This is a genomic window from Streptomyces sp. NBC_00086, assembly GCF_026343255.1.
Taxonomy (GTDB): Bacteria; Actinomycetota; Actinomycetes; order Streptomycetales; family Streptomycetaceae; genus Streptomyces.
Window position 1 is genome coordinate 6,489,506 of the sequence record NZ_JAPELZ010000001.1, and the last position, 45,495, is coordinate 6,535,000.

The window sequence follows — 45,495 nt, forward strand, 5'->3', positions numbered from 1 at the left end:
CGGAGATTATCCGGTCGTCGCGAGCGAGCCCGGTGGTCTCCACGTCGACGACCGCGTACCCCTCTGGGTACGCGGTCGGCCACATCGTCTCTGCGGTCGTACGGTCGGCGAGCATGGTCACAGAGGATATCGGCCCCGACGGACAGTCGTGTCCCGAGCGGCATCTCCGGGCCTTCCGGCCGGTCCTCGGGACCCTTCGGGCCGGGCCTTCGGGCCCGTCAGCCCAGAGCGGCGACGAGGTCCCCCGCCGAGAGCCGTTCGAGTCCGCAGCCGTCAACGGGCCCCGGCAGCAGCCGGTATACGCTGCCGCGCGCTCCGGCCGGCGCGACGTCTCCGTCCGTCAGGGCGAGGAACGCGGAACGGCCCGAAGCCGCGGTGCCCGCGAGGGCATCGACCCCGGCGGAGGGCAGCCGGGCGTCGGGGTCGCGCAGGCCGACCAGCCGGCCGGCGAAGGCGGCGGCGTCCTCGTCCGTCCGCCGACGGTAGGTCCACAGTTCGTCGGGATCGCTCGGCCGGGGCGTGCGGCGCAGGACGAGGACCTCGCGGCAGCGCGCGGCCGCGTGCCAGCCCGCCAGCTCCCACAGGGTGGTGCGCCCGGTGGAGAAGTACTGGAAGAGGTCGCGGCCGATCCTGGCCAGGTCCTCCTGGTGCGCCCCCACGCTGTGGTAGCCCTCGTCGTCCGGGAGGTGGACATCGGTCCACAGGAAGCCGCGCCGTTCGAGGTCGACGATCAGCGGTACGTGGATCCGGGAATTGCCGACCAGGTCGTAGCGCTGGCGCACGGTCCGCGGGTCGTAACGGGAGGAGCGGCCGGCGCGGGAGGGCAGGGCCATGAACCCGGCGAAGGCGTCGGGCAGCAGCTCGAAGGGGATGTTGTTGTAGGCGAAGACCACGGGCATGGCGAAGCGGACACCGGCGTCGGCGAGCGGGTCCAGGTCGATGTCCACGTACTCGCTGGCACCGGCGGGCGCGGGCGCCGAGGTGAGGTCCCCGGAGTGGACGACGGCCCGGTCCCCGTAGACGAGGTGCGTGAAGTCGCACACGCCCGCGTAGTTCCAGTCGGCATCGAACAGCACCACCGACAGGTCCAGGTCCACCGTCTTCTTCGGCGGCTCCATCCAGTGCAGGAACATGCGCAGCACCTCGCCGTCCGGCAGGGCCTGGAAGCTGCCCTTGGGCACGGTGACCAGGGCCTTGGCCGCCGCCCGCTCGGTGGCGGGTACGTGCAGGTGGGCGAGGCGCGAGTCGAGCACCGCCAGGTCGTACGGCTCGGCCGCGGCCAGCCGGCGCAGCACCTCGCCCTCGAACAGCCCGGAGACCGAACGGGTCACCGCCTCGGCCAGCGGGGCCCGGTCCTCGTCCCGGGTGAACGAGTGCGCGACCTGTCCGCGCGGGAAGAACACCCGCCGGGTGCCCGGCAGATGGCGGATGCGGAGCCTTCCCAGCGCGGACAGCACCGGCCCGGGCCCGGCCTTCGGGAGCCGACGCTCCAGCACCTCGGCGACCTGCGGGGGCAGGGTGTCGGCCGCGTAGAGCCGCAGAAGGTGGTCGAGGCGCCGGACGAGTTCGCCGGGCCGCTCGGCCAGTACGGCGAGCGCGCGGTCCGGATCCCCGCCGCGCAGGGCCTCTTCCGCGCGGCCCTTCCAGGTGGCCGCCCGGATGCGGGCGCCGTCGACCCGTACGGCCTGCGGGTACGCGGCGGCCGAGGCGAGGAGGGCGGCGCCCAGCGCGGTGCCGGTGGTGTCGGTCCCGCGCAGCACGGCGAAGGCGAGCGCGGCGCGCGGGTGGTGCGCGTACCGCTCGAAGGGGTGCAGGATCTCGCAGGCGCGCTTCCAGGGGTCGGGGTGGCGCAGCACGTCCTCGACGAGCACCGCCGGGTCGAGCCCGTCCAGGACCGCGAGCAGTTCGCGCCGCAGCGGGCGCGGCAGGGAGCGCACGCGCGGTGGTTCCAGCAGGTTGGCCTCGCCCCCCGACCACACGGCGAGCAGCCGCAGTACGTCGGTGGCGGTGGTGAGCCACCCGGGGAGCAGGGCCCGTACGGCCTCCCGCGTGCGGCGCTCGCGCAGCAGGGTGCCCAGCACCAGCGCCTTGGTCTCCCGCACGGGAATCGACTCCGGGAGCCAGCCGAGGTCGGCCGGTGCGTGGGCGAGGAGCACCCGGGTCTCCTCGGTGTCCTGCGGGGAGAGGGGAGTGCGGCGGGCGAGCAGCTTTCCGAGGGCGGTGACGGAGTCGGCCGCGCGGTCCGCGGAGAAGCTCAGCAGCCGCAGCGGGCCGCCGCCCGCGGGTACTTCGGCGGGCGGCCGCGGGGAGGGCCGCATGAAGGGGTCCGCGGGGTCGATCCGCCGGTGGCAGATCGGGCAGCCGGCGTATTCGGCGCCGTCCCAGCAGGTGCGGCACACGAGGTGGGCGCACGGCGCGACGGGGTGGACGCTGCCTACGGTCGCGCACAGTACGCAGGGCTGGTCCGGCCACTGCAGCAGGAGGGTCAGGACGCGGTCGACCCACAGGGCGTACGTATCGTCCGGCACCGAGGCGGGGAAGGTGCGGAACAGCGGCATGTGGGTGCGGTCGGCCCCCAGCAGGACGTCGATGTCCCCGATCAGCTGCGCGCCGGCGGCGGCGAGTCCGGCGGGTCCGAGCCAGGCGAGCGCCGAACGCAGGGGAGCCGTTAGGGCGAAGCCCCGGTCGAGCAGTTCGGCCTCCAGGGCCGTGAGCCCCTCGGCTGTCGGCGGATCGCCCGGGCGGGGCCCGGCCTGGTCGACGTAGACGGTGTGCAGACGGCGCAGCAGGACGGTCGACAGCTCGGGCAAAGGGGGGATTCCTCCGGAACGGGGAGAAGAAGTGGGCGGGGGCGGAGAGGGGACGCGCTACGGGTTTTCGAAGGAGGATGAGAAGGAAGCACGTCGCGGAGCCGCCCCCGCGCAGCAGATACAACCACGGGCGGGGAGCGCCGCAAAGTGATTTAACGCGGCGGGGCGGAGGGCGCCAACAGGGCCCGCACCAGCGCCCGTACGGTCAGCAGGAACAGCCGTTCCGGATCCACCGGCCGGGCCAGCGCGCGGGCCAGCGGCGGGTCGTGCGGGGCGTCGGCCGGATCCCAGAGCTCGCTCTCGGCGGGGGACTGGGCGGGGGAGCGTTCACGATTGCGCTCGACCAGGACGAAGCCGATGATCTGGAACTGGATCGCGCGCACCGCGTCCGCGGCCCGGGCCCCGCGCAGGCCGGCCGCGTGCACCTCGTGGACCAGGGCCTGCTGGGCGGGGAGGAACATCCGGTCGGTGAGGCCGCGTTCGTGGACCATCGCGATCAGGTGCGGGCGCTCGCGCAGCTCGCGGCGCAGGATCCGGGCCACCGAGAGGATGCGGTCGCCCGGGGTGCGGCCGGTCGGCCGGATGGCGCCCACCTCCTCCACGGTCCGCTCCACGAGGGCGTCGAGCAGTGATTCGCGGTTGCCGACGTGCCAGTAGATGGAGGTCACCGCGGTGCCCAGCTCGGCGGCGAGCTTGCGCATGGTGAGGGCGGCCGGGCCGTGCTGTTTGACCAGGGACGCGGCGGCGTCCAGTACCTCCGCGCGGGTCAGCGTGGTTCTGGCCATCGTGTCCGTCCCAGCTTTCTGTCGATCCGTCAGATTGGTTACGTGCAAGGGTCTTTACCCTTCATCGGTGGCGGTGTAACTGTGTTACAGAACCGATTGCGTCAGAACCGACTGCCTCAGAACCGACTGCGTCCTAGACGAAGGATGGTGCGATAGATGGCACGCGTACGGTACGGAGCGCGCACCGAGGCCGAGATCGCCGCTTCGCGCGAGAAGAGTTCCAAGCTCCCCGACATCTGGTCCACCGGTGTGGTGGCCGTCTGGGAGACCGACCCGGACGTGGTGGCGGCGGTGCTCCCGCCGCCGCTGAAGCCCACGGAGCGGCCCCTGGTGCGGGCCAACATCAGCAAGGTGGACCTGCCCGGCTACCCGCTCGGCGCCGGCTCGGTGGCCGTCGCCGCCCAGCACGACGGGGTCGAGGGCTGGTACCCGCTGGTCATGCCGATGAGCATGGAGCGCGCCCTGATCGGAGGCCGCGAGGTCTTCGGCGAGCCGAAGAAGCTCGGCGAGATCACCGTCGAGCGCGACGGCCTGGTCGTCAGCGCCTCGCTCGCCCGGCACGGGATCGCCTTCGTGGAGGTGCGCGGCGCGGTGGACCGCGAGCTGCCGCTGCCCGAGCCCACCGTGAAGACCGACTTCTACTTCAAGTTCCTTCCCGCGGTGGACGGTTCGGGCTTCGATGCCGATCCGGTGCTGGTGCACTGCACCCGCAACGAGAAGGTCCGCAAGCTGGAGCACATCACCGGCGACGTGGTGCTCCGCGAGTCGATGTTCGACCCCATCGCCGACCTCCCCGTACGCCGCCTCGTCGAGCTCACCATCGGCGAGAAGACCACCGACCAGCGGGGCAAGGTCGTCGAGCGGGTCAGCGCCCAGGCCCTGCTCCCGTACATCCACCAGCGCTACGACGACCCGATGCAGATCCTCGACGGACCGCCCGAGGGGAGCGTCTGATGCGACTGGAACCGGGACAGGTGGCCGTGGTCACCGGAGCCGCCAGCGGCATCGGCCTCGCCATGGCCCGCCGCTTCGCCGCCGAGGGGCTGAAGGTGGTCCTCGCCGACGTGGAGGAGGGCGCCCTGCGCAAGGCCGCCGACGAACTCGCCGCCGACGGCGCCGAGGTGCTCGCCAAGCTCGTCGACGTCAGCGACCGCGACTCCGTGATCTCCCTCGCGGACGCCGCGTACGAGACCTTCGGCGCCGTGCACGTGCTCTGCAACAACGCGGGCGTCGGCTCGGGCGCCGAGGGCCGCATGTGGGAGCACGAGCCCAACGACTGGAAATGGGCCTTCTCCGTCAACGTCTGGGGCGTCTTCCACGGCATCCAGGCCTTCGTCCCCCGCATGATCGCGGGCGGCGGCCCCGGGCACATCGTCAACACCTCCTCCGGCGACGGCGGCATCGCCCCGCTGCCCACCGCCTCCGTCTACGCGGTCACCAAGGCGGCCGTGGTCACCATGACCGAGTCGCTCTACGCCCACCTCAAGGCGGAGGGCGCGGCCATCGGCGCCTCCGTGCTCTTCCCCGGACCGCACATGCTGCGCACCGGCCTGTGGGAGTCGCACCGCAACCGGCCCGACCGCTACGCCAAGGAACGCCCGCGCAAGTCCCCGTACCGCAGCCTCGACCAGTACGAGACCGCCATGAAGCAGGCGGGCCACGAGGTGAACTTCACCCCGGTCGAGGACGTCGCCGACCACGTCGTGGACGGGATCCGCGCCGACCGCTTCTGGATGCTGCCCGACAGCGAGCACAGCGACCGGCAGATCCGCGCCCGGTCGCAGTCGATGCTCGACCGCGCCAACCCCGCCTACCTGGAAAGCTTCATCCTCGACTGAGGAGCCTCAATCGTGAGTGCGTACGAAGACCCGTACCTGATCATCTCCTCCGACTGCCACGCGGGGCTGCCCACCGAGCAGTACCGCCCCTACCTGGACAGCGCCTTCCACCCGCAGTTCGACGAGTTCCTCGGCGAACGCGACGCCCGCCGCGCCGAGGCCACCAAGCTGGGCGTGCGCAACGAGGCCTTCGCCGAGAAGTGGTTCCACGACCACGAGGAAGGCCTCAAGGGCGGCTGGGACGTCACCCAGCGGCTGAAGGAACTCGACGGCGACGGCGTGGCCGCCGAAGTCGTCTTCCCCGACGCCGACGCCGTGGACAGCCAGACCGCCGCCCCCTTCGGGGTGGGCCTCGGCCTCTCCGGCGACCAGGACCCCGAGCTCGGCATGGCCGGAGCCCAGGCGCACAACCGCTGGCTCGCCGAGTTCGTCTCGGAGAACCCCGAACGGCACTGCGGGGTCGCCCTGCTGCCCATCACCGGCGAACCGGACAAGGTCGTCGCCGAGATATACCGCGCCAAGGCATCCGGGCTCGGCGCCCTGATGATCCCGGCCATGTGGGTGGACAAGGCCCCCTACCACGACCGGCGTTACGACCCGGTGTGGGCGGCCGCGGCCGAGACGCAGATGCCGATCGTCACCCACTCGGGCTCCTCGCCGCGCCACGAGTACGGCGACCACCTGGGCATCTTCGTCTCCGAGGTCACCTGGTGGCCGGCCCGCCCGCTGTGGTTCCTGCTCTGGTCCGGGGTCTTCGAGCGGCACCCGGGGCTGAAGTTCGGGGTCGCCGAGTCGGGCTGCTGGTGGCTGCCGAACCAGCTCTGGTTCATGGACCGGCTCTACCTCGGCGCGCACGGCGGCAAGAAGCTCTCGCCGTTCGAGGAGCTGAAGCGGCCGCCGAGCGAGTACCTCGACCGGCAGGTGTTCATCTGCGCCACCAACACCAAGCGGCGCGAGCTCGCCCAGCGCTACGAGATCGGCGTGGACAACATCCTGTGGGGCTCGGACTTCCCGCACCCCGAGGGGACCTGGCCGAACACCCGGAACTGGCTGAAGAACACCTTCCACGACATCCCCGTCGAGGAGACCCGCCGGATGCTGGGCCTGGCCGCGGCGGACGTCTTCGGCTTCGACACCGAGAAGCTCGCGCCGATCGCCCGCCGCATCGGCCCCACCCCCGCCGAGCTCGGCCAGAGCGCGGACCAGGCGGCCGTCGAAGCCTCCTGGTCGCGCTCGCGCGACGTGGGCCGGCACTGGCTGACCGACAACGACTTCCCCGTCCTGGGGGTGAACTCATGAGCTCCGAGGACCGCTACACGGTCATCTCCGCCGACTGCCACGCGGGCGCCGACCTGCTGGACTACAAGCCGTACCTGGAGAAGCGCCACCACGAGGAGTTCGACGCCTGGGCCGCGACCTACGTCAACCCGTACGAGGACCTCCTCGCGGACACGGCCGACCGCAACTGGAACTCCCAGCGGCGCCTGACCGAACTCGAAGCCGACGGGATCGTCGCGGAGGTGCTCTTCCCGAACACCATCCCGCCGTTCTTCCCCAAGGCCTCGCTGATGGCCCAGCCCCCGACGGCGGCCGAGTACGAGATGCGCTGGGCCGGGCTGCAGGCCCACAACCGGTGGCTGGCGGACTTCTGCGCGGACGCGCCGGGCCGCCGGGCGGGCGTGGTCCAGATCCTGCTCAACGACGTGGACGCGGCGGTCGCGGAGATCCGCCGCACCCGCAACGCGGGCCTGACGGGCGGCATCCTGCTGCCCGGCGTCTCGCCCGGCTCCACCGTTCCCGAGCTCTACTCGCAGGCCTACGACCCGATCTGGGCCGTCTGCGACGAGCTGGACGTCCCGGTCAACCACCACGGCGGATCCGCCTCGCCGCCGCTGGGCGACGAGCCGGCGGCGCGGGCCGTCTTCATGGTGGAGACCACCTGGTTCTCCCACCGGGCCCTGTGGCACCTCATCTTCGGCGGGGCCTTCCGCCGCAACCCCGGGCTGAAACTGGTCCTCACGGAGCAGGGCTCCGGCTGGATACCGGGCGTGATCGAGATGCTGGACTACTACCACGGCCGCCTGGTGGCGGCCTCGGCCACCGCCGAGGCCAAGTTCGGGGCCGGGCTGGCGGAGTCCATGGGCAAGGGGCCGAGCGAGGTCTGGCGGGAGAACTGCTTCGTGGGAGCGAGCTTCATGCGCCCCCACGAGGTCCCGCTGCGGGACCGGATCGGCCTCGACAAGATCATGTGGGGCAGCGACTACCCCCACGACGAGGGCACCACGCCCTACTCCCGCGAAGGCCTGCGCATCGCCTACGCGGGCCTGCCCCGCGAGGAGGTCGCCGCCATGGTCGGCGGCAACGCCGCCCGGGTGTACGGCTTCGACCTCGCCCTCCTCGACGCGGTGGCCGCCAAGCACGGCCCCCTCGTCTCGGAGGTGGCGCAGCCCCTGACGGAGGTTCCGGCGGGAGCCACCAGCCCGGCCTTCGCCCGCGGGGGCTCGGTCCGGGTCTGGTGACGGGCATCGCGCAGACGCCCCGTAGCCACGCGGCCGCCTGACCCGGCGGCCCCGGGCGCCACGGGTGCTGCCGGCGCTCCGGCCGGCCCCCCGGGCTCCCCGGTCCCGCCGGAGCGGTTCAGTCCCTGCGGACGAGCCGCTCCGGCGGGATCAGCTCCGCCCCGGTGACGTGCGTGCCCCGGCGCAGCTCGATCACCAGCTCCGCCAAGGGGGCGAGCGGGGACAGGTCCACGGTCCCCAGGCACTCGCTCAGCACCAGCCGGCGCAGCGCCGGGACATCGCGCAGCGCCTCCAGGGTGCCCTCCAGCGCGCACCGGATCAGCACGAGCCGGCCGAGGCGTTCGTACGGCAGGAGCGCCCCGGCCGAAATGGGCGCGGCGTGCCGGATCTGCAGGGCTGTCAGCCCCCTGAGCGGCAGCGAGCGCACCAGCTGCCGGTACTGGCCGCTCCCGGCGACCGTCAGCTTCTCCACCAGCGGCCACCGCTCGATCCCGTCGAGGGTCATCCGGCGGGCGCCCTGCCACAGGTGCAGCGCGGTCAGCGAGTCCGCGGCGGGCACGTCCCCGATCCGCCGCTGCTCCGGCTCGAAGCCGATGACGAGCGAGCGCAGACCGGCCGCTCCCGCCAGCGGGGCCAGCGAGAGGTCGTCCCGCAGGTACCCGAAGGCGAGGCTGTCCGCCCGCAGTTCGGACACCACCTCGATCCCGGTGACCTTCGGGCAGTCCAGGACGCCCAGGTGCCGCAGCTGCGACCGGCCGGCCAGCGGGGACAGGTCGGACAGCCGTGCGTTGCGGTGCAGGATCAGCGACTCCAGGTCCCGCCGCCCGGAGATCTCCCGCGGCACCGGCCCGTCCCAGGTGACGTGCAGGCGGTTGACGTGCGGGAGCCGGTCCAGGGCCCGCAGCTGTCCGGCGGTGCGCACGTGCAGGTGGGCCGCGCGCATGGGGGCGTCGGCGAGCACCGTGTCCACGTAGGCGTCCACGGGGAACCGCCCCCAGGCGTCGGACAGTTCGCGCCCCACCTCGTACCGGTCGTCGGTCCGGAAGCCCGCGATCACCTGCAGGGCCCGGTCGCCGCCGACCAGCGCCGCGGTACGGATCGTCGCGGCGGCCTCGTCCTCGGTGAGCCCGGCCGGCTCCGGCAGCAGCTCCAGGACCAGCTCGCCCGCCTTGGCCAGCTCCCCGGCCTGGCTCGGGGAACGCGGCGGCAGCAGCCGGGCCGTACGCGCCTCCACCTCGCGCCAGACCTCCGGGTCCAGCTCCGGCGCGTGCTCCAGACAGGCGGCCGCGAGCAGCACCAGGCGGCTGCGGTCGGCTTCCACCTGGTCGGCGCGGTGCAGCAACTGCCGCAGCAGCGATGCGCGTTCGTCCGGGCGGGCGTGCCCCACGGCCATCCGGACCACGTTGTCCCAGGTGTCCTCGTGGGCGTTGCGCACCAGGACGCCGAAGTCCCGTGCCTCCACGGCCGCCTTGGCGCCGAGGTAGTCCTGGAAGGTGCGGTGGACGAACAGCACCGAGCCCGGTACCGGCTCCCGGAGCAGCCCGCTGCGGATCAGCAGGTGCCGGAACACCGTCTGCGCGCTGCCCTGCGCCTTGACCTGCGGCATGGCGTCGAGCGATTCGGCGATCATCCGGATCGCCTCCTCGGCGGAGGCCTCCACCTGCCCGTTGCGGATCAGCCAGTAGGCGAGCCGCTGGAGCAGCAGGGTCTGCTCGTCCCGGCTGAGGTAGACGCCCTCGACCCCGGAGATGTCCCGTTCGCTGTCGCGGCGGATCAGGAGCATGTCGAGCGCCGCGTCGTAGAGCTCCTTGCGGGCCCGGGGCAGGTGCATCCGGCGGTCCCGGTTCAGGGCGCACAGCAGCGCGCACATCAGGGGGTTCGTCGCGAGCCGGCCCAGGTCCCGGCGGGTGGCGACGGCCTGGAGGAGCGCCTTCTCGTACCGGTCGAGCAGCTCGCGCTCCCGGCCGGCGCCCTCGCCGTCGGCTTCCGCGCGGGCGGAGTCGTGCCAGTGCGTGATGAAGGCGCCGACGTCGTCGCGTTCCATCGGCAGCAGGGCCAGCGAGGAGAAGCCCTGGGCGGTGAGCCAGTCCTCCGGTACGGCCGAGGGGCGGGTGGTGACCACGAAGCGGGCCGCCGGGTACGCGGTGAGCAGCTCCCGGAGCCAGGACTCGGTCCGGCTGCGCAGCCGCGGCGGCACCTCGTCGACCCCGTCGACCAGCACCAGCGCCCGCCCGGCGGAGAGGAGCTGCTCGACCCAGCCCTCCGGGGCCGTCAGCGGGACCCCGGTCGCGGTCAGCCAGTCCCCGGGCCGGGGGAGCCCGGCGGGGGAGTTGAAGGAGCGCAGCGGCAGGACGAAGGGGATCAGGGCGTTCCAGTCGCGCAGCTGGGGGCCGAAACTGCTGCGGGCGGCGTTCAGGGCCAGCCACTGGACGAGGGTGCTCTTGCCCGAGCCGGCCGGGCCGCGCAGCAGGACCCGCTCCGCGGAGTTCAGGGCCACCTCGGCCTTGACCGGGGTCTGCGGGCCGGGCTCTTCCAGGAGCTGCGCGCCGCTGACGGCGAGGCTGATGTAGGCGAGGTCCAGGGGCCAGTCCTGGCGGTCCTGGCTGAAGGTCAGCCCGAACAGCTGGACCCGCGCCTGGGCCCGGGCCACGTGGTGCGCGTACTCCTCCTCGAACCGCGCCGCCCGGTCGGCCGCGCTCCCGCTTCCGGCGCTCCCGCCCCCGCTCCCGCCGGCCGGGTCCTGCGGGCCCGTTCCGCCCGCCGCGCGGCACAGGGCGAACAGCTCCCGGTAGGCCGTCGCCGCCGCGGGGCTCAAGGAGGCGTCCGCCGGGGGATCGTCCAGGGGGCCCGGGCCGGGGTCCGCCGAGAAGAGGGCGCGGGCCTCCCTCGGGCCCAGCGCGGCGAACACCTCGCCGAGGGCGGTCACCGCCGCCAGTCGGTCGGGCTCGGCGAGTTCCGGGGCCGCCCCGGTCAGCCGGCCCGCCAGCTCGTGCGCGAGGCGCCGTACCGCGGGATCGCCCGGTTTCGCCGGCCTGAGCCGGCGCGCCGGGCCCGGCCGGGACTTCGCCAGGGCCAGTGCCACCGCCTCGGCCGTCCTTAAGGCCGCGGCCCCGAAGCCCGCCCCTGAGTCAGTCATCCCCATGCCCTCCCCTTGCCCGGACACCCGCACCCGGAAGCATCTCGTGAACCGTCGGTAACACCGATGGATACCGATCGGTAACAACCACTAGCCGAGCCCCCGAACCCGCCTCTATGGTGCGGACATGCCGAACCTGCCCGATGTCGTGCTGTGGTCCATACCCGCCTTTGTCCTGCTCACCGTCATCGAGCTGGTGAGCTACCGCATCCATCCCGACGAGGACGCCGCCGGATACGAGACCAAGGACGCCGTCACCAGCCTCGGCATGGGGATCGGCAGCCTCGGCTTCGACTTCCTCTGGAAGATCCCGATCGTCGCGATCTACACCGCCGTCTACGAGCTCACCCCGCTGCGCGTCCCCGTCCTGTGGTGGACCATCCCGCTGATGCTGCTCGCCCAGGACTTCCTCTACTACTGGCAGCACCGAGGCCACCACGTCATCCGGATCCTGTGGGCCTGCCACGTCGTCCACCACAGCAGCCGCAAGTTCAACCTCACCACCGCCCTGCGCCAGCCCTGGACCAGCGCCACCTCCTGGCCGTTCTACCTCCCGATGATCGCGCTGGGCGTGCACCCGGCCGCCATCGCCTTCTGCTACTCGGTCAACCTCGTCTACCAGTTCTGGATCCACACCGAGCGCATCGACAAACTGCCCCGGCCGATCGAGTACGTCTTCAACTCCCCCTCCCACCACCGCGTCCACCACGCCTCCCAAGGCGGCTACCTGGACCGGAACTTCGGCGGCATCCTGATCGTCTGGGACCGGATGTTCGGCTCCTGGGTCGGTGAGACCGACAAGCCCGTCTTCGGCCTCACCAAGAACATCGGCACCTACAACCCGCTGCGCGTCGCCACCCACGAGTACGCCTCCATCGCCCGCGACGTCCGCGGGGCCACCACCTGGCGCGAGCGCGCCGGACGCGTCTTCCGCGGCCCCGGCTGGCAGCCCGCGCAGACGGCGCAGACCGCCCCGGCCGAGGCGCCCGCGCCCGCCCCCGCCCCGGAGCACGCCGCGTGAGCGCCACCGGATCCACCGAGCGCGCGGGGTCCCGTACGCCCGCCTGGGCGCGCCCCGCCATCCCCCCGGGCTCCGGCTTCGCCACGAAGGCGCTGCTCGTCGCCTTCGCCGCCGCCACCGCCCTGGACCTCGGGTCGCTGCTGGCGGGCTGGCACACCGGGCACCTCATCGCCAAGCCGCTGCTGATGCCGCTGCTCGTCGCCTACGTGATCACCCTGCGCGCCCCCAAGCTGCTGATCGCGGCCCTGCTGTTCGGCTGGGGCGGGGACCTGGCCCTGCTCTTCGACGCCGATGTGGCCTTCCTGATCGGCATGGGCTCCTTCGCCGCCGGGCACGTCTGCTATCTCGCGCTCTTCGGCCGCCGCCGTACGGGCCCCCTGCTCGGGGCCGCGTACGCCGCCGCGCTGCTGTCCACCGTCACCCTGCTCTGGGGCGACCTGCCCGCGGAGCTGCGCATCCCGGTCGCCGGGTACAGCCTGCTGCTGACCGCCATGGCCTACCGCTCCAGCGCCCTGGGACGGCGGGCCGGGCTCGGCGGGGCCCTGTTCCTGCTCTCCGACACGCTCATCGCCACCGGGGTCGCCGAGTGGCCCCAGCTGCCCCGTCCGGACTTCTGGGTCATGGCCACCTACGTGGCGGCCCAGTACCTGCTGGCCACGGGAGCACTCGCGGCGCAGCGGGCGTACGGTAGGGAGGCCCTACAGGGCTCAACCATTTCCTAGCCGGAGGATTGCACCACCATGCGCGCCACCGTCATCCACGCCCCGCACGACATCCGCGTGGAGGAGGTGCCCGACGCTGCGATCCAGCGCCCCGAGGACGCCGTCGTCCGCGTCCTGCGTGCCTGCATCTGCGGCAGCGACCTGTGGGCCTACCGCGGCGAGGCCAAGCGCCAGCCGGGCCAGCGGATCGGCCACGAGTTCCTCGGCGTCGTCGAGGAGACCGGCTCCGCCGTCTCCGGCCTGCGCGCCGGAGACCTCGTCGTCGCCCCCTTCATGTGGTCCGACGGCACCTGCGCCTACTGCTCCGAGGGGCTCTACACCTCCTGCGAGCACGGCGGCTTCTGGGGCTCGGTCGGCCACGACGGCGGCCAGGGCGAGGCCGTCCGGGTCCCGCACGCCGACGGCACGCTGGTGAAGCTGCCCGCCGACGCCGCCTCCGACGACCACCTGCTGACCGCGCTGCTCGCGCTGTCCGACGTCATGGGGACCGGCCACCACGCCGCGCTCGGCGCGGGGGTCCGCAAGGGCTCCACGGTCGCCGTCGTCGGCGACGGCGCGGTCGGCCTGTGCGGGGTCCTCGCGGCCAAGCGCCTGGGCGCCGACCGGATCATCGCACTGGGCCGGCACGCCGTCCGTACGGACATCGCCAAGCTCTTCGGGGCCACCGACGTGGTCGCCGAGCGCGGCGAGGCCGCCGAGGCGGCCGTGCGCGAGCTCACCGGCGGCCAGGGCGCCCACTCGGTCATCGAGGCGGTCGGCACGGAGCAGTCCATGCGCACCGCCGTGAACATCGCCCGCGACGGCGGGGCCATCGGCTACGTCGGCGTCCCGCACGGCAGCGGCACCGGCCTCGACCTCGGGGTCATGTTCGACCGCAACCTCACCCTGCGCGGCGGGGTCGCGCCGGTCCGCGCGTACATCCCCGAGCTGCTCGCGGACGTGCTCAGCGGCGCGATCGACCCGTCGCCGGTCTTCGACCGGGCCGTCACCCTGGACGAGGTGCCGGAGGGCTACCGGGCGATGGACGACCGCAGCGCGCTGAAGGTCATGATCAAGCCCTGACGGAAGGGCCGTAGGGCCACGGGGCCACAGGGGCCGCAGCACCGTGGCGACCCGGCAGCGCCGGAACGCGAGGAAGGGCCGGGCGGGATGTTCCCCGCCCGGCCCTTCTGTGTCTCAGCGTGTCAGCGGATTCCGCCGGTTACTTGACGGCCTTCAGCGCGTCGACCACGCCGTGACCGTAGTACCCCGTCTGGCCCCAGCCGCTCTCGCAGGTGGTGGCGTCGACCAGGGTGCCCGCGGCGTTGTAGATCTGCGACGGGCAGTCGGCCTTGGTGGCCTGGAACTTGAGCATCGCCTGGATCATCGCGGGCGTGGCGTACGGGTGGGCGCTCTTGAGGAGCGCCGCGACACCGGCGACGTGCGGGGCGGCCATCGAGGTGCCCTGCTTGTAGCCGTAGCCGCCGCCCGGGACCGTCGACAGCACGCGGCCGTTGGCGTCCGGGGTGGCCGGGATCTGCCACTTGTCGCCACCGGGGGCGGCGACGTCGACGACTCCGAGGCCGTAGCTGGAGTAGTACGAGCGCAGGCCCTTGTCACCGGTCGCCGACACCGTGACCACGCCCGGGAGCTGGGTGGGCAGGTCGAAGCAGACGCTCGGGTCGATGGTGCGCGGCACCGGGGTGGTGTCGTTCGGGCTGGTGTCGTCGAGGATCGACTCGCCGGCCAGGTCGTGGTTGGAGTTGCCGGCGGAGGCCACGTGCAGCGTGCCCTTGCGCTCGGAGTACTTGGTGGCCCGGCCGATGGCCTCCACCAGCGCCTTCTGGTCGTCGTCCGCCTTGCAGTTGTAGAGCCAGGGGTCGACGTAGTAGCTGTTGTTGGTCACCTCGATCCCCTTCTCGGCGGCGAACATGAAGCCGCAGACGACCGCCTCGGTGTAGAAGAGGCTGGTGCCGGGCTCGCTCACCTTGATGCCGGCGACCTTGACGCCCGGCGCGACACCACTGATGCCGACGCCGTTGCGCGGGGCCGCGATGGTGCCGGCCACGTGCGTGCCGTGGTCGCTGCCGTCCACGTACGGACGCCAGGCGCCCTCGCTGGTGTCCGCGACGCCGCCGACACAGTTGGCCGACTGCTCCTTGGAGAAGTTCGGCGCGATATCGGGGTGAGTGTCGTCGACACCCGTGTCGATGACGCCCACAGTGACGTTCCGGCTGCCATCGTTGATCTTGTGAGCCTGATCGGCCTTGATCGTCCGCAGGTCCCACTGGTTGGACTCCAGCGGCTCCTGACCCTCCTGGGCCGCCGCTGCCGCCTTGGCGGCGTCCGCCGCGCTCAGCTGCTGCGTCGCGCCCTCGTCGGTGGTCTGCACCGCCGAGAGGGGGGCCGTACGGGTGGCGCCGACCGAGTCGAACAGACCGCGGTTGGCGCGCAGCTGCTTGGCGAAGTCGGGGTTCTGGGAGTGCGCGACGACGACCCCGATCTGCTCATAGGCCGTCACCACCGTTCCACCGGCCCGCTCGATGGCCTTCTTCGCCGCCTTCACCGTGGCATACGTCTTCAGGTTCGCCACGTACGACAGCTTCGGGCCGGTCGTCTCGGCCGTAGAGGTCGTAGCCGCGTCCGCCGTGATGCTCAGCGGTGCGGCTGAGGCCGCGACCGAAGGCAGGAAGGCGAGCGAGGCGGTGAGCGCCAGGCCGACCGGTATGGCGAGGGCACGCCGGCGGCCGGATCCCAGATGAGCCATGGGTTCTCCAGATCATCCTTGAAAAAAAGCCGTCCGGGCGCGGTCGCGACGGACGGGTTCATGACAGGCGAACTTAGCGTTTCTGTTCCCCTCTGCGCCATTAGTTCGAGGAATCAGTTCCCAAAGAAACAAACAGGTGTTGAACCACCCCGACGCGCCGGACGTGCCGTTGACAGGGGGATCGGCACCACCGTCCCCCCACGGAGGTTGTTTTGTCCGTCATCCCCACCGCACCCGCGTCACAAGGAGAGTCCCCCGTGACCACCGAAGCAGCGCCGCCCCCGGGCAGCGCGGGAACGCCGCCGGCGACCCCCGCGGCCGAAGAGTTCGTACGCGTCCAGCAGAGCGAGGAGTTCGCCGAGCTGCGCCGCGCGCACCGCTCCTTCGCCTTCCCGCTCACCGTGGCGTTCATCGCCTGGTACCTGCTCTACGTCCTGCTCTCCAACTACGCGGGCGGCTTCATGGGGACGAAGCTCTTCGGCAACATCAACGTGGCCCTCGTCCTGGGCCTCGGCCAGTTCGCGACGACCTTCCTCATCGCCTGGCTGTACTCGCGCCACGCGGCGGCCCAGCTCGACCCCAGGGCCTCGGCCATCAAGGCAAGGATGGAGGCGGGCGAATGAGCGCCCCGCTGTACGTGGCGGTCGCCGGTGCGGCCACGGCGGGTACGACCACCGCCGCAGGCGCCTCCGAGCACCGCCCGCTGATCATCACCCTGTTCGGGCTGTTCGTCGTCGCCACCCTGGCCATCACGATCTGGGCCGGACGCCAGACCAAGGACGCCGCCGACTTCTACGCGGGCGGCCGCCAGTTCACCGGATTCCAGAACGGCCTGGCCATCTCCGGCGACTACATGTCCGCCGCGTCCTTCCTCGGCATCGCCGGAGCCATCGCGCTCTTCGGCTACGACGGCTTCCTCTACTCGATCGGCTTCCTCGTCGCCTGGCTGGTGGCCCTGCTCCTGGTCGCCGAGCCGCTGCGCAACTCCGGCCGCTACACGATGGGCGACGTGCTCGCCTACCGGATGCGCCAGCGCCCCGTACGCACCGCCGCCGGCACCTCCACCATCGTGGTCTCGATCTTCTACCTGCTCGCCCAGATGGCCGGCGCCGGCGTGCTCGTCTCGCTGCTCCTCGGCATCACCAGTGACTTCGGCAAGGTCGTCATCGTCTCGCTGGTCGGCGTCCTGATGATCCTCTACGTCACCATCGGCGGGATGAAGGGCACCACCTGGGTCCAGATGATCAAGGCCGTGCTGCTGATCGCGGGCACGCTGCTGATCACCTTCCTGGTCCTGTGGAAGTTCAACTTCAACATCTCCGACCTGCTCGGCAAGGCCGCCGACAACAGCGGGCAGGGCGTCAAGTTCCTGGAGCCGGGCCTGAAGTACGGCAAGGACTCGCTCTCGAAGCTGGACTTCCTCTCGCTGGGCCTCGCCCTGGTCCTGGGCACCGCCGGCCTGCCGCACATCCTGATCCGCTTCTACACGGTCCCCACGGCCAAGGCCGCCCGTAAGTCCGTGAACTGGGCCATCGGCATCATCGGCGCCTTCTACCTGATGACGATCGTCCTCGGCTTCGGCGCCGCCGCCCTGCTCAAGCGGGCCGACATCATCGCCTCCAACAAGGCCGGCACCACCGCGGCCCCGCTGCTCGCGCAGGAGATCGGCGGCGGTTCGGGCTCCACCGGCGGCGCGGTCCTGCTCGCCGTGATCTCGGCGGTGGCCTTCGCCACGATCCTCGCGGTCGTCGCGGGCCTGACCCTGGCCTCCTCCTCTTCCTTCGCCCACGACATCTACGTGAACGTGATCCGCAAGGGCAAGGCCACCGAGAAGGAAGAGGTACGGGCGGCCCGCTGGTCCACCGTGGTCATCGGAGCCGTGGCCATCGGTCTCGGCGCCCTGGCCCGCGACCTCAACGTGGCGGGCCTCGTCGCCCTGGCCTTCGCGGTCGCCGCCTCCGCCAACCTGCCGACGATCCTCTACAGCCTCTTCTGGAAGCGCTTCACCACCCAGGGCGCCCTGTGGTCCATCTACGGCGGCCTGATCTCCTCGGTCGTCCTGGTGCTGTTCTCGCCGGTCCTCTCCGGCAAGCCCACCTCGATGTTCAAGGGCGCCGACTTCTACTGGTTCCCCCTGGAGAACCCCGGCATCATCTCCATCCCCCTCGGCTTCCTGCTGGGGTGGCTGGGAACCGTCCTCTCCAAGGAGAAGGCCGACCCCCAGAAGTTCGCCGAGCTGGAGGTCCGGTCGCTCACCGGAACCGGCGCGCACTGACACCCTGCACCGCAGCGCCAGTACATCTCAGAGGATTGCTCCGAGCACCCAGCGTGGCCGTGTCGTATTTCCCTACGACACGGCCACGCCTCGTCTCGTTCATTCGGGCACCCCTAGATGACACGGGGTTCGCGTAGGCTCGTCAGTAGCGCTCGTAATCTCATCCGCTATGGCGCAAACCTCTACAAACCGGACAGGGGAGGGGGCTCACAGTGCTTCTCGACACTTACGGCCGCGTGGCCACTGACCTGCGTGTCTCGCTCACCGACCGGTGCAATCTGCGCTGTACGTATTGCATGCCCGAGGAGGGCCTGCAGTGGCTCGGCAAGTCCGATCTGCTCAGTGACGACGAGATCGTCCGGCTGATCCGCATCGCCGTCACCCAGCTCGGGATCAAGGAAGTCCGCTTCACCGGCGGCGAGCCGCTGCTGCGCCCCGGCCTCGTCGGGATCGTCGAGCAGTGCGCGGCCCTGGAGCCCCGCCCCAAGATGTCGCTGACCACCAACGGCATCGGCCTCAAGCGCACCGCGCAGGCCCTCAAGGCGGCCGGCCTGGACCGGGTGAACGTTTCCCTGGACACCCTGCGGCCCGAGGTCTTCAAGACCCTGACCCGCCGCGACCGCCACAAGGACGTCATCGAGGGCATGGCCGCCGCCCGCGACGCCGGCCTCACCCCCGTCAAGGTCAACGCGGTGCTGATGCCCGGACTCAACGACGACGAGGCCCCCGACCTGCTGGCCTGGGCCGTGGAGAACGAGTACGAGCTCCGCTTCATCGAGCAGATGCCGCTCGATGCCCAGCACGGCTGGAAGCGCGACGGCATGATCACCGCCGGTGACATCCTGGAATCCCTGCGCACCCGCTTCACGCTCACCGAAGAAGGCTCCGAGGAGCGCGGCTCCGCCCCGGCCGAGCGCTGGGTCGTCGACGGCGGCCCGGCCACCGTCGGCGTCATCGCCTCGGTCACCCGCCCGTTCTGCGGCGCCTGCGACCGTACGCGCCTCACGGCCGACGGCCAGATCCGTACGTGCCTCTTCGCCACCGAGGAGTCCGACCTGCGCGCCGCCCTGCGCTCGGGCGCCCCGGACGAGGAGATCGCCCGCCTGTGGAAGGTGGCGATGTGGGGCAAGAAGGCCGGGTCCGGCCTCGACGACCCGACCTTCCTGCAGCCCGACCGCCCGATGTCGGCGATCGGCGGCTGACCTCCGCCGCCGGCGACGGCTCGGAGCGACCCCGAGGGCTCGCAGTGGCTACGGCCGCTGTGAGCCCTCGGGCGCTTCCCACTCGTCGAGCTTCACGACGTCCTTGAGGAAACCGCGGACCCCCAGGAACTGGGACAGGTGCTCGCGGTGCTCCTCGCACGCCAGCCAGGTCTTGCGGCGCTCGGGGGTGTGCAGCTTCGGGTTGTTCCACGCCAGGACCCAGGCGGCGTTGTCGCGGCAGCCCTTGGCGGAGCAGGTGGGTGCGTCGGCGGCGGGGACGTCGTCGAGGGGCGCGTCGTCGCCGGAAGCGTCGTTCAGAGGTGCGTCTAGGGGAGTCACGGCTCAACCCTAAGACGGAATGGCGACGCCGAGCAGCCACGGGGGGAGCTGCCCGGCGTCGGTCCGTCGCTCCGACGGGGGATGCGGAGCGCGTAGGCAGTATGTCACGCAGGACCCGGTGCGGTGCACTGGAACTTCATGATTGATCTGAGCTTTTCTTGAGGTTCCCGTCGCCCAGAGCGGGGCGTACGGGCGCCGGCATGAAGTGGGACGGCAGGGAGGGCGTCGATTCGCGCCCCGCGTTGGCGATGACCACCGCGATGTACGGCAGCAGCGCCCCCGCGACGAGCGTCACGATGGCCACGGGCCGCTGCACGTTCCACAGCACGATCGTCGCGACGACCGACAGGGTTCTGATCAGCATCGAGATCACGTACCGGCGCTGACGTCCCCGGACGTCCTCGGCGAGGCTCATCCGCGCCCCCGTGATCCGGAAGACCTCGGACCCGTTCCGCTTCGTCCGCTCCACAACCCACCACCCGATCGATCGCCGGACACTCCCCGGCCCGGACGCCTCCACGGTACGCCGCGTGCCCCCGGACGGGCAGAGCGGGTGTCCCCCGAATGGCGCTGTCCGAAATGCGCAGTAGGCCGGATGGGTCGAGACTGGGCCCACATGCGCACAACGCGCCAGGAGGAGGCTCGACATGGGTTGGTTGTGGGCGATCATCGTCGGCTTTGTACTGGGACTGATTGCCCGGGCGATCCTGCCGGGCAAGCAGCACCAGCCCCTTTGGCTGACGACCATCTTCGGCATCGTCGGCGCGGTCCTCGGCAACGCCGTGGCCACGTGGATCGGCGTCAACGAGACCAAGGGCGTCGACTGGATCAGGCACCTGCTGCAGCTTGCGGGAGCCGTCGTGGTGGTCGGTCTCGGTGACCTGATCTACAGCTCGTTGCGCGGCGGCAAGAGGCAGATGACCTGAGGGATACCGCCCGCTCTGCGGCGGAGCACGACGGAGGGGCCGGCCCGGACGCACTGTCCGGGCCGGCCCCTCCGTCGTGTCGCGGCGGCGACTAGCCGGTGACCTCGACCGCCGCCAGGTTCTTCTTGCCGCGGCGCAGCACCAGCCAGCGCCCGTGCAGCAGGTCCTCCTTGGCGGGGACCGCGTCCTCGGAGGCGACCTTCACGTTGTTCACGTAGGCGCCGCCCTCCTTGACGGTCCGGCGCGCGGCCGACTTGCTGGCGACCAGCCCGGTCTCCGCCAGCAGGTCGACGACCAGGCCGGGCTCCGCCACCTTCGCGTGCGGCAGCTCGGACAGGGCCGCGGCCAGGGTGGCCTCGTCCAGGTCCGCCAGCTCGCCCTGGCCGAACAGCGCCTTGGACGCCGCGATCACGGCGGCGCACTGGTCCGCGCCGTGCACCAGCGTGGTCAGCTCCTCCGCCAGCGCCCGCTGGGCGGCGCGCGCCTGCGGCCGCTCGGCGGTCTGCGCCTCCAGCGCTTCCAGCTCCTCGCGGGTCTGGAAGGACAGGATGCGCATGTAGGTGGAGACGTCCCGGTCGTCCACGTTCAGCCAGAACTGGTAGAACGCGTAAGGGGTGGTCATCTCCGGGTCGAGCCAGACGGCGCCGCTCTCGGACTTGCCGAACTTGGTGCCGTCCGCCTTGACCATCAGCGGGGTCGCGATGGCGTGGACGTGCGCGTCCGGCTCCACCCGGTGGATCAGGTCGAGGCCGGCCGTCAGGTTGCCCCACTGGTCGGACCCGCCCTGCTGGAGCACGCAGCCGTGCCGGCGGTACAGCTCCAGGAAGTCCATGCCCTGGAGCAGCTGGTAGCTGAACTCCGTGTAGCTGATGCCCTGGTCGGACTCGAGCCGCTTGGCGACCGAGTCCTTCGTCAGCATCTTGTTCACGCGGAAGTGCTTGCCGATGTCCCGGAGGAACTCGATGGCGGACATGCCCGCCGTCCAGTCCAGGTTGTTGACCATGACCGCCGCGTTCTCGCCCTCGAAGGACAGGAACGGCTCGATCTGGGTGCGCAGGCGCGTCACCCAGTTCGCGATGGTCTCCGGGTCGTTCAGGGTGCGCTCGGCGGTCGGGCGCGGGTCACCGATCTGACCCGTGGCCCCGCCGACCAGCGCCAGCGGACGGTTGCCCGCCTGCTGGAGACGGCGCACGGTGAGGACCTGCACCAGGTGACCCACGTGCAGCGAGGCCGCCGTCGGGTCGAAGCCGCAATAGAACGTGACGGGACCGTCCGCGAACGCCTTGCGCAGCGCTTCTTCGTCGGTGGACTGGGCGAAGAGCCCGCGCCACTTCAGTTCGTCGACGATGTCCGTCACGGTTCTGGGTCTCCTTGAACGAGGTGGAACAGAGAGCTGGGAAGCTTCCCCGCCAGTCTAGGCGGGGAAGCCCCGTACCTCTCACGCTTTGTTGATCGGGCGCCGTTGATCAGGCGCCGTTGATCAGACGCCCTTGCTGACCGAGCTCATGTTGAAGTCCGGGATGCGCAGCGCCGGCATCGCGGTCCTGGTGAACCAGTCGTTCCATTCGCGCGGCAGGGTCTTCTCGGTCCGGCCGGCCTCCGAGGCCCGCGACAGCAGGTCCACGGGTGACTCGTTGAACCGGAAGTTGTTGACCTCGCCGACGACCTGGCCGTCCTCCACCAGGTAGACGCCGTCCCGGGTCAGCCCGGTGAGCAGCAGCGTCGCCGGGTCCACCTCGCGGATGTACCAGAGGCAGGTCAGCAGCAGCCCCCGTTCGGTGGAGGCGACCATCTCCTCCAGGGACTTCTCCCCGCCGGCCTCCAGGATCAGGTTCCCGAACGAGGGGGAGACCGGAAGCCCGGTCAGCTCCGCCGTGTGCCGGGTCGTGGTCAGCCGGGCCAGCTCGCCGTCCTTGATCCAGTCGGTCGCCGGCACCGGCAGGCCGTTGTCGAAGACGGAGGCGTCGTCGCCGGAGCTGTGCGCGATCACGAACGGCGCGGACTCCAGGCCCGGCGCGTTCGGATCGCTGCGCAGGTTCAGCGGCAGCGGGGAGAGCCGCTCGCCGAGCCGGGTGCCGCCGCCGGGCTTGGAGAAGACCGTCCGGCCCTCCACCGCGTCCCGGGCCGCCGCCGACCACATCTGGTAGATCAGCAGGTCGGCCACGGCCGTGGGCGGCAGCAGCGTCTCGTACCGCCCGGCGGGAAGGTCGATCTTCCGCTCCGCCCAGCCGAGGCGCACGGCCAGCTCCGCGTCCAAAGCGGTCGGGTCCACGTCCTTGAAGTCCCGGGTCGCGCGGCCGGCCCAGGCCGAGCGCTGGCGGTCCGGGGACTTCGCGTTGAGCTCCAGGGTGCCGTTGGGCTGGTCGTGGCGCAGGCGCAGCCCCGTAGAGGTGCCCACGTACGTGGAGACCAGCTCGTGGTTGGCGAACCCGTACAGCTCGCGGCCGCCCGCGCGGGCCCGGGCGAAGGCCTCGCCGAGGGCCGGCGCGAAGTCCGCGAACACCGCCGAGGAGGTTTCGGCCGGGGCGTCGGCGAAGTCCGGCGAGGACGGGGTGCCGGTGACCAGCGCCCGGGCGTCCTCCGCCGGTCCGGCGCCGCGGGCGGCCGCCTCGGCGGCCCGGACCAGCGGCTCCAGCTCCTCGGCCGTGACGGCGGAGCGCGAGACGACCCCCGAGGCCGTGCCCTCCTTGCCGTCGACCGTGGCGATGACCGTGAGGGTCCGGCCGCGGGTGACCCCGTTGGTGGTCAGGGCGTTGCCCGCCCAGCGCAGGTTCGCGCTCGACTGCTCGTCGGCGATGACGACGCAGCCGTCCGCGGTGGACAGCTCCAGCGCCCGCTCGACGATCTCGTGGGGCTTGGTGGTGCGACTCGACGAGGTCATCGTCCGGCCTCCTGCGTGGTGTTCAGGATGTTCACGTCGCGGAACAGCGCGGACGGGCAGCCGTGCGAGACCGCCGCGACCTGGCCCGGCTGGGCCTTGCCGCAGTTGAAGGCGCCGCCCAGGACGTAGGTCTGCGGACCGCCGACCTTCTCCATCGAGCCCCAGAACTCGGTGGTAGTGGCCTGGTAGGCGACGTCGCGGAGCTGACCGGCGAGCTTTCCGTTCTCGATGCGGAAGAAGCGCTGCCCGGTGAACTGGAAGTTGTAGCGCTGCATGTCGATGGACCAGGAGCGGTCGCCGACCACGTAGATCCCGCGTTCCACCCCGCCGATCAGGTCCTCGGTGGAGAGTCCGCCCGGATCCGGCTGGAGCGAGACGTTCGCCATGCGCTGGACGGGCACGTGCCCGGGGGAGTCGGCGTAGGCGCAGCCGTTGGAGCGGCCGAGGCCCGTCAGCTTCGCGATCCGACGGTCCGTCTGGTAGCCGGCCAGGGTGCCGTCCTTGACCAGGTCCCAGCTCTGCGCCTCGACGCCCTCGTCGTCGTACCCGATGGTGGCCAGCCCGTGCTCGGCGGTCCGGTCGCCCGTCACGTTCATGATCGGCGAGCCGTACGCCAGCTTGCCGAGCTGGTCGAAGGTGGCGAAGGAGGTCCCGGCGTACGCGGCCTCGTAGCCCAGCGCCCGGTCCAGCTCGGTGGCGTGGCCGATGGACTCGTGGATGGTGAGCCACAGGTTGGAGGGGTCCACGACCAGGTCGTAGCGCCCGGCCTCGACGCTCGGTGCCCGCATCTTCTCGGCGAGCAGCCCGGGGATCGCCTCCAGCTCGGAGTTCCAGTCCCAGCCGGTGCCGGTCAGGTACTCCCAGCCGCGCCCGGCCGGCGGGGCGATGGTGCGCATCGAGTCGAACTCGCCGGTGGCGGCGTTCACGGCGACGGCGGTCAGCTGCGGGTGGATGCGGACCCGCTGCTGGGTGGTGGAGGTGCCGGCGGTGTCGGCGTAGAACTTGTTCTCGTGGACCGCGAGCAGCGAGGCGTCCACGTGGGCCACCCCGTCGGCCGCCAGGAGACGCGCGCTGAAGTCGGCGAGCAGCGCGGCCTTCTCCGTGTCGGGAACCTCGAAGGGGTTCACGTCGTAGGCGGAGATCCAGGTCTTGTCGGCGTGCACCGGCTCGGCGGCGAGCTCGACCCGCTCGTCCGATCCGGCCGCCTTGATGATCTGGGCGGACAGCTTCGCCATGGCCACGGCCTGCGAGGCCACCTTGGCGGCGGCGTCCATGGTCAGGTCCACACCGGAGGCGAAGCCCCAGCTGCCCCCGTGCACCACGCGGACCGCGAATCCGAGGTCGGTGGTGTCGGACCCGCCGGAGGGCTTGGCGTCGCGCAGCCGCCAGGAGGCGCTGCGGATCCGTTCCAGCCGGAAATCGGCATGGTCGGCGCCCAGCGCGCGGGCCCGCGCGAGCGCCGCGTCGGCCAGCGCCCGCAAGGGCAGCGCGGTGAAGGCCGCGTCGATGGAATGGGGCACGGAGGTCCTCCCGGGGGTCTGGACAGCAGACACGATCATGTCGCGTCGGGGCTTGCCGTGCCTACATCTTTCTGTAGGGACTCGACAGAGCCCGTACCGAGGCCCTGTCGGAGCCCGATTCTCCGGAAGGGGTACTTGACCTATAGGTTTTTGGTATTCAGACCGCTAGTCGAAAGGGTGATCCGTTGAGCCGCTCGGTTCTCGTCACCGGAGGTAACCGGGGCATCGGCCTCGCCATCGCCCGAGCTTTCGCGGAAGCTGGGGACAAGGTCGCGATCACGTACCGGTCGGGCGAGCCCCCGGCCGAGCTCACGGCTCTGGGCGTGCTGGCGGTCCGCTGCGACATCACCGACTCCGACCAGGTCGACCTCGCGTACAAGCAGGTCGAGGAGGCCCACGGCGCGGTCGAGGTCCTCGTGGCCAATGCGGGCATCACCAAGGACACGCTGCTGATGCGCATGTCCGAGGACGATTTCGCCTCGGTCGTCGACACGAACCTCACCGGCACCTTCCGGGTGGTCAAGCGTGCGAACCGCGGCATGCTCCGTGCCAAGAAGGGCCGCGTCGTCCTGATCTCCTCGGTCGTCGGCCTGCTCGGCTCGGCCGGCCAGGCCAACTACGCCGCCTCCAAGGCGGCGCTGGTCGGCTTCGCCCGCTCCCTGGCCCGTGAGCTGGGCTCCCGCAACATCACCTTCAACGTCGTCGCGCCCGGCTTCGTGGACACCGACATGACGAAGGTGCTCACCGACGAGCAGCGGGCCGGCATCGTCGGCCAGGTGCCCCTGGGGCGCTACGCGCAGCCCGAGGAGATCGCGGCCGCGGTCAGCTTCCTGGCGTCCGACAACGCCGCGTACATCACTGGTGCCGTCATTCCCGTTGACGGCGGATTGGGCATGGGTCACTGATCACCATGAGCGGAATTCTCGACGGCAAGCGCCTCCTCGTCTCCGGGGTGCTGATGGAGTCCTCCATCGCCTTCCACGTCGCCAAGCTGGCCCAGGAGCAGGGCGCAGAGGTCATCCTCACCGCGTTCCCGCGGCCGACGCTGACCGAGCGCATCGCCAAGAAGCTGCCCAAGCCGGTCAAGGTGATCGAGCTCGACGTCACCAACGACGAGCACCTGGCCCGCCTGGAGGGCCTCGTCCGCGCGGAGCTCGGCGGCCTCGACGGCGTCGTCCACTCCATCGGCTTCGCGCCGCAGGACGCGCTGGGCGGCAACTTCCTGAACACCCCGTTCGAGTCGGTCGCCACCGCCATGCACGTCTCGGCGTTCTCGCTGAAGTCGCTGACCATGGCCTGCAAGCCGCTCTTCCCGGAGAACGAGGGCGCCTCGGTCGTCGGCCTCACCTTCGACGCGCAGTTCGCGTGGCCGCAGTACGACTGGATGGGCCCGGCCAAGGCCGCGCTGGAGGCCACCAGCCGCTACCTCGCCCGTGACCTGGGCAAGGAGAAGATCCGCTGCAACCTGATCTCCGCCGGCCCGCTCGGTTCGATGGCCGCGAAGTCCATCCCCGGCTTCTCCGACCTGGCGGACGTCTGGAACCACCGCTCCCCGATGGAGTGGGACATGACGGACCCGGAGCCGGCCGCCAAGGGCGTCGTCGCCCTGCTGTCGGACTGGTTCCCCAGCACCACCGGCGAGATCATCCACGTCGACGGCGGCCTGCACGCGATGGGTGCCTGACCTCCCCGGTCCGGCCCCTGTTCCATCCGTACGGCGGCGGCCGCGTCTCCCCTCCCGGGAGGCGCGGCCGCCGCCGTTTCGGTGCGCGGGGTGGGGACCGTACGGGCTGACTCGATCAGATGTCCGCACCCGGGCCCGATCTTCCCGAGTCGAAAATCAGGACATTTGCCTGCAAACTGGGCCCGTCGGGATCTTCCCGGCTCCTGCGGGGAGGAGGTACGGGAGTGCGCGCGAGGCGGAGCCGAGCGGTATCCCTGCTGATCACCTCGGTGGTCCTGACCGGATTCCTGCTCCCGGGGGCCGTCGCGCAGGACGAGGGGCCCGCCCCGGCGCCCGGTACGGACGTGCAGGCCCCGGCCGTGGTCGACCTGGCCCAGATCCCCGCCGAACCGCCCGTACGGCCCGCGCGGCCCGCCCGGGAGCTCTTCGGGGCCGATTGCGACACCGAGATCAACGGCTCGCAGGTGGTGGCGTTCTGCCACAACGGCTACCCGCAGACCGACCTGGTCCGCCTGCACGTGGAGTGCGACCGCTGGTGGGACGTGGACGGGGACGGCGCCGCCGTGGCCATCGGCCCGGCCGGCCGGGTGGAGCTCTCCGGCCGCTGCTGGAAGGAAGTCCGCTCCGCCTGGGTCAGCCACCAGCGGCAGTGACCCCCGCGGGCCGCCCCTCCTTCGCGAGACAGACGAACGGATAGCCGGCCGCCTCCGAGGCCGCCGCGTCCCCGTCCCCGCGCCGGATCGCCTCGATCAGCCGGGCGTGGTCCAGGTGCGAGGCGGGATGGAGCTCCGTGCCCACGTCGGTGCGCAGCCAGTCGGCCACCAGATCGCCGAGGTCCGCGTACAGCTCGATGAGCACCTCGTTGTGCGAAGCCGCCACCACCGCCATGTGCAGGGCCACGTCGGCCGCGATGAACGGCTCCGCGTCCCCGCCCGACCAGGCTTCCTCGCGCCGCGCCAGCAGCGCGTCCAGCTGTACGAGGTCCCGCGCCGTCCGCCGCTCCGCCGCGAGGCGGGCCGCCGAGGACTCCAGCGTCGAGCGCAGCTCCGCGACGTGCCGGGGGTCGGCGCCGGCGAAGCGGCGGTGCATGACCCCGGCCAGCTCGCTGGTGGCGATGACGTAGGTCCCCGAACCCTGGCGGATGTCGAGGAGGCCGTTGTGCGCGAGGGCCCGGACGGCCTCGCGCACGGTGTTGCGGGCGACGCCCATCAGCTCCACGAGCTCCGGCTCGGTGGGGATGCGCGAGCCCACGGGCCATTCGCCGGTGGTGATCTGGTTCCTGAGCTGGGCGATCACCTGGTCGACGAGCGCGGATCGCCGGGGCGAGGTCAGCGGCATGCGGTCGGGGTTCCTCTCGGGGCGGGCGCGATGTGGGTGATGTGAACGATAGGGCCGTGGGGTGGACAACCAATCATCCCATGATTCTATGATGGTTGAATGTCCGACGACGAAGTCCAGATCCTGAACCGGCCCCCGGCCGCGCGCACGGCCACCCCGCAGCCCCTTCCCGCCCCCGCCGCCACCCCGCAGCCGGCGTGGCTCGGACCCGTGCTCCTCGTCGGCATCGTGCTGGCCGCCCTCAACCTGCGGCCCGCCATCACCAGCCTCGGCGCCCTCTTCGAGGAGACCCGCGAGGGCCTCGGCATGAGCGGGACCGTCGCCGGACTCATCACCTCCGTACCCGCCCTCTGCTTCGCCGTCTTCGGCGTCACCGCGCCCCGGCTCTCCCGCCGCTTCGGCCCGGCGGCCGTCGTCTGCGCCGGTATGGCCGCCGTCGCCGCGGGGCTGCTGATCCGGCCCTTCGCCTCCAACGCCGCCGGGTTCCTCGCGGCCAGCGCCCTGACCCTGGCGGGCATAGCCCTGACCAACGTGCTCCTGCCGGTGATCGTCAAGCGCTGGTTCCCCGACCGGGTCGGCACCATGACGGGGCTCTACTCCATGGCCCTGGCCGCCGGCACCTCGCTCGCCGCGGCGGCGACCGTCCCGATGACCCAGGCCCTCGGCGGCAGCTGGCGCACCGGCCTGCTGATCTGGGCCCTCCTCGCCGCGGCGGCCGTCCTGCCCTGGCTGCCCATCGCCGCGGCGGCCCGCAAGGAGAAGGCGGCGGCCGCGGCCTCGGTCGCCGCCGGCGCGGCGCCGGCCGTCCGGCCCGACGCCGGGCCCGGCGTCGTGCGCAGCCGCACCGCGTGGGCCCTCGCCTCCTACTTCGGGCTCCAGGCCACGGGCGCGTACATCACCATGGGCTGGCTCCCGCAGATCTTCCGCGACGCCGGGGTCTCCGCCTCCACCGCGGGCATCCTGCTCGCCGTCACCATGGTCATGGGCGTCCCGCTCGCCTTCGTCATCCCGGGCCTGGCCGGCCGGATGAGGAACCAGGGCCCCATCGCCGTCGTACTCGGCCTCTTCGGCCTCTTCGGCTACCTCGGGCTCTACTTCGCCCCCGCCGCCGGCGCGTGGGCCTGGGCCCTCATGCTCGGCGTCTCCAACTGCGCCTTCCCGCTCGTCATCACCATGATCGGACTGCGGGCCAAGTCCCCGGCCGGCGTCGTCAAGCTGTCGGCCTTCGCCCAGAGCACCGGCTACCTGATCTCCATCCCCGGGCCGCTCCTCATCGGCACCCTCTACCAGCACACCGGCGGCTGGGACCTGCCGCTGGCCCTGATGGCCGGTCTGCTCGTCCCGCAGATCGCGCTCGGCGTGCTGGCGGGCCGGGACCGCACGATCGAGGACGAATACGGCATGCGAGACTGATCGGCATGTCGCCCGTACTTGAACCGAACCCCCAGAACGGCCACCGGAAGCTCGGCCTCGTGCTGGGCGCGATGCTGCTGGTGACCGTGGTCATCTCCGTCATCGCCACCCTCGCCTCGCCGTAAAGGGTGGGGTTAACCCCCCAACCCCTAGGGGGTCAGGCTCAGGGACATCTGGGGTGCGTCCCGGATGGGAACCGCCTGCTCGAATCCTTAGATTCGAAGAGCAAGAGCGAGCCCGTCCGACCACCCCACGGAGGCGGCCATGTCGGCCCCCACGCACCTGGCCCCCGGCCGCCCGTCCGCTCCCCGCGTCGCCGGGGCCGACGCCCGGCTGCCCTGGTGGGCGCTCGCCCTGCCCGCCCTCGCCTTCGGCCTCCTGCTCATACTCCTGGCGGGATCCGGCCAGGCACACGCCGCTTCCGGCGAGGGCTCCACCCTCGTCCACGTCACCGAACGCCTGCTGAGCGCCGTCGGCTGACGAGGCGCCAGCCACCCGGCGCCCACCCGCGCCGCCGCGCGCCGGGGCGCGCCCTTCGTCCCCACACCTGGGGGTGACGGCCCCCTCAACACCCTGCGCCCCATGGCTCGATTCATGCGAAGCTGGGAGCCATGAGCGCCGACACACCCCGCAGGATCGTCCTCCTCCGGCACGCCAAGGCCGAATGGTCGGACGGCACGGACCACGACCGCCCCCTGGCGGAGCGCGGCCGTCACGACGCCCCGGCCGCGGGCCAGAAACTGGCTCAGACCGGCATCACCTTCGACCTGGCCCTCTGCTCCAGTGCGGCCCGGACCAGGGAGACCTGGAAGCTGGCCGTCCAGGAGCTGCCGCACCGGCCGAAGACCACGTACGAGGAACGGCTCTACGAGGCCTCGCTGGGCGAGCTCATCGCCCTGGTCAACGAGACCTCCGACGAGGTGAAGAACCTCCTGGTCATCGGTCACAACCCCGGTATGCACGCCCTGGCCGACGCCCTCGCCGGGAACGCGCAGGGCGATGTCCTCGCCCGGATGAACCGCAGCGGCTTCCCGACCTCCGGGATCGCCGTCGTCTCCTTCACCGGCTCGTGGAAGTCCGTGGAGCACGGCGTGGGCACCCTGCTGGACTTCTGGACCCCGCACGGCTGACGCCCCGACGACGACCACGACGACGGAGCGGGCCCCGGCACTGTGGAAGTGCCGGGGCCCGCTCCGTCGTAGGGGGCGTCGGGACGCCGTGGGCCGGACGTGTCCGTCACGCCAGGTCGGCGGCCTCGACCTCTTCGCGGGTGATTCCGAGCAGGTACAGCACGGCGTCGAGGAAGGGCACGTTCACCGCGGTGTGCGCGGCCTGGCGGACCACCGGCTTGGCGCAGAAGGCCACGCCCAGCCCGGCCGCGTTCAGCATGTCCAGGTCGTTGGCACCGTCACCGATGGCCACGGTCTGGGCCAGCGGCACACCCGCCTCCGCGGCGAAGCGGCGCAGCAGCCGGGCCTTGCCGGCCCGGTCCACGATCTCGCCGGTGACCTTGCCCGTCAGCTTGCCGTCGACGATCTCCAGGGTGTTGGCGGAGGCGAAGTCCAGCCCGAGCTTCTCCCGCAGATCGTCCGTCACCTGCGTGAACCCGCCGGAGACCACGCCCACCTGGTATCCGAGGCGCTTGAGGGTGCGGATCAGCGTCCGGGCGCCCGGGGTGAGACGCACCTCGGAGCGGACCTTGTCCACCACGGAGGCGTCCAGCCCGGCCAGCAGCGCGACCCGGGCGTGCAGCGACTGCTCGAAGTCCAGCTCCCCGCGCATGGCCCGCTCGGTCACCTCGGCGACCTCGGCCTCGCAGCCGGCGTGCGCGGCGAAGAGCTCGATGACCTCGTCCTGGATCAGGGTCGAGTCCACGTCCATGACGACGAGGCGCTGGGCCCGCCGGTGCAGCCCGGACGCGACCACGGCCACGTCGACGCCGATCTGCGCGGCGGCGGTGGCCAGCGCGGTGCGCAGCGGCTCGGTCTCGGTGCCCGAGACGGCGAACTCCACGGCCGTCACCGGATACTTCGCGAGCCGGAAGATACGGTCGATGTTGCCGCCGGTCGAGGTGATCCGCGCGGCGATGGCGGCCGTGGACTCGGCGGTGAGCGGATGCCCGAGCACGGTGACGTGCGAACGGCCACTGCCGCGCGGCCGGTTGTCACCGGTGCCGGAGAGGATCTCGGCCTGCAGCTTGAGGGACTCGGCCCAGCTGTGGACGGTGGACCGCAGCTCGCCCTCGGTGCCGGCGGTCGGGTGGGTGACGAGGGCGCACAGGACGATGCGGCCTCGGGTGACGACCTGCTCGATGTCGACTACGTCGACGGAGTAGGCGGCGAGGGTGTCGAACAGCCCGGCGGTGATCCCGGGACGGTCCTTGCCGAAGATCTTGACGAGGAGGGTGGGGACGTCGGAGGTCTGCGAAGCGCTCATGGTGCCTTCACCGTATCTCCCCGGCCTGCGGGCACGGAGCCCCGTCCCACCTGGCGGAACCGTTTCGCTCCGTACGGACGTGCGGGAGCCGCGCCCCGGACGCGTGCAGGACACGCGGTGGACATGCGCGGGCCCTGGGGCGGCCGCGTGGAGGTCCGGGGAGGAGGACGGGCCGGACGGCCGCAGGCCGCGCGCGCGACGGCGGGCTTCGTCCGGGCGCAAGCCCGCCCGATCGGACGGAGCGGGGCCTCCACCCCGCCCGGGGGGATGCCGGGACGTCCCGAAACACACCTTCCGGGCGGCTTTCGACCCCCTCGGCGGGCCTCCCGGGACGCCGCCACGCGGCCCGGATTCCCCTTGTGGCCGTGCGCCTGAAATAGTTCCCCCGGATGTTCGCCATCCCTAGACTCCCAGACGTCATGGGGGATTCTCGGGGGACTTAAGTGGGGCTGGAGTGCCGGAACTCGTACTGGAATTGAATGGAAGGACCTGGACGCTCGATCCGTCCAGGTCGTACTCGCTGGGGCGCGACCCCCAGGGAGACGTGGTGATCGATGACGCCCGGGTGTCGTGGCGGCACGCCACCATCGCCTGGAACGGGCGAGGTTGGGGAATCGAGGACCACGGCAGCACCAACGGCACGTACGTGCGCGGGGCGAGGGTCCAGCAGGCCGAGCTCGTACCCGGCACGCCGGTGCACCTGGGCAACGCCACCGACGGGCCGCGGCTGAATCCCGTCGCCGGTGCGGTCGCGGCGCAGCAGGCACCGCAGCCGGCCGTGGCGCAGCAGGCGTCCGCCCAGGCGTACGCGCAGCAGCAGGCACCGCAGCAGCCGCAGCGGCAGGCACCGCAGCAGCCCTGGGAGCAGCAGGCCCAGCAGGCCCCGCCGTTCCCGCAGCAGCACCAGCCGCAGCAGCACCAGCCGCAGCCGGGCGGCGGCGGCACCCCGGGCTACGGGGACCACCGCAGCCCGACGACGTTCCACCAGCTCGAGCTGGGCCACGTCATGCGCATCGGCCGTGCGCTGGAGAACGAGCTGGTGGTCTCCGACCTCCAGGTCTCCCGCCACCACGCGGAGTTCCGCTCGATGCCGGGCGGCCGCTTCGAGATCCGCGACCTCGGCAGCCACAACGGCACCTACGTCAACGGCCAGCCGCTGGCGAAGTCCGGCACCGCGCTGCTCGGCCCGAACGACATCGTCGGCGTCGGCCACTCGACCTTCCGGATCGTCGGCGACCGCCTCGAAGAGTTCGTCGACACCGGTGACGTCTCCTTCTCGGCCCGCCACCTCACGGTCACGGTCGACGGCGGCAAGCAGATCCTCAAGGACGTCACCTTCGGCGTCCCGGAGAAGTCGCTGATCGGCGTCATCGGTCCCTCCGGCTCCGGCAAGTCGACGCTCCTCAAGGCGCTGACCGGCTACCGCCCGGCCAACCAGGGCGACGTCCTCTACGACAACCGCAACCTGTACAAGCAGTTCGCGGAGCTCCGCCAGCGCATCGGCCTGGTCCCGCAGGACGACATCCTGCACAAGGAGCTGAAGGTCAGCACCGCCCTGAAGTACGCGGCCAAGCTCCGCTTCCCGGGCGACACCGCCGAGTCCGAGCGCGCCGCCCGCATCAACGAGGTGCTGCGCGAGCTCAAGCTCGACATCCACAAGGACAAGAAGATCACCTCGCTCTCGGGCGGCCAGCGCAAGCGCGTGTCCGTGGCCCTGGAGCTGCTGACCAAGCCCTCGCTGATCTTCCTGGACGAGCCCACCTCGGGCCTGGACCCGGGCATGGACCGCGATGTCATGCAGCTGCTGCGCGGCCTCGCCGACGACGGCCGCACGGTCCTCGTCGTCACGCACTCGGTCGCCGAGCTGGCCATCTGCGACAAGCTGCTGGTCATGGCCCCGGGCGGCTCGGTCGCGTACTTCGGCCCGCCGGACGAGGCGCTGAACTTCTTCGGCTACTCCACCTGGGCCGACGTGTTCTCCGCCTTCGAGAGCTACCGCGACTACGACTGGGCCGGCCGCTGGAAGGGCTCGCAGCACTACCAGCTCTACGCCGCCGACATCGACGCGGTCGCCCCGCAGTCGGTGCAGCCCGCCATGCAGCAGACCCGGCCGCCCAAGCCGCAGGGCTGGGGCTCCCAGCTCTGGACGCTGATGCGCCGCTACATGTCGGTCATCGCGTCCGACAAGGGCTTCATCGGGCTGATGCTGATCCTCCCGGCGGTCCTCGGCGTGGTCTCCGTCGTCATCCCCGCGAAGTTCGGACTCGCGCCGCCCGTGGCGCCGTCCCGCTTCAACGGCGACGCCGGCACGATCATGCTGATCCTCGCGGTCGGCATGTGCTTCTCCGGCGCCGCGAACTCGGTCCGAGAGCTGATCAAGGAACGCGTGATCTACGAGCGCGAGCGCGCGACCGGCCTGTCCCGGTCGGCGTACCTCGCGTCGAAGGTGATCGTCCTCGGGTTCATCACGGCCATCCAGGGCGTGATCATCTGCGCGATCGGCTTCTACCCGCGCGACCTGCCCGCCGAGGGTCTGCTGATGCCGCCGGCCGTGGAGATCTGCCTGTCGGTCATCGCGCTCGGCTTCACCTCCATGATGTTCGGCCTGGTGATCTCCTCGCTGGTGAAGACCGCCGAGAAGACCATGCCGCTGCTCGTCATGTTCGCGATCGTCCAGGTCGTCTTCACCGGCATCCTCTTCCAGGTCTACGACTCTCCGGGCCTGGAGCAGTTCGCCTGGCTGATGCCGTCGCGCTGGGCGATCGCCGCCGCCGGCACCACGCTGAACCTCGGCGTGCTCATGCCGCCGTGGGACCAGGACAACCCGACCAACACCGACCCGCTCTGGGACGCCACGGTCGGCCAGTGGAGCCTGAACATCACGATCCTGCTGCTCCTCGGCGTCGCGTGCGGCTTCGCCGTACAGCGCCTGCTGCGCCGCCACGAGCCCGAGGTCATGCGCGCGGGCAAGTAGGCACTGACCCCGCGAGGGCACGCGGGTACGCACGAACGCCTCAGGGCGGCTCCGGAACACCGGGGCCGCCCTGAGGCGCATGGGGGGCTGGGCAGGACGCCAGGGGCCTAGTAGGCGCTGTTGACGTTGTCCATGGAGCCGTAGCGGTCGGCCGCGTAATTGCAGGCCGCGACGATGTTGGCGACCGGGTCGTACTGGTCGAACTTGGTGCCCTTGACGTGGTACGCCTTGAAGGTCGGGGCGATGACCTGGAGCAGACCCTTGCTGGGGATGCCGTTCTGGGCGTTGATGTCCCAGTTGTTGATCGCCAGCGGGTTGCCGCTGGACTCGCGCATGATGTTCTTGTGGATCCCGGCGTAGGTGCCCGGAATGCCCTCCTTCTTCATGATGAAGAGGGCTTCCTTGATCCAGCCGTCCAGGTTGTTCGCGAAGACCGGCGCGCGGTTCGCGGAGCGGCTGGCGGCCGCCTTCTGCTCGCGGTCCTTCTTCGCGTCCGCCTCGGCCTTGGCCTTGGCGGCGGAGTCCTTGGCGGCCTTCGCGGCCTGTGCGTCCTTCGCGACCTTGGCCTGCTGGCCCGCGACGACCTGCTGAACGGTGAGGTGCTGCTGCACGGCCTGCGTCTGCGCACCGTCGACGACCTTGGACCAGGCGACGGGAGCAGCGACGACGGCCGTCTGCGTCTCGGTGGCACTGGCAGGTACGAGCGAGAAGGCGAGGGCCGCGGCGCCCAGGGTGGCTACACCGGCGATGGAAAGCTTGTGGGCCTTCGTCATCGTCAGACGACTGTGGCCGGGAGTGTTGGTCTCGGTCATGGGTAGCAACCTCTTCGAATAGCGGGGGCCGCAGGAAAGCGCCTGCCGGATCCGAGATCCGCGGCGCTGTGCGACGAGAGCAATTCTTAGCGGTGGCAAAATCCTGTGGCAAAGGTGTGACGTACGATCCCGCTTAGTGGATCAGGGGCCCGAGCCGAACCCCGAATTCAGCGCCTGAGGCACGCGAGCCAGCACTAACAGCGCTCTTATTCGTCCACTAGGGAGCTTCGTAAGTGATGTGCGTCCTATGTGCGGGCTCACATCGGCCGTGTATCAATCTCACCAACCGTTGCGGCAGCAATCCACTCAGTGACCGTTCTCATCCTTGAGTAGCACTGGAGCTCCTCCGAAGTCATGCCAGAGGTACAGCTTCGCTACGGCCGGGCGGTACCCGCGCGGTACGGCGCCCCGTCCAGCCCCCCTGCCGCCCCTCCGCCCGGCGCGCACCCGGGCCGCACGGCCCGGCGGAATGTCCCTTATATACAGTCCCTTCTCCCGTACCCCCGAGCACCCTCCCCGCTCCATCCCGCCCGGGCCCTCGCCCCGCGCACCGGCCGCCCGGGCCCCGCCCCGGGCCGGAGACCTACGCCGCTACCTACGCCGCCGCCCGCGCGAGGCCTACGTCCCCGGCCCGATCCGCCCGCCGGGCCGCCGCGAGTACCGTGAGGCCATGCAATCCGGACCCCGAGCCCCCCGCGGCGGTGGCCTGGCCGCCGTGAGCACCGCACTGCTCGCCATGAGCCGCCGGCTGGAGGTCCGCGACGTGCTGCGCACGATCGTCGCCTCGGCCCGCGAGCTGCTCGACGCCGAGTACGCGGCCCTGGGCGTCCCGGACGACCACGGCGGCTTCGCCCAGTTCGTCGTGGACGGCATCAGCGAGGAGCAGTGGCGGGCGATCGGCCCGCTGCCCCGCCAGCACGGCATCCTCGCCGCGATGCTCCACCAGGACGGCCCCGAGCGGCTGGCCGACGTACGCGAGGACCCCCGCTTCGAGGGCTGGCCCGCCGCCCACCCCGACATGTCCGACTTCCTCGGTCTGCCCATCCGGGACGGCGAGGAGACCCTCGGCGCCCTCTTCCTGGCGAACAAGCGGACCGTCCCGGGCGGCGAGCGCGGCTTCACCGACGAGGACGAGGAGCTCCTCTCCCTCCTCGCCCAGCACGCGGCGATCGCCCTCACCAACGCCCGCCTCTACGAGCGCAGCCGTGAGCTGACCATCGCCGAGGAGCGCTCGCGCCTGGCCCACGAGCTGCACGACGCGGTCAGCCAGAAGCTCTTCTCGCTCCGCCTGACCGCGCAGGCCGCCGCCGCCCTGGTGGACCGCGACCCCGCCCGCGCCAAGGACGAGCTCCAGCAGGTCGCCGTCCTCGCGGCCGAGGCCGCCGACGAACTGCGCGCGGCCGTCACCGAGCTCCGCCCCGCCGCCCTGGACGAGGACGGCCTGGTCGCCACCCTGCGGGGCCAGGTCCGCGTCCTGAACCGGGCCCACGCCGCGCACGTCACCTTCACCTGCGACGGCGTAAGGGCCCTGCCCGCGGCCCAGGAGGAGGCGGTCCTGCGCGTGGCCCAGGAGGCCCTGCACAACGCCCTGCGCCACTCGGCCGGGGAGAGGATCGACGTCACCCTGACCCGCCGGGAGACCGGGGGAGCCCTGCTGCGGGTGACCGACGACGGAACCGGCTTCTCCCCTCCCACCGTCCGCCGGGCGGGCCGCCACCTGGGCCTGGTCTCCATGCGCGACCGGGCCGCAAGCGTCGGCGGCCGGCTCACCGTGAGCTCCGAGCCCGGCACCGCCAACGGCACCACGATCGAACTGGAGGTACCCGGTGGCTGACGCGTCGGGCCGTAGCGGCGGCGGCAGCCGCATCAAAGTACTGCTCGTGGACGACCACCAGGTGGTCCGGCGGGGCCTGCGCACCTTCCTGGAGGTCCAGGACGACATAGAGGTGGTCGGCGAGGCCGCCGACGGCGAGGAGGGCATCGACCGCGCCGGGGAACTGCTCCCCGACGTCATCCTGATGGACATCAAGATGCCGGGCACCGACGGCATCGAGGCCCTGCGCAGGCTGCGCACGCTGGCGAACCCCGCGCGCGTGCTGATCGTCACCAGCTTCACCGAGCAGCGCACGGTGGTCCCCGCCCTGCGCGCGGGCGCGGCGGGTTACGTGTACAAGGACATAGACCCCGACGCCCTCGCCGCCGCCATCCGCTCCGTCCACGCGGGCCACGTCCTCCTCCAGCCGGAGGTCGCCGGAGCCCTGCTCGCCGAGGAGGGCCCCGGCCCGTCTTCAGGCCGCGGCGGCAACCTGACGGACCGCGAGCGCGAGGTGCTGCACCACATAGCGGACGGGCGCTCGAACCGGGAGATCGCCCGCGCGCTCGTCCTGTCGGAGAAGACGGTGAAGACGCACGTCTCGAACATCCTGATGAAGCTGGACGTCGCGGACCGTACGCAGGCGGCGCTGTGGGCGGTCAGACACGGCAACGCGCAGTGACGTGTGCAGGCTGTGATTCATACGGTCGGGTGTATGTAGCCCACATGGCGTATCCCGTTCGTCGGATGAGCGTTCTTCATGACGTGCCGCGGCGGCTGGCCGCGGCAGACGTACTGGAGGACGAGAACGTGAAGAACATCAAGAAGGCCACCGCCGTCACCATGATCGCGGGCGGCCTCCTCGCCGCCGGCGTGGGTGTCTCGTCGGCGCACGGCGGTGCGTCGGCGACGGGCGAGGCCCTGAACTCGCCCGGCGTGGCCGCGGGGAACCAGCTCCAGCTCCCGGTCCACATCCCCGCGAACGTCGTGGGCAACTCGGTCAACGTGATCGGCCTGCTGAACGGCGCCTGGGGCAACACGGGCGTCAACAACTGACCCAGCCCCCTTTCAACGCGGCGCTCGCACTGCTGCGCAGGCATCGCCCCGCTGCGCCGGGCCGATTCCCGACGCGGCGCTCGCACTGCTGCGCAGGCATCGCCCCGCTGCGCCGGGCCGATTCCCGACGCGGCGCTCGCCCCGCTGCGCCGGACTCCGTCCGGCGGAGTGAGTCGGCCACGCGCAGCGACCACGCACCTCGGCCCCGCTTCCCCCCTCTCCCTGGGAAGCGGGGCCGATGCCTTTCCGCCACGGCCGGACCACTCCCGCCTCGGGGGAGGAGTGCCACCTGCCGCGGCCAATCCGGCGCAGCCGGGCAAATCCAGCCCCTCCGGCGTTTGAGGAGCGGGGCCCGGGGCGGTGCCCCGGAAGGCCCGGCGCAGCCGGGGACGCTCGTGCAAGGGCGCCGCACGGGACTCCGCCCACCGCCGGGGGCCACCGGGGCCGAGGCTAAAGCCCCCGCTCCCGCTCCTCAACGGCCGAGTTGTACGCGGCGACCAGCGCCCGCCGGGCGACCCGCTCCACGGGCCGCAACGCCTCCGCCCGGGCCGCCATCTCCGACGCGGCCACCGCCGCCCCGTGCCCCCGCTCGGTCGCGAGCGACACCATCAGGTCCACCCGCTGCGCCAGCGACAGGACCCGTACCGCCCGCGCCGGATACCCCGGCGCCAGCGCGTCCCGCCCGGCCTCCGTCCGCGCCCGGTACGCGGACAGCGCCGCCTCGGCGACCGGCCCGGATCCCGCCACGTCCAGCCGGGTCAGCACCACCGTGGCCTCGCGCAGCGCCTCCGCCAGTTCCCGTTCCGCCTCGCCGAGCGACGGCACGTCCGCCGGCGGGGCCTCCCGTACCGGCAGGCAGTGCCAGGTCACCGACACGTGCACGTCACCCGCCGGCCCGGCCTCCTGGACCTCCGGCACCAGCCCGACCGCCGCACCCACCGCGACGACCGCCTCCTCCGCGTCCAGCGCCCTCGCGTTGAACTCCGGCGGCCCGCTCAGCCCCAGCGGATGCCCCGGCGCCGGGAGCGCGATCCGCAGCCCGGTCACCCCCAGCACCCGCATCCGGCCCAGCGCCAGGGTGAGCCCCACCGGGCCGGATTCCCCGGGCAGCCCCTCCACCCGGTGCACGGAGTCCTCGCCCACGATCGACAACACGGCCTCGTCGGGCGAGACGAGACCGGCCAGCAGAGCGTTCCCCCAGGCGGCCAGCCGCCCTGAACGCGGTTCGAAAAGCATCCCCCTACTTTACGGACGGCCCCCCGGACCCGGGCCCGCGCCCGGAGCCCTCCCCGAGTGGCGTAGGTTTTCCCCTGGGGCTGCGCCCACGGACGGGGCGGCGCACAGACGAACCAAGACTGCAAGGGGAGACAACACGCTCATGAGCGATGTTCTGGAGCTGGTGGACGTATCCGTGGTCCGCGAGGGCCGGGCTCTGGTGGACCAGATCTCCTGGTCGGTCAAGGAGGGGGAGCGCTGGGTGATCCTCGGCCCCAACGGCGCCGGCAAGACCACGCTGCTGAACCTCGCCTCCAGCTACGTCTTCCCCACCAAGGGTTCCGCCACCATCCTCGGCAGCACCCTCGGCAAGGTGGACGTCTTCGATCTGCGCCCCCGCATCGGCATGGCCGGCATCGCGATGGCCGACAAGCTGCCCAGGCGCCAGACCGTGCTGGAGACCGTCCTCACCGCCGCGTACGGGATGACGGCCACCTGGCAGGAGCAGTACGAGGAGATCGACGAGCAGCGCGCCCGCGCCTTCCTCGACCGCCTCGGAATGACGCCCTACCTCGACCGGAAGTTCGGCACGCTCTCCGAGGGCGAGCGCAAGCGCACCCTGATCGCCCGCGCGCTGATGACCGACCCCGAGCTGCTGCTGCTCGACGAGCCCGCCGCCGGTCTCGACCTCGGCGGCCGCGAGGACCTCGTACGACGCCTCGGCCGGCTCGCCCGCGATCCGCTCGCGCCGTCGATGATCATGGTCACGCACCACGTCGAGGAGATCGCCCCCGGCTTCACCCACGTCATGATGATCCGTCAGGGCAAGGTCGTCGCGGCCGGACCCATCGATCTCGAACTGACCTCCCGCAACCTCTCCCTCTGCTTCGGCCTGCCGCTCGTCGTCACGCGCAACGAGAGCGACCGCTGGACCGCCCAGGGCCTGCCCCTGCGGTAATCCGCGCTCTGGAGCCCGTCGTCCCCTGTCCGGACCGCGCCCACCCGACCTACCATGACCATGTGGACATCGACGCGTGGGTGTGGTGGCTCATCGGCGCGGTCGGACTGGGCATCCCCCTGGTCCTGACCGCGATGCCCGAGTTCGGCATGTTCGCCGCCGGAGCGGTGGCGGCCGCCGTGACGGCGGCCCTCGGCGGGGGAGTGGTCGCCCAAGTCCTGGTCTTCGTGGCCGTGTCGGTCGCGCTCATCGCGGTCGTCCGCCCGATCGCCAACCGGCACCGCAACCAGAAACCCCAACACCGCAGCGGAATCGACGCGTTGAGGGGCCGCAGCGCCGTGGTCCTGGAACGCGTGGACGCGGGCGGCGGCGGCCGGATCAAGCTCGCCGGGGAAATCTGGTCGGCGCGCTCCCTGGACGCGGACATCACCTTCGAACCGGGCCAGTCCGTCGACGTGGTGGAGATCGACGGGGCGACCGCCGTCGTCATGTGACGGACCAGCACATGAGCAACTCGCCTGTGGGCGGGCCACATGTGGGCAAGCAGCCGACCCGCGGCCCCGGGGTCTGCGAGACTCCGCTGAACGGGGCAGCACAGACAGCCGGAAGGGCACGGGGAACCGCATGCAACCGATCATCATCGTTCTGATCATTCTGGTGGTTCTGGTCTTCATCGCACTGGTCAAGACGATCCAGGTGATCCCGCAGGCCAGCGCCGCCATCGTCGAGCGATTCGGCCGCTACACCCGCACCCTCAACGCGGGCCTCAACATCGTCGTCCCGTTCATCGACTCGATCCGCAACCGGATCGACCTCCGCGAACAGGTCGTCCCCTTCCCGCCGCAGCCCGTCATCACCCAGGACAACCTCGTCGTCAACATCGACACGGTCATCTACTACCAGGTGACCGACGCCCGCGCCGCGACGTACGAGGTCGCCAGCTACATCCAGGCCATCGAGCAGCTCACCGTCACCACGCTCCGCAACATCATCGGCGGCATGGACCTGGAGCGGACCCTGACCTCCCGCGAGGAGATCAACGCGGCCCTGCGCGGAGTCCTCGACGAGGCCACCGGCAAGTGGGGCATCCGCGTCAACCGCGTCGAGCTGAAGGCCATCGAGCCGCCGACCTCCATCCAGGACTCGATGGAGAAGCAGATGCGCGCCGACCGAGACAAGCGCGCCGCGATCCTCCAGGCCGAAGGTGTCCGCCAGTCCGAGATCCTGCGCGCCGAGGGCGAGAAGCAGTCCTCCATCCTGCGCGCCGAGGGTGACGCCAAGGCCGCGGCCCTGCGCGCCGAGGGCGAGGCGCAGGCCATCCGTACGGTCTTCGAGTCCATCCACGCGGGCGACGCCGACCAGAAGCTGCTCGCCTACCAGTACCTCCAGATGCTCCCGAAGCTCGCCGAAGGCGACGCCAACAAGCTCTGGATCGTCCCGAGCGAGATCGGCGACGCCCTCAAGGGCCTCTCCGGAGCCATGGGCAACTTCGGCCCGATGGGCGCCGCCTCCGGCTTCAACCCGCAGAATGTCGGCAAGGACGGCGGCGGCAGCGGCGGGATCCCCGCCGCGCGCGACAAGGACGCCGCGGAACGCCGCGAACAGCCCCCCATCGACTGAAGGGGGCGTCCCCTCCGGCATGATCAGTGAGGCCCCTCGACCTTCACGGCGGGGAGGCGACTCACTCATGCAAAGGGGACGACCCCGCCCATGTCCATCTGGGAATCACTCGCGGTCTTCGCGGCCGGCATCGGCGCCGGCACCATCAACACCATCGTCGGTTCCGGCACCCTGATCACCTTCCCGGTGCTGCTGGCCACCGGCCTGCCGCCGGTCACCGCCAACGTCTCCAACACCCTGGGCCTCGTACCCGGTTCCATCAGCGGAGCCATCGGCTACCGCAAGGAGCTCCAGGGCCAGCGCTCCCGGATCATCCGGCTCGGCGCCGTCTCCCTCGTCGGCGGACTCGCCGGCGCGATCCTGCTCCTCACCCTGCCGTCGGACTCCTTCGACACGATCGTGCCCGTCCTGATCGGCCTGGCCCTCGTGCTCGTCGTCTTCCAGCCCAAGCTGGCCGCCGCCCTGCGCAGGCGCCAGGAGGCCGCGGGAGGCGACACCGGCCATCCCGACGGCGGCCCCCTGCTGCTGTCGGGCATGCTGCTCTCCAGCGCGTACGGGGGCTACTTCGGCGCCGCCCAAGGCGTGCTCTACATCGGCCTCATGGGCCTGCTGCTCCGCGAGGACCTCCAGCGGATCAACGCGGTGAAGAACGTCGTCGCGGCGATGGTGAACGGCATCGCGGCCGTCTTCTTCCTCTTCGTCGCAGAGTTCGACTGGACGGCCGTCCTGCTCATCGCCGTCGGCTCCACCATCGGCGGCCAGCTCGGCGCCAAAGTCGGCCGCCGCCTGCCGCCCACCGTGCTGCGCGCCGTGATCGTGACCGTCGGGATCATCGCGATCGTCCAGCTGCTGCTCCGCTGAGCGACGTAGAAAACGTACGTCGCCCAGCGCAGCCGTCTATCCGGCGGGACGATCCCGCCCTACGCGATCATTCGCGGCCCTACGCGGAACGCTCCAGCCACTCCGGCAGCGCCTCCCGGCCGCCCACCCCCAGCGCGAGCAGCATGGCGTCGGCCGGCGAGGGAACGAAGGGCTTCCGGAGGAGCGGCATCCCCGCCTCCTCCGGAGTCCGCGCGGCCTTGCGGTGGTTGTCCTCGGAGCAGGAGGCCACCGTGTTCAGCCAGGTGTCCCCACCACCCTGCGCCCGCGGAAGCACGTGGTCCACGGTCGTCGCGCGCTTCCCGCAGTAGGCGCACCGGTGTTGGTCCCGGATCAACACCCCCCTCCGTGACCAGGGAGCATGTCTCCGGAAGGGCACCCGTACGTACCTGCAGAGTCTGATCACCCGCGGCAGCGGAAGTTCCATCGTGGCCGCGCGCACACGGAACTCGGGATGCGCCTGTTCGACCACGGCCTTGTCCTGGAGCACCAGGACCACAGCCCGGTTCATCGTCACCGTCGACAGCGGCTCGAAGCTCGCGTTCAGCACCAGCGTGTCCCGCATCTCGCCCACCTCCCGTGTGCAGGCCCGCGACCACCCTGGCGGCAGGGCCCGCAACCACTCTGGTCGCGCGCGCCACGCGGGACAACGCAATAAAAATGCCCGGTCCTGGTCGTCTTTAGACCAGGACCGGGCTAACGCTCGGAGAACGAAGGGCGGAAGGCTCAGCCCGCGGGAGCCTCGTATTCCCCGACGAGCTGCGCACGCCCCAGCGTGTGGAACCGCAGATTGAACCCGACGGCGGCCGGCGACACGTCCGCGCCGGGCCCGAGCTTCTCCTCGTCCACCGCGTACACGGTGAACACGTAACGGTGCCGCTCCCCGGCCGGGGGAGCCGCCCCGCCGAAGTCCTGGGTGCCGTAGTCGTTCCGTACGTGCACGGCCCCGGCGGGCAGCCCCTCGAACTTCCCGGAGCCCGCCCCGGCCGGCAGCTCGGTGACCGAGACCGGCAGATCGAAGAGCACCCAGTGCCAGAACCCGCTCCCCGTCGGCGCGTCCGGGTCGAAGCAGGTCACGGCGAAGCTCTTGGTCCCCTCCGGGAACCCCTCCCACCGCAGGTGCGGCGACACGTTCCCACCGGCCAGCACCTGGGCGGACCCCAGATCCGCCCCGGGCTCCAGGTCCGCGCTGCTCACGGTGAAGGCGTGCACCGCCGGATGGAAATCGTGGGGGAGCGGCGCCCTGCTCTGCTCGGCCACTGCGGAACCTCCTGCTGGGTTGAGTCGACGCTGACGGGTACCTGTACCGGCACCGAGCCTAGATCCGCTCAGAGCCAGTTGCGCTGCGAACCCACCGACGAGATCCACTGGTTCAGGTAGGCCGCCCAGTCGGTGCCCTGGTAGGACTGCAGCCCCACCTGGAAGCAGCGGAAGGTGTCACTGCCCTCGCTGAACAGCCCCGGCTTCTTGTCCATCTCCAGGACGACGTCCATCTCGCGCCCGTCGGACACGAAGGTCAGCTCGACCTGGTTCAGCCCCCGGTACTGCGACGGCGGCAGGAACTCGATCTCCTGGTAGAACGGCAGCGTCTGCCGCGTCCCCCGGATGTGCCCGCGCTCCATGTCGGCACTGCGGAAGGAGAAGCCCAGCTGCGTGAAGGCGTCGAGGATCGCCTGCTGCGCCGGCACCGGGTGCACGTTGATCGCGTCGAGGTCGCCGGCGTCCACCGCCCGCGCGATCTCCAGCTCGGTGCTGACCCCGATGTTCATCCCGGGCAGCTGACGCCCCCCGAAGTGGGTGATCGGCGTCTCCCAGGGGATCTCCAGCCCGAACGGCACCACGTGCAGAGCGCCCGCCTGCACCTGGAAGGCACCACCGAGACGCTGCTTGGTGAAGACCACGTCCTGCTTGTACTCCTGGTCGTTGCCCTCCACCTCCACCCGTGCCTGGAGCCCGACGGACAGCCCCTCGATCTGCTGCTCCACGGACCCGCCCTGGATCCGGACCTCGCCCTGGACGATCCCGCCCGGTACGACGTTCGGCTCGGTGATGACGGTGTCGACCGAAGCACCACCGGCACCCAGGCTCGCGAACAGCTTCCTGAACCCCATGCTCTGACTCCCCTATACGACGTGCTCGAAAAAAGTCCTGCGCAAGACCCGCGCGACCCCGCGCGGCACTACCTCTACAAACGCGGAACCTTAGGCCCCGGTTGCAGGAGTACGCAGTCCACTACGCTCGACTGGATGAGCGCGCGCCCCGACCGTACGCCCCTGCCCAGGTCCTTCTTCGACCGCCCGGTCCTGACCGTGGCCCCGGACCTCCTCGGCCGCACCCTGGTCCGCCGCACCCCGGACGGCCCACTGGAACTGCGCATCACGGAGGTGGAGGCGTACGAGGGGGAAGCCGACCCGGGCTCCCACGCCTACCGGGGCCGGACGGCGCGCAACGCGTCGATGTTCGGTCCACCCGGACACGCGTACGTCTACTTCATCTACGGCATGTGGTTCAGCCTCAACGTGGTCTGCGGCCCGCCGGGCCACGCGAGCGGTGTCCTGCTGAGGGCGGGGGAGATCA

General features: G+C 71.4%; 44 protein-coding genes (2 of these 44 only partly in view). 27 read left to right on the forward strand and 17 right to left on the reverse strand.

Annotated elements, in window-relative coordinates; all coding sequences use genetic code 11:
• From OG276_RS29445 to OG276_RS29455, 3 genes are all read right to left on the reverse strand, one after another.
• Positions 1-115 carry the start of a DEDDh family exonuclease gene (locus OG276_RS29445; RefSeq protein ID WP_266909787.1) on the reverse strand. Its footprint begins 860 nt before the window's first position, so the window shows 115 of its 975 coding nt (coding positions 1-115); the start codon lies at positions 113-115; the stop codon falls past the left edge of the window.
• Positions 116-218: 103 nt separating this feature from the next.
• Positions 219-2,810 carry an MXAN_6230/SCO0854 family RING domain-containing protein gene (locus OG276_RS29450; protein ID WP_266909789.1) on the reverse strand — a complete coding sequence of 864 codons (2,592 nt, stop codon included), beginning with the start codon at positions 2,808-2,810 and terminating at the stop codon, positions 219-221.
• Positions 2,811-2,962: 152 nt separating this feature from the next.
• A complete protein-coding gene (locus OG276_RS29455; protein WP_266909791.1) occupies positions 2,963-3,595 on the reverse strand; it encodes a TetR/AcrR family transcriptional regulator in 633 nt (210 codons plus the stop codon).
• 156 nt (positions 3,596-3,751) lie between these two features.
• Between OG276_RS29455 and OG276_RS29460 the strand changes: the two genes are divergently transcribed.
• From OG276_RS29460 to OG276_RS29475, 4 genes are read left to right on the forward strand one after another with little or no spacing between them, the layout of a single operon-like run.
• The gene (locus OG276_RS29460; RefSeq protein ID WP_266909793.1) at positions 3,752-4,549 is read left to right on the forward strand and encodes an acetoacetate decarboxylase family protein; all 798 of its coding nucleotides are present in this window, start codon (positions 3,752-3,754) and stop codon (positions 4,547-4,549) included.
• On the forward strand, positions 4,549-5,433 hold the full coding sequence (locus OG276_RS29465) for an SDR family NAD(P)-dependent oxidoreductase (protein ID WP_266909795.1): 885 nt from the start codon (positions 4,549-4,551) through the stop codon (positions 5,431-5,433). Before OG276_RS29460 ends, OG276_RS29465 begins: the two co-directional genes overlap by 1 nt.
• Before the next feature lie 12 nt (positions 5,434-5,445).
• Entirely contained in the window at positions 5,446-6,732 is a 1,287-nt protein-coding gene (locus OG276_RS29470) for an amidohydrolase family protein (RefSeq protein ID WP_266909797.1), read from the forward strand.
• The gene (locus OG276_RS29475) at positions 6,729-7,952 is read left to right on the forward strand and encodes an amidohydrolase family protein (RefSeq protein WP_266909799.1); all 1,224 of its coding nucleotides are present in this window, start codon (positions 6,729-6,731) and stop codon (positions 7,950-7,952) included. The genes OG276_RS29470 and OG276_RS29475 overlap by 4 nt, the downstream gene beginning before the upstream one ends.
• A gap of 118 nt (positions 7,953-8,070) precedes the next feature.
• On the opposite strand, the gene OG276_RS29480 is transcribed toward OG276_RS29475, so the two are convergent.
• Positions 8,071-11,088 carry an NACHT domain-containing NTPase gene (locus OG276_RS29480; RefSeq protein ID WP_266909801.1) on the reverse strand — a complete coding sequence of 1,006 codons (3,018 nt, stop codon included), beginning with the start codon at positions 11,086-11,088 and terminating at the stop codon, positions 8,071-8,073.
• A gap of 127 nt (positions 11,089-11,215) precedes the next feature.
• On the opposite strand from OG276_RS29480, the gene OG276_RS29485 reads away from it, so the two are divergent.
• Genes OG276_RS29485 through OG276_RS29495 form a run of 3 tightly spaced genes read left to right on the forward strand, consistent with a single transcriptional unit; the run spans position 11,216 to position 13,893 of the window.
• The gene (locus OG276_RS29485; RefSeq protein WP_266909803.1) at positions 11,216-12,109 is read left to right on the forward strand and encodes a sterol desaturase family protein; all 894 of its coding nucleotides are present in this window, start codon (positions 11,216-11,218) and stop codon (positions 12,107-12,109) included.
• Positions 12,110-12,168: 59 nt separating this feature from the next.
• Positions 12,169-12,831 carry a lysoplasmalogenase gene (locus OG276_RS29490; RefSeq protein ID WP_266913212.1) on the forward strand — a complete coding sequence of 221 codons (663 nt, stop codon included), beginning with the start codon at positions 12,169-12,171 and terminating at the stop codon, positions 12,829-12,831.
• Positions 12,832-12,849: 18 nt separating this feature from the next.
• Positions 12,850-13,893: a zinc-dependent alcohol dehydrogenase family protein gene (locus OG276_RS29495; protein ID WP_266909805.1), complete on the forward strand. Its 1,044-nt coding sequence runs from the start codon at positions 12,850-12,852 to the stop codon at positions 13,891-13,893.
• Between the two features lie 139 nt (positions 13,894-14,032).
• On the opposite strand, the gene OG276_RS29500 is transcribed toward OG276_RS29495, so the two are convergent.
• A complete protein-coding gene (locus OG276_RS29500) occupies positions 14,033-15,577 on the reverse strand; it encodes a S8 family serine peptidase (protein WP_266909807.1) in 1,545 nt (514 codons plus the stop codon).
• A gap of 257 nt (positions 15,578-15,834) precedes the next feature.
• Here OG276_RS29500 and OG276_RS29505 point away from each other — a divergent pair, with 257 nt between their 5' ends.
• From OG276_RS29505 to moaA, 3 genes are all read left to right on the forward strand, one after another.
• Positions 15,835-16,200 carry a DUF485 domain-containing protein gene (locus tag OG276_RS29505; RefSeq protein ID WP_266909809.1) on the forward strand — a complete coding sequence of 122 codons (366 nt, stop codon included), beginning with the start codon at positions 15,835-15,837 and terminating at the stop codon, positions 16,198-16,200.
• Complete coding sequence (locus OG276_RS29510) at positions 16,197-17,852, forward strand: cation acetate symporter (protein WP_266909811.1); 1,656 nt, start codon at positions 16,197-16,199, stop codon at positions 17,850-17,852. Before OG276_RS29505 ends, OG276_RS29510 begins: the two co-directional genes overlap by 4 nt.
• A 212-nt stretch (positions 17,853-18,064) precedes the next feature.
• Positions 18,065-19,054: a GTP 3',8-cyclase MoaA gene (gene moaA / locus OG276_RS29515; RefSeq protein WP_250742236.1), complete on the forward strand. Its 990-nt coding sequence runs from the start codon at positions 18,065-18,067 to the stop codon at positions 19,052-19,054.
• 48 nt (positions 19,055-19,102) lie between these two features.
• On the opposite strand, the gene OG276_RS29520 is transcribed toward moaA, so the two are convergent.
• Together OG276_RS29520 and OG276_RS29525 are read right to left on the reverse strand one after the other, a co-directional pair.
• Positions 19,103-19,393, reverse strand: coding sequence for a hypothetical protein (locus OG276_RS29520; protein WP_266913456.1), 291 nt, complete (start codon positions 19,391-19,393; stop codon positions 19,103-19,105).
• Between the two features lie 136 nt (positions 19,394-19,529).
• Entirely contained in the window at positions 19,530-19,808 is a 279-nt protein-coding gene (locus OG276_RS29525) for a DUF3099 domain-containing protein (protein WP_266909814.1), read from the reverse strand.
• Positions 19,809-20,040: 232 nt separating this feature from the next.
• On the opposite strand from OG276_RS29525, the gene OG276_RS29530 reads away from it, so the two are divergent.
• The gene (locus OG276_RS29530) at positions 20,041-20,319 is read left to right on the forward strand and encodes a GlsB/YeaQ/YmgE family stress response membrane protein (protein ID WP_266909816.1); all 279 of its coding nucleotides are present in this window, start codon (positions 20,041-20,043) and stop codon (positions 20,317-20,319) included.
• A gap of 91 nt (positions 20,320-20,410) precedes the next feature.
• On the opposite strand, the gene tyrS is transcribed toward OG276_RS29530, so the two are convergent.
• The 3 genes from tyrS to OG276_RS29545 form a co-directional block, all read right to left on the reverse strand.
• Positions 20,411-21,676 (reverse strand): tyrosine--tRNA ligase, encoded by a 1,266-nt coding sequence (gene tyrS / locus OG276_RS29535; protein ID WP_266909820.1) that lies wholly within the window; start codon positions 21,674-21,676, stop codon positions 20,411-20,413.
• A 123-nt stretch (positions 21,677-21,799) separates the two neighbouring features.
• Positions 21,800-23,200, reverse strand: a complete 1,401-nt coding sequence (locus OG276_RS29540; protein WP_266909822.1) for a metallopeptidase TldD-related protein — start codon at positions 23,198-23,200, stop codon at positions 21,800-21,802.
• Entirely contained in the window at positions 23,197-24,720 is a 1,524-nt protein-coding gene (locus OG276_RS29545) for a TldD/PmbA family protein (protein WP_266909824.1), read from the reverse strand. Before OG276_RS29545 ends, OG276_RS29540 begins: the two co-directional genes overlap by 4 nt.
• Before the next feature lie 185 nt (positions 24,721-24,905).
• Here OG276_RS29545 and fabG point away from each other — a divergent pair, with 185 nt between their 5' ends.
• The 3 genes from fabG to OG276_RS29560 all read left to right on the forward strand — a co-directional run bounded on the left by fabG (position 24,906) and on the right by OG276_RS29560 (position 27,057).
• Complete coding sequence (gene fabG / locus OG276_RS29550) at positions 24,906-25,625, forward strand: 3-oxoacyl-[acyl-carrier-protein] reductase (RefSeq protein WP_266909826.1); 720 nt, start codon at positions 24,906-24,908, stop codon at positions 25,623-25,625.
• A gap of 5 nt (positions 25,626-25,630) precedes the next feature.
• Positions 25,631-26,404 (forward strand): enoyl-ACP reductase FabI, encoded by a 774-nt coding sequence (fabI, locus tag OG276_RS29555; RefSeq protein WP_266909829.1) that lies wholly within the window; start codon positions 25,631-25,633, stop codon positions 26,402-26,404.
• Between the two features lie 359 nt (positions 26,405-26,763).
• Positions 26,764-27,057 carry a hypothetical protein gene (locus tag OG276_RS29560; RefSeq protein ID WP_266913214.1) on the forward strand — a complete coding sequence of 98 codons (294 nt, stop codon included), beginning with the start codon at positions 26,764-26,766 and terminating at the stop codon, positions 27,055-27,057.
• Here OG276_RS29560 and OG276_RS29565 read toward each other — a convergent pair.
• Complete coding sequence (locus OG276_RS29565) at positions 27,038-27,742, reverse strand: FadR/GntR family transcriptional regulator (RefSeq protein WP_266909831.1); 705 nt, start codon at positions 27,740-27,742, stop codon at positions 27,038-27,040. The genes OG276_RS29560 and OG276_RS29565 overlap by 20 nt on opposite strands.
• A gap of 99 nt (positions 27,743-27,841) precedes the next feature.
• On the opposite strand from OG276_RS29565, the gene OG276_RS29570 reads away from it, so the two are divergent.
• The 4 genes from OG276_RS29570 to OG276_RS29585 all read left to right on the forward strand — a co-directional run bounded on the left by OG276_RS29570 (position 27,842) and on the right by OG276_RS29585 (position 30,285).
• A complete protein-coding gene (locus tag OG276_RS29570) occupies positions 27,842-29,155 on the forward strand; it encodes an MFS transporter (protein WP_266909833.1) in 1,314 nt (437 codons plus the stop codon).
• Between the two features lie 5 nt (positions 29,156-29,160).
• Positions 29,161-29,280, forward strand: a complete 120-nt coding sequence (locus tag OG276_RS29575; protein WP_266909835.1) for an SGM_5486 family transporter-associated protein — start codon at positions 29,161-29,163, stop codon at positions 29,278-29,280.
• A gap of 139 nt (positions 29,281-29,419) precedes the next feature.
• Positions 29,420-29,635: a hypothetical protein gene (locus OG276_RS29580; RefSeq protein ID WP_266909837.1), complete on the forward strand. Its 216-nt coding sequence runs from the start codon at positions 29,420-29,422 to the stop codon at positions 29,633-29,635.
• A 131-nt stretch (positions 29,636-29,766) separates the two neighbouring features.
• Entirely contained in the window at positions 29,767-30,285 is a 519-nt protein-coding gene (locus tag OG276_RS29585) for a histidine phosphatase family protein (protein ID WP_266909839.1), read from the forward strand.
• A gap of 106 nt (positions 30,286-30,391) precedes the next feature.
• On the opposite strand, the gene serB is transcribed toward OG276_RS29585, so the two are convergent.
• The gene (serB, locus tag OG276_RS29590; RefSeq protein ID WP_266909841.1) at positions 30,392-31,591 is read right to left on the reverse strand and encodes a phosphoserine phosphatase SerB; all 1,200 of its coding nucleotides are present in this window, start codon (positions 31,589-31,591) and stop codon (positions 30,392-30,394) included.
• Positions 31,592-32,066: 475 nt separating this feature from the next.
• Between serB and OG276_RS29595 the strand changes: the two genes are divergently transcribed.
• Entirely contained in the window at positions 32,067-34,565 is a 2,499-nt protein-coding gene (locus OG276_RS29595) for an FHA domain-containing protein (protein WP_266913216.1), read from the forward strand.
• A 107-nt stretch (positions 34,566-34,672) separates the two neighbouring features.
• On the opposite strand, the gene OG276_RS29600 is transcribed toward OG276_RS29595, so the two are convergent.
• Positions 34,673-35,377, reverse strand: a complete 705-nt coding sequence (locus tag OG276_RS29600) for a transglycosylase SLT domain-containing protein (protein WP_266909843.1) — start codon at positions 35,375-35,377, stop codon at positions 34,673-34,675.
• A gap of 670 nt (positions 35,378-36,047) precedes the next feature.
• Between OG276_RS29600 and OG276_RS29605 the strand changes: the two genes are divergently transcribed.
• From OG276_RS29605 to OG276_RS29615, 3 genes are all read left to right on the forward strand, one after another.
• On the forward strand, positions 36,048-37,211 hold the full coding sequence (locus OG276_RS29605) for a GAF domain-containing sensor histidine kinase (RefSeq protein WP_266909845.1): 1,164 nt from the start codon (positions 36,048-36,050) through the stop codon (positions 37,209-37,211).
• Positions 37,204-37,872 (forward strand): response regulator transcription factor, encoded by a 669-nt coding sequence (locus OG276_RS29610; protein ID WP_266909847.1) that lies wholly within the window; start codon positions 37,204-37,206, stop codon positions 37,870-37,872. Before OG276_RS29605 ends, OG276_RS29610 begins: the two co-directional genes overlap by 8 nt.
• A 128-nt stretch (positions 37,873-38,000) precedes the next feature.
• Entirely contained in the window at positions 38,001-38,246 is a 246-nt protein-coding gene (locus OG276_RS29615; protein ID WP_266913218.1) for a chaplin, read from the forward strand.
• 450 nt (positions 38,247-38,696) lie between these two features.
• Here OG276_RS29615 and OG276_RS29620 read toward each other — a convergent pair whose 3' ends face one another.
• The gene (locus tag OG276_RS29620) at positions 38,697-39,482 is read right to left on the reverse strand and encodes a hypothetical protein (protein WP_266909849.1); all 786 of its coding nucleotides are present in this window, start codon (positions 39,480-39,482) and stop codon (positions 38,697-38,699) included.
• A gap of 142 nt (positions 39,483-39,624) precedes the next feature.
• Between OG276_RS29620 and OG276_RS29625 the strand changes: the two genes are divergently transcribed.
• From OG276_RS29625 to OG276_RS29640, 4 genes are all read left to right on the forward strand, one after another.
• Positions 39,625-40,419, forward strand: a complete 795-nt coding sequence (locus OG276_RS29625) for an ABC transporter ATP-binding protein (protein ID WP_266909851.1) — start codon at positions 39,625-39,627, stop codon at positions 40,417-40,419.
• A gap of 62 nt (positions 40,420-40,481) precedes the next feature.
• Positions 40,482-40,913, forward strand: a complete 432-nt coding sequence (locus OG276_RS29630; RefSeq protein ID WP_266909853.1) for an NfeD family protein — start codon at positions 40,482-40,484, stop codon at positions 40,911-40,913.
• Positions 40,914-41,043: 130 nt separating this feature from the next.
• Entirely contained in the window at positions 41,044-42,039 is a 996-nt protein-coding gene (locus tag OG276_RS29635) for an SPFH domain-containing protein (RefSeq protein ID WP_266909855.1), read from the forward strand.
• Between the two features lie 90 nt (positions 42,040-42,129).
• Positions 42,130-42,900 carry a sulfite exporter TauE/SafE family protein gene (locus OG276_RS29640; RefSeq protein WP_266909857.1) on the forward strand — a complete coding sequence of 257 codons (771 nt, stop codon included), beginning with the start codon at positions 42,130-42,132 and terminating at the stop codon, positions 42,898-42,900.
• Between the two features lie 79 nt (positions 42,901-42,979).
• Here OG276_RS29640 and OG276_RS29645 read toward each other — a convergent pair whose 3' ends face one another.
• The 3 genes from OG276_RS29645 to OG276_RS29655 form a co-directional block, all read right to left on the reverse strand.
• Positions 42,980-43,483, reverse strand: coding sequence for an HNH endonuclease (locus OG276_RS29645; protein ID WP_254387938.1), 504 nt, complete (start codon positions 43,481-43,483; stop codon positions 42,980-42,982).
• Positions 43,484-43,644: 161 nt separating this feature from the next.
• Positions 43,645-44,178: a YbhB/YbcL family Raf kinase inhibitor-like protein gene (locus OG276_RS29650; RefSeq protein ID WP_266909859.1), complete on the reverse strand. Its 534-nt coding sequence runs from the start codon at positions 44,176-44,178 to the stop codon at positions 43,645-43,647.
• Positions 44,179-44,246: 68 nt separating this feature from the next.
• Positions 44,247-45,029, reverse strand: a complete 783-nt coding sequence (locus tag OG276_RS29655; RefSeq protein WP_266909861.1) for a sporulation protein — start codon at positions 45,027-45,029, stop codon at positions 44,247-44,249.
• A 135-nt stretch (positions 45,030-45,164) separates the two neighbouring features.
• Here OG276_RS29655 and OG276_RS29660 point away from each other — a divergent pair, with 135 nt between their 5' ends.
• A protein-coding gene (locus OG276_RS29660; RefSeq protein ID WP_266909863.1) for a DNA-3-methyladenine glycosylase crosses the window boundary here: on the forward strand, positions 45,165-45,495 show its 5' portion. It continues 311 nt past the right edge of the window; 331 of the gene's 642 nt are visible here — the first part of the coding sequence; its start codon is at positions 45,165-45,167; its stop codon lies beyond the right edge, outside the window.

Coding starts and splice junctions, on each gene's coding strand:
- OG276_RS29455 (WP_266909791.1), bottom strand. CDS start 3,595: ATGGCCAGAACCACGCTGACCCGCGCGGAGGTACTGGACGCCGCCGCG.
- OG276_RS29460 (WP_266909793.1), top strand. CDS start 3,752: ATGGCACGCGTACGGTACGGAGCGCGCACCGAGGCCGAGATCGCCGCT.
- OG276_RS29465 (WP_266909795.1), top strand. CDS start 4,549: ATGCGACTGGAACCGGGACAGGTGGCCGTGGTCACCGGAGCCGCCAGC.
- OG276_RS29475 (WP_266909799.1), top strand. CDS start 6,729: ATGAGCTCCGAGGACCGCTACACGGTCATCTCCGCCGACTGCCACGCG.
- OG276_RS29480 (WP_266909801.1), bottom strand. CDS start 11,088: ATGACTGACTCAGGGGCGGGCTTCGGGGCCGCGGCCTTAAGGACGGCC.
- OG276_RS29485 (WP_266909803.1), top strand. CDS start 11,216: ATGCCGAACCTGCCCGATGTCGTGCTGTGGTCCATACCCGCCTTTGTC.
- OG276_RS29495 (WP_266909805.1), top strand. CDS start 12,850: ATGCGCGCCACCGTCATCCACGCCCCGCACGACATCCGCGTGGAGGAG.
- OG276_RS29500 (WP_266909807.1), bottom strand. CDS start 15,577: ATGGCTCATCTGGGATCCGGCCGCCGGCGTGCCCTCGCCATACCGGTC.
- OG276_RS29510 (WP_266909811.1), top strand. CDS start 16,197: ATGAGCGCCCCGCTGTACGTGGCGGTCGCCGGTGCGGCCACGGCGGGT.
- OG276_RS29525 (WP_266909814.1), bottom strand. CDS start 19,808: ATGAGCCTCGCCGAGGACGTCCGGGGACGTCAGCGCCGGTACGTGATC.
- OG276_RS29530 (WP_266909816.1), top strand. CDS start 20,041: ATGGGTTGGTTGTGGGCGATCATCGTCGGCTTTGTACTGGGACTGATT.
- OG276_RS29540 (WP_266909822.1), bottom strand. CDS start 23,200: ATGACCTCGTCGAGTCGCACCACCAAGCCCCACGAGATCGTCGAGCGG.
- fabI (WP_266909829.1), top strand. CDS start 25,631: ATGAGCGGAATTCTCGACGGCAAGCGCCTCCTCGTCTCCGGGGTGCTG.
- OG276_RS29565 (WP_266909831.1), bottom strand. CDS start 27,742: ATGCCGCTGACCTCGCCCCGGCGATCCGCGCTCGTCGACCAGGTGATC.
- OG276_RS29570 (WP_266909833.1), top strand. CDS start 27,842: ATGTCCGACGACGAAGTCCAGATCCTGAACCGGCCCCCGGCCGCGCGC.
- OG276_RS29575 (WP_266909835.1), top strand. CDS start 29,161: ATGTCGCCCGTACTTGAACCGAACCCCCAGAACGGCCACCGGAAGCTC.
- OG276_RS29580 (WP_266909837.1), top strand. CDS start 29,420: ATGTCGGCCCCCACGCACCTGGCCCCCGGCCGCCCGTCCGCTCCCCGC.
- OG276_RS29585 (WP_266909839.1), top strand. CDS start 29,767: ATGAGCGCCGACACACCCCGCAGGATCGTCCTCCTCCGGCACGCCAAG.
- serB (WP_266909841.1), bottom strand. CDS start 31,591: ATGAGCGCTTCGCAGACCTCCGACGTCCCCACCCTCCTCGTCAAGATC.
- OG276_RS29600 (WP_266909843.1), bottom strand. CDS start 35,377: ATGACCGAGACCAACACTCCCGGCCACAGTCGTCTGACGATGACGAAG.
- OG276_RS29605 (WP_266909845.1), top strand. CDS start 36,048: ATGCAATCCGGACCCCGAGCCCCCCGCGGCGGTGGCCTGGCCGCCGTG.
- OG276_RS29620 (WP_266909849.1), bottom strand. CDS start 39,482: ATGCTTTTCGAACCGCGTTCAGGGCGGCTGGCCGCCTGGGGGAACGCT.
- OG276_RS29625 (WP_266909851.1), top strand. CDS start 39,625: ATGAGCGATGTTCTGGAGCTGGTGGACGTATCCGTGGTCCGCGAGGGC.
- OG276_RS29635 (WP_266909855.1), top strand. CDS start 41,044: ATGCAACCGATCATCATCGTTCTGATCATTCTGGTGGTTCTGGTCTTC.
- OG276_RS29640 (WP_266909857.1), top strand. CDS start 42,130: ATGTCCATCTGGGAATCACTCGCGGTCTTCGCGGCCGGCATCGGCGCC.
- OG276_RS29645 (WP_254387938.1), bottom strand. CDS start 43,483: ATGCGGGACACGCTGGTGCTGAACGCGAGCTTCGAGCCGCTGTCGACG.
- OG276_RS29655 (WP_266909861.1), bottom strand. CDS start 45,029: ATGGGGTTCAGGAAGCTGTTCGCGAGCCTGGGTGCCGGTGGTGCTTCG.